Origin of the sequence: Phyllobacterium sp. 1468, from assembly GCF_031455525.1 — a bacterium.
GTDB lineage: Bacteria > Pseudomonadota > Alphaproteobacteria > Rhizobiales > Rhizobiaceae > Phyllobacterium.
In genome coordinates this window covers 339,983-397,653 of the sequence record NZ_JAVDSX010000005.1, presented here as the reverse complement: position 1 = coordinate 397,653, position 57,671 = coordinate 339,983, and the positions used below count along the sequence as shown (strand labels likewise).

The window sequence follows — 57,671 nt, the reverse complement described above, 5'->3', positions numbered from 1 at the left end:
CTGCTGGTTTCCGCCGCTGAGAGTGCGGATTTCCGCATCGGGGCCTGACATGCGGACGTCAAGCCGCTTGACGGCGCCTTTGACGTAGCTCCGTTCCAATGAACGGTTTAAAAAGCCCAGTTTGCGAAAGCGGGCAAGATTCGAAATGGTCGCGTTTTCCAGGACAGATCTGTTGGGTAAGAGACCAAGCGTCTTTCTGTCTTCGCTGACATAGGAAATGCCAAACCTGGCGGCAGTATTTGGACTGCGCAATCGCACAGCTTTGCCGAAAACCTTGATTGTTCCGGATGTCGGGCGGGTTATCCCGGCCACTGCCTTTGCTACTTCGGTTCGCCCCGCGCCGATGAGGCCTGCCAATCCCACAATCTCGCCTTGGCGCGCGATGAAAGATACGTCTTCGAAAGTGCCCTGAACGCCGAGATGGCTAACCTCGAGGGCGGGCGAGCCGAATTCGCGAACCTGTACATCATGGATCGGAAATTCTCTCCCGATCATCCTGGCTACCAGCCAATCCTGGTCAATCGCTGAAACCTTACTGACGCCGGTTCGCGACCCGTCCCGCAATACGGTTACCGTGTCAGCCATCCGAAAAATCTCCTCGAGGTGATGCGAAATGAATACAATACCCATTCCCTCAGTCTTTAGTTTTGCCACCAGGTCAAATAGCGTCGACACCATGCTTTCGTCGAGGACAGCGGTCGGTTCATCGAGAATGAGCACTTTTGCCTGGAAGGAAATGGCCTTGGCAATCTCCACCATCTGCTGCTGTGCAATGCTAAGTTCCCCGACGGGACGTACAGGATCGATATCGATCATCAACCGTTTCAAGAGTTCCCTAGTATGCTCCCGTATGCGCCTGCGATCCACCAAACCCCACCTTGTGTGTGGAAAGTGGCCAAGAAAAATATTCTCCTCCGCTGATAGATGCGGAGCGAGAGACAACTCCTGGTGGATCACAACAACACCGTGGGCAATCGCATCCCCAGGAGATCGAAGAGTCGTTTCAACACCCTCAATCAGCAACTTTCCTCTGTCAGGCCTGTGAACGCCCGCCAATGTCTTGATCAGTGTCGACTTTCCAGCGCCATTCTCACCGACGATAGCGTGGACTTCTCCGGCATGGACCGTAAAATCCACGCCGGAAAGTACAACATTTCCGTCAAACGCCTTCGTCAGCGCTACAGCTTCAAGAAGGATTTTGTCCATTCCGATTGTCCTGCACTATGCGTGAGCGAGCACTACAAGTTGTCTGGCCAGAATTCATATCCCGGCCAGGACTGTCTCGCGTTACTTGCACGGATCAAGCGTGGGCTCGAAGTTGCCCCAGCCACGACCGATCCATTCATCGGCATTGTCGGCCACCACTGTCGGAGAATCCGGTAACTGAAGGCGCTTGCCGGGCATATCGTAATCTTGCGTGCCGGGTATTTCCTTCCCCATCAGTTTGTAAAGTGCCGCCCGGAGACCGACATCCGCTATAAACGGGGTATAGTTTCCATCAGCGCTGAAGGTTCCGGCTTTGACGGATTTGAATCCGGCATTGGAACCGTCAAATGTGTAATGCCGGATGTGATCGCCACAGCGCTTTGCCCGTGCAATCGCAAGCTGCGCGCCCCAAGACGATTCCTCCGCGTGGGAGAAGACAGCGTTGATATCCGAATGCGCCGTCAGGAAATCCTCCATGAGGGGTACCGCCGGTTCGCGTATCCATTGGCCATCGCCAACAGCCAGGACTTTGATATCCGGATATTTTGCCAGGACATTCTTCATGCCTTGATCACGATCCACAGCTGGAGAAGATCCCTTGAGGCCGGTAATGACAACGATATTGCCTTTCCCGCCAAGATCCTTAGCCATGTGCTCAGCGACTTGTTCCGCCATGGTGACATTGCTTTGGCCGATAAACAGCGTTTTGTCCGTTGGCACATCGCGGTCCATGACGATAAGCGGTATGCCGGCGCTTTGGACGGCTCTCGCCGCCGGGACAAGGGCAGCCGATTCTACGGGGCTAAGCAGAACGGCATTGACACCGCGGGCCAATAGATCGCGGACATCGTTGCTCTGCTTGGCGACATCGACGTTGCCGTCGAGTATAACAAGCTTGACGTTTGGGTGGCGGCAGGCTTCAGCCTGGAGCGACTCCAGCATCGAGACACGCCAGGGATGGTTGAATGCAGTCTGCGAGAAGCCGATGGTAATATCTTTGGTATCTCCACCAATAGCAATCGGACCTTCGTCAAGCGGCAGAACCGATGTGAATGGGAGCTGTTTGTAATCCGCCAAGAGTTGCGCACAGGTCTTCTGCGAGATGGGCTGGGCGTCCTCTGCATATGCGGAAGATGCGGGAGGCAGAATGGCGATTGATAAAATGGTGAGTAAACGTTTCAACATGCTTTGGTTCCCCTTTGCCTTGATGGCGATACATTGATGAACGGTGGTTCTGGAAAGCTTGATACGCTCCTTCTCTTTGGTGGATGGGCTCCTTATCGTTTGGCGAGCCAATTCACGATATTAAGCCAGAGTATGGGATAACCTTCCCATGCTACGAATTCCGGCGGACCCCAGTGGGGGCCACAGTCGGATGAAAAGATGGCGCTCCGCCCAGCGCCGGGTTCACGCACTGCGATGAAGGGCTGGTCGTCAAACCGCGCCACAAGATGAGCATCGGGATGCAAGGTAGACTTATTGAATCCTAGAAAATGCGGCCACTGGGTCAGACCTGCAACCGTAGGATGTGCCGTATCGACAATCTCGGGCCGGATGCCCTGCGGCTGTTCGCTCCTGTCATCAGATGCCTGAAGTGAAACAGGTAAAATCCCTTCGACCGGGCTATCTTTGTAATTACCTTTGGCCTGGATGCCCTGAAAGGTCAGATATCCGCCTACCATCAGCAAACCGCCACCACCGCGCACAAAATCGGCAAGCAACTGCAACCGGTTGCCTGATCGCTCCGATCGTATGATTGTGCGGTCCGGTAGAAGAAGTGTGTTCGCGCCAATATCGCTGAGGACCACCACGTCGAACTTATCGAGCTCTTCCTTGCTTGTCGGAAAACTGTCTGCAGCAATATGGCTCGGCTGGTATGTCACATCCACGCCAGCATCGCGAAGGGCTGCGATCATTTCGGTTCCGCCCTCATGATAGGAGGACATTTCAAAAGAATCGAAACCTTTCACATGTATGCTATGCGTCATCCAGGACTCACCGGCAAATAGAAGATTTATAGGTTCAGACATGCGTGAAGGTGCCTTTTAACTTGTTGGTTTGTCCGATAAATCTGCAGAGTCCGAAGTTGGTGATTGCCCTATTCGTGAGGTCGGGAAATGAGCGTTGAATGGTCTGGACAGCACACGATCCTGTATAAACTCCGCTTGCATTGTCATGACGTTCGTACGATATGACTGCAATGTGGAACAAACCGCTTGCCGAGTCCAGTCCTATTCCGCTCTGGTTTCAGATTGCGGAGAGGTTGCGTGATGCTATTTCCACCGGGATTTTCAAGCCCGGAGACGCATTGCCCTCCGAGACGCAGTTGAATGAGGTTTTCGGCATCAGCCGTTCAACTTCTCGCGCGGCCCTGGACAGACTTGAACAGGAGGGTCTGATTGTTCGCAAATCCGGCAAAGGCTCGATCGTCCTAAACCCACGAATCGACCAGCCGGCCAACGAGATGCTAGGCTTTTCTGATGACATGCGGCGTCGCGGGTTCACGCCGTCGCATGAAACACTGTTCGCCGGCCGAGTTCGCGCCTCAGCCGAAGTTGCAGAGGCGCTTGGCGTAAAAGTAAACTCGTCAATTTATCAATCGCGACGACTATTAAAGGCTGATGGAACGCCAATTGGCTTTGCCGAATCGTGGCTCTCACCCACATTCCTCCAAGATAAGCCTCCTCCCTCCATAAGGACTCTCAACGAAGGTTCGTTGTACGAATGGCTCCATCGCGAGTTTGGTGCAAAAGTTGTTCGCGCCTCAGAATACATCGAGGCAGCAGTCGTCCAGGCAGAAATGGCAAATCATCTCCATGTGGCCCCAGGTGCCCCCGTGCTGATTGTCCGCCGGAGTTCATTTGTCGAAGACGCACAACCGATCGAGTACGTCATTCTGTATTTTCGGGCAGACCGGTATCGCTTTCAGCTTGAATCGGGCGTAATTGTTTGAGACGGCTCTTGTTTGGGGTGTTTGCCAAATTGCAAGCGATTGAAGCAAGGCAACCGAGTTGAAAGCGCTGCTTAAAGACATTGGCAACGACCCAGGTGACTGGGACGTTGGTAACCGCGCGCACTAGTCAGGGATGCCGGTGTCTATATTCTTTAGACTCCAAGACTCACTTGACTCTTGACCTACACTATCTCCGTTCAGACGCTCGTAATTAATCCGCCGTCGACGCGTATGACAGATCCCGTAAGGTAGGAGGCGCGAGCGCTTGCCAGAAATGTCACGACGTCCGCATATTCCTGCGGTTCACCGTACCGACCAACAGGAATAGACGCTGTACTTGCGGCCGACACCTCTTCCACTGCTTTTCCTTCACGTTTCGCTTTTTGCTCATCGAGAAACGCGATCCGCTGCGTTGCTACACGGCCAGGTAGCACGATGTTCACGGTGACGCCATCTCGCCCAACTTCACCGGCAAGTGTCTTTGACCAACCGAGGAGTGACATTCGCAACGCGTTCGACAAGCCAAGATTGGGAATAGGAGCAACGACCCCAGAGGAGGTCGAGGTAATAATCCTGCCCCATTTCTTTTCCCGCATTTTTGGCAGAACAGCGTCACTGATCGCGATCACGGAAAGCACCATGCTGTCGAAATATTTCCGCCAGCTGTCTGCGCTTTGACCCGAAACCAGTGTCGGCGGTGGGCCGCCGGTAATGTTGACCAAGATGTCCACCGATCTCAATTGCTGTTCGATCAGGGACAGATTTGGCTCTATCGCCGAAAGATCTCCGAGATCCCAGCCAACCGCCATTGCTGAGCCGCCAATGGCCCGGATATCGGCCACGGTCTTCTCAGCGGCCTCCTTGTTGATATCAACCACTGCAACCTGGCTGCCTTCAATAGCCAATGATTTCGCAATCGCACTGCCGAGGCCACCGCCTGCGCCCAGAACGAGCGCGGTTTTCCCCTTAATTCCAAGATCCATAGGTGTTTCCTTTCCATTTCCGGCAAAGCCGGTTCTTCGTTGAAAAATGCCCTGTTTTAACCGGCCATCCAGCCGCCATCGACCATGAGATTGATGCCTGTGATGTAGCTCGCCATATCACTTGCGAGAAACAGGGCAGCGCCGGCGACGTCCTCAGGTACGCCGAGCCGTGGCCAAGGCGTGCGTTGCCGGGAGTATGCGAGGCCATCCGGGTCATTTGCGACACCGGGTTTGCCTGTGATGATCTTGCCCGGCGCGATCGCATTGCAGACGATCAGCTTATCGGCGTGGTCCACCGCGATCTGCCGGGTCATCTGGACAATGCCACCCTTGCTGACGCCGTAGGGGAAGTCTCCGGGGCAAGCGACCATGCCGTGCTGGGACGAGATGTTAATGATCCGGCCACGTACCTCATTGACCGGTTCCTGCTTCAGAAACTGCTGAGCAGCTCGTTTGCAGCAATAAAAGAAACCGGTGAGATTGACCCCGATAACACGGGCCCATTGATCTGGCGTCGTTTCAAGCAGGTTGGTTGACGTATATATGGCGGCGTTGTTGACGATCACGTCGAGCCGACCGAACTGCTTGACCGTCTCTTCCATCAGCCTGTCGACAGCATCCCAGCTGGAGATGTCGGTCTTGATGAAGATGGCCTTTCCGCCTTCGTCACAGATCATATTTGAAGTGGTTTCCCCACCCTCAAGTGGCGTCTCGATCACATCAACGACGACGACTGTCGCTCCCTCCTTGGCGTAGCGAAGCGCTATGGCACGGCCAAGGCCTGAACTCGCGCCGGTGACAATCGCAATTCTGTTCTGCAATATGGGCATTGGTTTACTCTCAATCCTGCCGGGCTATGACTTGGCCTTGGGCCTCTGAGACAAGCGATCCTTGAGACACGATCGCCCTGCCGCGCAGAAAGACGTCCGTGAGTTCAGAAGGAACGGTCCAACCATCGAATGGCGTGTAGGCGGCCCGGGACACCTGTTGCGCGTTGGTGATCCTGAATTTCCGGTTCCGGTCGATGATCACAATATCGGCGTCATAACCGGTAGCTATAGCACCTTTCGAGCGACCGAGACCAAAACGCTGCGCTGGGGCCAGAGCGCACATGCGCACAAGGTCTGTCAGCTTTATCACCCTCTCGTCGACCAGCTTCAGCATGACCGGTAGAAGGGTTTGCAGGCCGGGCATCCCGCCGGGAATTTCGGCGAAAGTACCGTAACGCGTGGCCTTCTCCGCCGCGCTATGGGGTGCATGGTCCGTCGCGACAATATCGATCAATCCCTCCGAAAGTGCCGCACGTAATGCCTGGACATCATCCCGTCCGCGCAGCGGGGGCGAACCTTTCAGGTTTGCCCCCAATACCTCGTAGTCGTCCGCCGTGAAAAAGAGATTCTGCGGCGTCGTTTCCACGGTTGCATCCGCCATCTCTTTAAGACGGCGCCACACACCAAGGCCAAGGAGAGAATTGATCTGGCGAATATGAATGCGGGCAGAGGACTGGGCGGCTGCCAAAACCGCGCGAGCGATACCGTTGGCTTCAGCCAGCGGCGGGCGGCTGGATAGAAATGCCTGAATGCCACCGGCCCGGTCGCGCGCCTCGCTGCCTGACAGAATAGACTGATCACCAGGCGAAATGCCTATCACGGTATTTTCTTTGCCGAATTTCTGCAATATTTGCTGAATGCTGTCGACGCTGTCAAAGAGATAGGCAGACGGCACATCTGCAGTAAAAAGCTCGAGGGATACGGGCCGAAGCTTGAGCATTTCCAGGACGGCGTTCATGTCCTTACTCATGACGCCCTGAAATCCGACATCGACGTTGAGACGCCCTTTCGCCAATTCCATCTTGTCGCGCAGCTGCTGACCTGTGGCTGTCCAGGGTTCGTCCGTCGGCATATCAAGCACAGTCGTGACGCCCCCGAGAGCCGCAGCTTTTGTGCCACTGTCGAAATTTTCCTTGTGAGTGAGCCCCGGTTCACGCAGATGGGCATGCGCATCTATTAGTCCCGGAAGCAGATATTTCCCTGCGGCATCCACATGTGTCCGGGCACCTGCTGTTTCTCCAGGAGAAAGGAGCGCGGCAATCCGTCCGTTGGCGATGGCAATGTCCGCTTTGCGCTCTCCTTCCGCATTGACGACGGTTCCGCCTGTGATCAGCGTATCAAACATTTGGCCGGTCCACATTGGTCAGCTCAAGCCCGGCAAGCGAGGCTCTTCATGTGTGACAATTTCGATCAGCGCTGCCTGGCCCTTGCCCGTCCGCTCAAGGCCACGCAGGAGCGCCGGCCGAAGGTTTTGCGGAAGGCTCACACATTCCCCGTAACCGCCCAAGGCTTCTGCAATCGGGGCATAGGCGCCCGACATATGGTTTGCGCCATATTTTCGGGAAGCTATCGGCATGCTGGCCGCATAACCGCCAAGCACATTGTTGCGTAGGACCACGGTCAGAATTGGCAAGTGACACCGGATTGCAGTTTCGAAATCGATACCAACCATGCCAAAGGCGGATTCACCCATCAGGTTGACAACAGTGGCGTTGGGCCGCGCGAGTTTGGCACCAAGCGCAAAACCGAGGCCGCTGCCAAGCTGAGTTGTCTTCCCCCAGCCTATATAGCTTCCCGGTACAACGGCCTCGTAGAATGGGCTAAACTGATCGCGTGGATTACCAGCGTCGTGAGTGACGACAGAGTTAGAGGGATTGACCACCTGCATGATTTCCCAAACGACGCGATAAGGTGAGATCGGCTCGCTGTCGGCAGTCAATAGCGGCATCCAGCGTTCCCTGAATGCGGACCGTTTCGAACGGATCTCGTTGATGACGTCGGCGCGATCCACCAAGACATGCTTGTGTTGATTGACATAGGCGATCATCTGCCTGAGAGCCGAGCGAGCATCGCTGACGACGCCTTGGGCGATGGGATAATCCTTGCCAAGGTCGCCCTCGTCCACCGTAACCTGCAGGAGCACCTTGTCTTTCGCGATCGGCAAGATGTAGTAGGATCGCGTCAAGCTCGTGCCCAGCGCCAAAACGACGTCTGCCTTGTCCATGAAGTGATCCACCGTGGTCGGCCTTGCCCTGCCTGCCGTCCCTAGCGCCAATGGATGGTTTTCCGGAAAGCCACTCTTTCCATTTGGTGTCGTCATGACCGGGATACCCAGCAATTCGGCAAACTCGACCAGTTCCTTCGAGGCGGAGGCGGCAAGAACTCCCTGACCCGCAAACACCACCGGGTTTTTTGCCGCCAGAAGTGTTTTGACGAGTTCCGCGATCTCGCCAACGTCACCCTGCGGTGCGCTGCGCCGTGGTCGTTGATAGACCTCATTGGTTGGATCGAATTTTTCCGCAAGCAAATCGACGGGCAACTCCAGAAGTACGGGAGCTGGGCGGCCATTGCGAACGCGGGAAATGGCCGAATGCATCAATCTGGGCAGATGTTCGATGCGGCCTGCTGTCTCGGACCATTTGGTCACGTGCCGGAAATTACGGCTGGCGTGGAAATTTGGGGTCACTGCTTCCGACCCGCGCGGATATCCTGTCGGCAAAAATAAAATGGGCGTTCGATCGTTGAAAGCTTGGGCGATCCCACCAAACGCGCTCTCAGCGCCAGGCCCATACTGCACTGTTACGACAGCCAACTCACCTTCAGCCACAGTGCGGGCGTAGCCTTCTGCAATGTTGATCGCGACGCGCGGCGTTCGGGCGATAACCGGTGGAATGTCGAGTGCTGCGCAGGCATCGAAGAGCTCGCTGTTGGGAAAGCCGATGATCTGCTTGACGCCTTCCAGCTTTAGGATTGAAGCGACGATCTGCGCGCCGGACATAGTCTGCCCTCCCGCCTTAACCGGGCTGATCATCAATCTGCCTGCCTCGCTCGCATCGACCCTGCGGATTGATTCATTCATGATTTTCGAGCCAATGACGCGCGATGTCTTCCCGCCGCATGAAGGCAGCAGATGGTTTATTGCTGACGTGCTCAATAACATCGCGCAGACCCGAGGCACGATTGGGCTGACCCATCCAGCGGGCATGAACACCGATGGTAAGCATCCGCCCCCCAGTCTCGTCAGCTTCGTCGACCATATAGTCGATGGCGGAACGGCAATCCTCGGCAAAATCGCGCGGATTGCTATAGCCGGGCGCTATCAGGTAGCGACTGTCGTTCAGCGTCTTGGAATAGGGGACAACCAGCAGCCGCGTCCCGTCGTGGTCGGCGTAATAGGGAAGATCATCGTTGCAAGGGTCGGAATAATACAGGAAACCACCTTCTTTAACGATCAGGTCACGCGTGTTGACGCTCGGAAAAGAGCGGCAGTTCCAGCCCAACGGGCGCCGTCCCGTCAGCTTCTTGTAAAGCGCAATTGCCTCATTCAGCTGGCGCTCCTCTTCATTGCGGTGCAAGGTGGAATATTCGCTCCAGCGCAGGCCATGGCCCAGCAGATCGTGGCCGCGTGCGTTCATCCATTCGATGACGGCCGGGTTGCGCTCCAACGCAACAGCACAGGCCGACACTGTAACTGGAATGTTAAAGCGATCAAAAAGACGCGCCAAACGCCAGACACCAGCGCGGCTGCCGTATTCAAAGTGGGTTTCGGTGCCGAGATCGCGCACCGGTGGGCTATTGAGAATATTGTATTCACCCCAATTGTCGTTACGACCATCATCCAGCCACGAGTATTCCGAGCCTTCTTCGTAGTTGAGCACCAGATTGATGGCGAGTTTCACGCCATTCGGCCAGCGGACAAAGGGTGGCTTCGGGCCGTAGCCTATGAAATCGCGGGGCTGGTGTTCTGTATGATTCAACGCGGTCTCACCCCTCATCATAGTCCCTTCCCTGTTGCGTCTCTCTCATTGGCGACTATCCATTGCATGTAGTCGTGAAAAGCCTCCTTGCCTGGACGTGGGCGCCAAGCCGTGTCGCGCTCAATACGTGCAAGGTCATAAGCACCCCACATGCCGCCTTTCAGTGCGGTGTCTTGAATTATGTTGGCAGTCTCCGGGGGGCTGACCTCGACCATCAGATCCGGTATTTTTTCCTGCGCCCAGTTGATCACGTCGCCGATGGTCGACGTGACGCCGCTCCCGATATTGTAATGGCGGTAACGAAGACGTGGCGCCATGAGCAGAGCGATAATGGCCTGTGCCACATCCGCCGAGTGTGCATAGTCACCTACCGGTTCCAAGCTGTTCGGACGGATCACCTCACCTGCCAGGGCCATGTGCGCGACGCGATTTGGTACGTGACGAAAATTGCGGCTTGTGGTTGCCCGGTCCATCGGACCATAAACAGATGCGAGGCGAACACTTAAGGCTGATATGCCGAAGAGATCAGCATAACGGTTGACGACCATTTCCGAGGCGAATTTGGAAATGCCGTAAAGGGTCAACGGCGCGACATATCCATCTTCCGGCAGCGGCTCTCCCGCCCAATCTGGGCCGTGATGGCGATAGATCGCACCAGAGCTAACATAGACAAAGCGCTTGACCAACGGCTTGGTCCGGGCCCATTCCAGCACCCTCACGGTTCCCATCAAGTTGACGTCGACGATGCGGGCCGGGTCCTCGGCTTCCGGCTGGCGCTTCGCTTCCGTTACACTGCCTCGCGAGATGGGGGTTATCGTTGCGCCATGGACCACTAGCGAAATGTCATGGCCATCAAGTTCGCTCGACCACTGCTTTGAATCCAGGATATCGGCTGTGAGCACGGTAAGACGGTCTCGAACGGGAGCGAAATAACGCTCAGCCATGTCGTCAAGTCCGGACCGGTCTAGAATAACGGCTCGGGCCTGAGGGTCGCGATCAAGCCACTCGCGAACCAGAACACTCATAACAAAACCCGTACCGCCAGTTACAAAGAGAGTCATTTCGAGATCCATTTCATTGTGGCGAAGAGATTCACCGAGTTGCAAAACCACCATCAGCGAGCAAATCAGTGCCGGTAACGAAGGAGGCGTCCTGGGACAGAAGAAAGGCAGCAGCGGCGGCAATCTCACCGGGTTGCGCTATCCGGCCGAGCAGATGCGCGGGTCCGAGACCTTTATTGGCTGTCTCAAGATCGGGCCATCGTTGCAAAAGCCTAGAAGTAGCCACTGCCCCCGGAGATAGACTGTTCACGCGAATGCCGTCGCCGGCATGATCGACCGCCATGGCTTTGGCAAGATGGACGAGGCCTGCCTTGGCTGCGCAATAGGCTACAGCCTTTCCGGTCGCCACATGACCAAATTGGGACGCGACAAGCACTATCGATCCGCCCCCGCTGGAAATCATGAGTGGTACCGCGAATTTGCTGGCGATAAATGCGCCCGTCAGGGTAACGTCGATTTCCAGCCGCCATTGCTCTTCATCGAGATCGACGACGGTGCCATCGAGCGAAGGTGCCGCAGCATTGTGGACCAATCCATCAAGGCGCCCAAAATGATCAATAGCAGCGCTCATTGACCGGGCCATGGAACGTTGATCCGTCACATCACACTCGAGCGCCAAGGCACAAGAACCCAGTTCCGCAGCAAGTTTTGCGACGCTATCCGGCGAAGCGTCCGCGCAGACTGCGCTTCCTCCTTCGGCTATGCAGCGCCGCGCGATCGCTGCCCCGATACCGCTTGCAGCTCCAGTAATGAAGACCACTTTTCCGCCAAGCCTTTTCCCCGATTGATCTGGAATTTCCATCATGACGCAAGTGTCCGTGAAAGATCCTGCCGTGGTGAAAAGGGTCGTTCTCGCGCAATGAATTGCCCGCGACCAGGCGTGGACAAAACCTTGCCATCATTCCAAACCAGTTCCCCGCGCGAAATGGTCATGACGGGCCAGCCCCGCACCGTTTGACCTTCATAGGGTGTATGGTCCGTTGCATGATGCAACATCGCGTTGTTGATGGTGACTATTCGATCCGGATCCCAGATTGCCAAGTCTGCATCTGATCCGACCGCCATCGCTCCTTTCCGCGGATAGAGACCGAAGAGACGTGCCGGTGCTGTGGAAGTCAGCTCGACAAACTTCTGGAGAGAGATGCGGCCACCATTGACACCAGCCGAAAACAGCAGCGCAAGTCGCGTCTCAATGCCAGGAATGCCATTTGGAATCCGGTTAAACGGCGTATCAGGACCGCCAGCAATCTTGTCGGCATAGTTCCAGGGCGAATGATCGGATGAAAAAACTTCAAGGGTTCCGTCAAGTATCCCGTCCCAAATCGCCGGTTGATTGGACTTGTTACGGGGTGGCGGCGTACAGACGCATTTCGATCCGGACAGGTCATGAGTGTCGATGTCCTCAGCCGACAGGAATAGGTATTGCGGACAGGTTTCCGCGTAGATGGGCAACCCTCTGGCCCTGGCATTTCGGATTTCCTCCACCGCGCCGCCGGCGGCAACATGGCTGACCAGAATGGGAGTTTCGATCAGTTCCGACAAACTGATTGCACGATGGGTGGCCTCCCGATCTCCAATCTCTGAGTGAGCTTTCTCGTGGTAGCGTAGCTGCGTTTTGCGGGCTGCGATAAATTTCTCAGTGAGCCAGCGGATGCAAGCGTCGTTTTCCGCATGTACCATGACCATTGCGCCCTCTGACCTGGCAACATCGAGAACGTTCAGTACCTCATAATCATCGAGCTTCAGCCCGTCATATGTGAGGTAGATTTTCATCGAAGTGCAGCCTTCATTAATCAAGGCCGGGATCTCGTTCCTTAGAACCTCTACCGACGGATCACCGACAATCAAATGAATCCCATAGTCAATGTGAGCCTTCGGGCGGGCCCGATCGTGGTAGTCGAGGACGATGTCTCGCAGCGATTGACCGCGCATCTGCATGGCAAAGGGTATAACGGTCGTCGTGCCGCCGCACATTGCCGACAGCGTTCCGGTGTTGAAGTCATCAGCCGTGGCTTTGCCTTCCCAGGGCTGCTGATCCATATGGCAGTGGCTATCGACGCCGCCTGGGAGAACCAGCCGGCCTTCAGCCGATATTTCCGTATCTCCCTTAGGCAAATCTTTGCCAAGCGCCGCAATTTCCCCACCACGAATCCCAACATCAATTTCAAGGGTTTGATCTGGCAAGACGACCCTTCCACCCCGAATGACGAGCTCAAAATCAGATGCACTGCTCATTCGTTTACTCCTGAGGTTACACAACTCGATCCCCTGCTGGCGGGTATCACGGCGTGTCTGCGCATGAGATTGAAACTCGCTGCGATTGCTACAAGCGCTGCTCCGCTGCCCAGCATTACAAATAGCGCTTGCGGCGCTACATGTTCCATCAGACCGGCAGCCAAGCCGGGCGTCATGACGTTGCCGATGGAGTAGAGAAGGAGCAGTCCGCCGGATGCCGACACCATATGGCGGCTCTCAATCTGTGAATTGGCAAAGGCGATAGCAACGGGATAGATGGTCAAAGCCGTCGCTCCATAGGCGAAAAAAAGCACGAAGAGCAACGAAACATACCGATTGCCGGACCATACAATCCCGGCACACAGCAAGGCAGCAACACCCCCTTGCACCAGTAACATCAGACGGCGATCCAAGCGATCCGACAACCAGCCCACCGGGGCCTGGGCCAGCATACCGCCGATACTGAATGTTGTGACCAATGCAACAGTCGTGGCGGCAGAAAGGCCGATACGAACACCATATATCGGCGTCATTGCAAAGACATTCATATTGGTCATGCCGGCCTGGAAAACGCCAAGGATTGTCGCAGGCGCGAGGATAGCAAGTTTCCATAGACCATAGCGCTGTTTAGCTGGCGCGATCGTCAATGGATCAGGTTGAGGTTCCCAGGCTGGCAATACTGGCCAGTAAGCGGCAATGAATTTGCAATAAACCAGACCAGCAACGAACGTCGTTGTCGCAATGAGGAACAGGTGCGGTGAATGCGGTCCGGCCACTTCGATCATCAATTGGCCGAACAGGACCGCAAGCGAGGTCATCAGCATATAGAGCGCAAGATAGGTGCCTCGATGGCGCTGGTCGGCGTAAAGATTGATCCAGCTCTCTGAAACGATGAACAGCGCTGCCATCGACAGACCATTCACCAGACGAAGACCCACCCACACGGGCATGAATATTGTCAGGGTAAAACCCGCTGTCGCCAGCGCCGCAAGCAAAGAAACCAGGAGAAAGGTCCTCTGATGGCCAAATTTGGCAACAAGAAACCGCGTCACGAGGCAACCGGCCAGACATCCCACCGGGAATGCGGTCAACACAATCTGGACCACGCGCGGGTTTATCTCCGGATTGCTCAAATGAAGTGAAACTGCTGTCGTCAGCAAGCCGTTGCCGGTGCCAATGATGCATATACTGAACAGAATCGGGAAAATGGCGCGGGACCGGGCCACTTTCTGCCAGAGTCTTGTTCCGGATGCCGACGGTTGAGTCACAATTATGCACACCCTTGCGCTGATACGCCGAATGGAGATGGGGTGGTGCGCAGCTCGTCAGCGTCGATATGGCAGGCAATCTCATGTGTGTCTGACATTTTTCGTAGTGGAGGCGGCGCGGAATCACATACTGCGCCGACCCTTCGGTGGCAGCGGGTCGCAAATCGGCAGCCGGCGGGAACATTGATCGGACTTGGTGTATCACCCGTCAAATGGACACGATCGCGCCTCTTCTCATCCGGATTGGGGCTGCGGATCGCCGAAATCAGAGCTTCGGTGTAGGGATGCGTACCACCGCCAAACACCTCTTCGACAGTTCCCTGCTCCATGACCTTGCCAAGGTACATGACAACAACTTTGTCAGCGACATGCCTGACCAACGCCAGGTCGTGGCTGATAAACAGCATCGTCGATTGTCTCTCCCGCTGGATATCGAGAAGAAGCGTAACAATGGCCGCTTGGACGGATACATCGAGAGCTGAGACAGGTTCATCAGCAACGATGAGTGCCGGATCGGCTGCGAAGGCACGGGCGATTGCAATTCTCTGCTTCTGCCCACCGGAGAGCTGATTTGGCTTGCGGTTGGCGATCGCAGGCGACAGCCGCACCATTTCAAGAAGCTCGCGAACGCGCTCTTCGACCGCGGCCTTGCCCTTGCGGATGCCGAACTTTTTGATGGAACGGCGGATCGAGAATGCCGCAGAATGGGACGGATTGAGGGTACTGTCCGGATTCTGGAAAATCATCTGGATGGATTGCAGAAGGTGGCGAGGCCGGTCTTTCGCCTGAATTTCCGCAACGTTTTCGCCAGCTATCCGAACCTCTCCCGAAGTGGCCCGGTCAAGTCCCGTGACGATGCGAGCCAAGGTTGACTTCCCACAACCGGACTCGCCAACGAGAGCGACAATCTCGGCCTTCGCCGCGTTGAATGAGACTGATTCATTCGCCTTCAGGGTTCTATCCCCGCCCAGCTTGTAAACTTTGGTCAGATCAGAAACCGCCACAGCTTCTATTTGAACCTGAGCCTCGCCAATCTGCGCAAGTTGGGCAGGTTGGGAACGTTTCATATCCCTCCAGCGAATGCAGCGAACCATATGATCACCGCCGATATCTTCAAGCGCGAGATCCGGCCTATCACACAGACCGGCCGTAAACCCTGTACAGCGCGGTGCGAAGAAACAGCCGACGGGCCGTTCTTGTGGCAACGGGATATGCCCGGGGATAGCGGCAAGCGACCGGCTGCGCTTGTCATGGGTTATATCGGGGATGCAATCGATCAAGCCCTGCGTATAGGGATGGCGTGGTCTGCGAAAGAGATCCCCGGTGGGGCCTTCTTCCACCATTTCGCCCGAATACATAATGCCAACCCGGTCGCAGGTCTCCGCAATCAATCCAAGATTGTGCGAGATGAACAAGAGACTTGTGGAATAGCGGGACCGCAATTCACCGATCAGATCAATAACCGCCGCTTCCACGGTAACGTCGAGGCCGGTTGTCGGCTCATCTAGAAGCAATAAGGACGGGCGCGCCAGGAGCGCCATAGCGATAACCACGCGCTGTTGTTGACCGCCCGAAAGTTGGTGCGGATAGCGCTTGAGCATATCGCTGGTGTCAGGCAAACGTACATCTGCAAGCATGGCGGCAGCCATTTCCATGGCCTCCGTGCGGGACACTCCCAGATGCAGAAGCGGCACTTCTGCAAGTTGGGATCCAATTGTTTTAACCGGATTGAGTGCGCTCATCGGGTCTTGATAGACCATGGCAATCTGACGGCCCCTGATTGCCCGCAACTCTCTCGCACTTGCGCCTACGAGTTCCTTGCCTTCGAAGCGGATGCTGCCACCGGCGATCACACCCGTGTTGCCGAGATACCCCATGATGGCCATGGCAGTCGTGCTCTTGCCGCAACCGGATTCACCGACGAGACCATAACTTTCCCCTGCCTTGACGCTAAACGACAGGGTGGGAACGGCCACCACGGTCTCGCTTTTGCCGTGAAACTCGATCCTCAGATCGTTGATATCAAGAACGGTATCGGACTGTGAACTGCCGGACATAGCCGCTCCCTTAGGGTTGGATACGATCAGGTTCATGGTTTCCAAGCCTCTCTCATGCCATCAGCGAGCAGGTTAAAGCCAAGTACAAGACTGACGAGGGCTGCGGAGGGGATCAGGGACATCAACGGCCAGACATTGAGAACCGTTACGCTCTCCTTGACCATCCCGCCCCAGTCCGGATTGGGGGGCGGTAGTCCAAGACCGAGGAAGCCAAGAATGCCAATAGTGATGATCGTATAACCAATGCGCAAACAGGCATCGACGATCAACATGCTGCGGCAGTTGGGGAGGAGTTCGACCAGCATGATATAAAGCGCGTTCTCTGCTCGCAGCCGCGCCGCCGCAATGTATTCCTGCTCCTTGAGGCCGAGCACCAAACCGCGCGTGATGCGCCCTATACCGGGGGCCGATGCGATTGTTGTCGCGATCACGATGTTCATGACAGAAGGCCCGATATTCGCGATCAGAATGACGTAGATGACCAGCACGGGGAAAGCGAGGATAATGTCGGAAAACCGGCTGATGACGGTGTCGATCCAGCCACCGTAATAACCGGCGAGCATGCCCATCGTAATTCCGACAATCATGGCCACGGCCACAGAAAGCGGGGCAACCGACAGCACCGTTCTTGCACCGAAGATCAGCCGGGCCAATATGTCCCGTCCCAGGATATCAGTGCCCAGCCAATGAGCCGCGGAAGGATATGGATTGCCCATGGCCATAACATCGGAATCCGTTGGAGACGGCAAAGGCAGAACGGGGGCCAGCACGGCCGCGGCAATCCAGAACGTGACGAGAAACAGGCCGATGAGAGCTGTGCGCGAATAAAAGATCCGCATCCAGTTGGACCGTGCTTGACGTTTTATACGGGCTACCTGAACTGCATCCGGAATATCTAGAGTTGCCATGATTTACCTCACCCGGATGCGTGGATCTAGCAGCATATAACCGAGGTCACCCAGCAGCTGCGTTACGACGGCAATGGCGACAGTGATCAGCGTTGCCGCCTCGAGAGTTGAGATATCGCCGAACAGGCTGGCTTCGAGTATCAATCGGCCAAAGCCCGGATATGCAAAGACGAGCTCGGTCACGACCACGCCGCTGATGAGAAAGTTGATCTGGAGGAGCAGTACAGTGAACGGTGCTATCATCGCATTGCGCAGGGCATGACCGAGGATCACACGACGTGTGCTCATGCCTTTCAGCACTGCGGTGCGAATATAGGGCCGTTCCATTACAGCGATCATCGAAACGCGGATCATCCGGGCGACGTATCCGAAATCGTAGATCACCAGCACAGCTACGGGCAGCACGAACTGGTAAGGAATCGCCCAACCTCCGTCACTGTTCAAGGGACTCGTCCCGGGTAGTATCGGCCAGAGAATGACGAAAAGCGTGACCAGAAAGACGCCGGAAGCGAATTCTGGAATTGATGTGAAGGTGATGCATATCACCGACAGAATCCTGTCGAGGGGTCCTCCTTCCTTCAGCCCCGACAGGATGCCAAAAATAATCGAAAGGGGCACGATGAGGAGAAAGGCGAGACCGGCGAGAATCGCGGTATTGCCCAGCCTGTTCCAAATCACGTCGTTGACAGGCAGCTTGTTGAGGGTCGAATAGCCAAAGTTGCCAAAATATTGCGAGCCGCGCGGATCTTTGAAATTCAGGCCAGTGCTCGGGTCCTGCAGCGGATCAGGGATAGCCCCAACGAGAACACCGAGCCAACGTCCATAACGTACGACAAGCGGATCGTTTGCCTTCAGCTTTTCCGTCAGCAAGTCGACCTGCTGTTGCGTCGCGAAAGGTCCAAGAGATTTGCGTGCGACGCTGCCGGGTGTGTATTCACAGACTGCGAAGACCAGAAAGGAGGCGCAGAGCATTGTCAGCAACATCATTGCCAATCGGTTGAGCAGGAATTTTACCATGTCATCGTTCCATCGCCATCAGCACTGTCCCCGGTCGCACGTTCGCGACTGGGGATGGCACGGAGGATTTACGCCGCGATCGCGTATTGATGCGCGAAGATATATTGCGAGGGGTGGAGTTCGAAGCCCTGGACCTTCTTGTCCATGACGGTCGAGAAGATGCGCCAGAAGGGTTGAACGATCGGCCCGTCATCTTGCATGATCGCCTCGATCTTCGCCATGACCTTGCTGCGCTCTTTCGGATCAAGAATCCCCTCTGCCTGGGTCAGCAGTTGGTCGAATTCGGCGTTGGAATAATGAGATTCGTTCCAGGCCGCATTCGAGCGATAAGCAAGCGATAGCGTCATGATGGCGAGGGGGCGATGGCCCCAGGCCGTCAAACTGAAGGGCGCCGTAGTCCAAACTTCCCAATATTGAGCGCTTGGCAGCGACTTGATATTGATGGTGACCCCTATATCCTTGAATTGCTCTGCAAGAACCTGTGCCGTATTCAACTCCCAGATAGGATCTGGACGGGTTACCATGTCAAATTCGAATCCCTCCGGATATCCTGCATCGGCAAGCAGCTTCTTCGCCTTTTCGATGTCGCGAGGAAATTTCGCAAGGGCCGCATATTCGGGATGGGACGGAGCAACGTGATGATCCTCCGCAGGCGTACCGGCTCCAAGAAGTGATGTCTGAATAATCTTTTCCCGGTCAATCGCGTAGCGCATGGCCTGGCGAACCCGCTTGTCCTTGAACTGCTCGGCATCTGGATGCATACGGGCAACAACAGTCTGAGTGGTTTCGACCTTATAGACTGCGACGTGCGGGAAGTTTTTCATTGCATTGACCTGGACAGCATCGGCTTCCGACAGACCGTCCACTTGCCTTGAAGCGACGGCAGCGATCCCCGCTCCGGGATTGTCGCCAAGATCGACATATTCAAACGTATCGAGATAGGGACCTGTACCCCAGTAGTCGCTGCGGGCCTTGTATTTCGCGCCCTTGCCAACCGTGTAGTCAACGATCTCGAAGGGACCTGTGCCATTGGCATCGGCGCCGAAAGCGCCGTTCTCGGCCGGATCGAGGATGAACATTGGATAGTGGTAAAGATGTTCTGGAACAGCGATTTGCGGGGCAAAGCAGTTTAGGCGGACGGTAGCGTCGTCGACCTTTTCTATAGCGTTCTCTGCCCAGAGTTTGCTCGACTTCTTGGGATTTCCCTTCTCGTCTTTCTCGCCGCCGTCATATTCCTGTACGAGATAACCGGTGAACAAGCCCAGCATTGACGATCCGATTGCCGGATCGCAGACACGCTTCAAATTCCAGACGACATCGTCTGCCGTCAATACCTTGCCACCCTTGCGCCATTTGACGTCTTTTCGAATGTGCAGCGTCCAGGTCTTGAGGTCGTCGCTGACCTCCCACTTTTCTAGAAGATACGGATGGGTGATGTTGTTGCGATCGGTCAAGGTCAAATATTCACAGACCTGGCGGATGACATTTGATTTCTCAGCAAAGTCGGCCAGGTGCGGATCTTTGATTTCCATACAGCGCATGCCGATACGCAGATTGCCGCCTTTGGGCATGTCTTCTGCCCTTGCGACGCTCGATTCGGAAATACCGGCAAGCGAATAGGCAGCGGCGGCTGACATGCCAAGAAGGGTGGCCTTACGCAAAAAATCTCGGCGACTGATGCCCCTGCTCGCGAGGTCGGCAATCAGCGTGGGTATATAGGGATGCTCATCTGTGTCCATGATCGCTATCTCCTCTTGATCACTAACGGTTCCGTTTTTTGTAAGCCACGGCGACGTTGCTACCCCGGCCTGCCTCGTTGCGAACTTCTGTCCGTCTCTTGGGCTTCGGATAATCTAAGAGCGATTTACATGGCGATATATGCACCGACTCGACGCTCTCTATGCGTGAAGCGACATAGTCATGCCAACAGTATGTCGCCCTACCTGTGGTTCTCTCGCCTGGTTACGGCAGGACTTTCCTTGAAGTGACGCCGATAGAAGCGGCTGAAGTGCGAAGCAGATTCGTAGCCGCAGATGTCGGCGATAGTATTGATTGCAAGCTCGGTATTGATCAGCAATTCCCTTGCACGCAGCAGCCGCAGTTCAATGTAAAATTTTGAGGGGCTCTTATTGAAGCTGGATTGAAAGAGTCGTTCGAGCTGGCGAACGGACATCGTAACGCTATTGGCCAGCTGCGCAATTTCGATCGGATCGTTTAGTGTCGCCTCCATGCGGCGTATGACAAAACCGAGTTTGGGATTTCGGATGCCGAACCGGTCCAAAGCATCCATTCTTTGCACATCGCTTTGCCGGCGAATACGGGGATGATTGAATTGATCGGAAATTTGCGAGGCCAGATCCCGGCCTTCAACGGCGGCGATCAAATATAGCATCATGTCAAGTGTGACGGTACCGCCGGAAGATGTGAGGAACCGGCCATCGATGGCAAATATATCGTCAGTCGCCAGACAATTCGGAAATTCGGCGCGAAAACTTGCAAGGGATTCCCAATGAACCGCACACCGTCGTCCTTCCAGCAGGCCTGCTTTCGCGAGAAAAAAGACAGCCGTGCTGACGGCACCAAGGATACATCCTTCAGAGTAAATCCGCCGCAGCCAAGCGAATATATTGGAATCGTAAGCATCCGTGTAATTGATTCCGGCGCACAATAATACAACGTCACAGCGCGATGCTCCTAACATTGACGCATCCGCATCGAACCCAAGTCCACTGCTCGACTTGACGTGACCACCGTCGGCGGAGATTAACAACCATTCAAAAGCAGTCTTCTTGGCCAGTCTATTTCCCTGCCGCAGGGAATCCAGCGCAGCGGAAAAGGTCATGAGCGGAAAATCCGGTATGAGAAAGAAGCCGATACGGATTGGACGATCGGCCTGGGCAAGCTGGTCGAAGGAAACAATTTGCTTGGGCATTTATCGATCCTGTCCCTGAAGAGCATCCTGCACGATGTGACTCTTCTGAACTCCACATTGGCACAGTTAGAAAATATACCCGGTACCCTTACTGTTTGAATAGATCAGCGCTTCCCGTTGGCAGTTGCCCAGGCAAGAGACATGCCCGGGCTATCTGCCGGAAAATTCGTGCGGAATCGATCTGGCCATCGAGACGTAAACACCGATACCCTCTAAAAGCTCGCCGACACGCTGACGGGCTTGCGAAGCTGTCGCGAGCCCATGGGTGACGATTGGTCCTGCAATCGCCTGGCCGGGATGTACGGATTGAGACTTTCGAGATGCGCACACCACGCTGGATACACCGCGAGATTGTGGCTTACTGCAACCCGCGCCCGCGCGGCTGGCGACCCCCGCGATGAGGGTGGGATATCCGCGGCGGAACGGTGCACGATGCGGCGGACCCGTTCCGGGCGGCCGAACCCGCCGCGAGCACGATGCGAGAGCGGCGCGGGCAAACCGTTAAACAGCCTGCCTTTTTCGGTCATACAGGGTCAGAGAGCAAATGGTGGGCCCGGAGGGCCCATCAACCTTATTGATTTTATTACATAATTTTAGGGCCGCCCTCTGAAATGTTTCCATAGTGTTCCGATACGGCCCTAGCGCCGCAAACGGCCCAATGCCGAACTTCAATCGGAAATGGCTCAAAGCGAAGCCGCGATCGACACTCTTTCTGCCAAGATGTTCTTGGACAGTTTCAAACAGGCTCTTATCGCTACTGATCTGGCGCCTGTTGACAAAATGTGGCAGCCGAATCTTTTTTTAACTAGTGTTTCCATGCCGCGCTGTGTCACGTAATCGGTAATTGCGATTAAATAAATCCACCATCCTTAACGAGCAGGTTGGGATGCGCCGAAGAAACAATTGGTTTTACCATTGAAGGAGCATCTAGGACTTTGGAGAGATCACTGCCGACGAATTCATCCCAGTGGCATCCCGCCGTGAAGTTGAGAACCTTGTCTACGAGAGGCTGTCACTTGGACTAAGACAGTGGCTCTTTACGGAAGCGCCGTCGCAAGTCTCCGCCACTTCTGCCCAAATGCACTGTTTGCGGTTGATCTTACCGCGACGAGATCAGACAGTTCGACGTTGAGACAAGCGAGGAAGCGCGTAGTACTTACGAACGCTCCGACCGGATCTTTTCGTTTGGATCGATCGAGCCTTATGGTAGTAGTGTCTGACAGGGCGGCTGCCTCATCGAGTACGTCAAGAATTTTCGCTCGTCCTGGAATGGGGAACCACGCGTCATATTTGTGCTGGTAGTTGATTTCATTACGCATTCCAGAGAGCCAGACGCCCGATTCAGAGCCGCCGGCCTTGATCACATCCGTAAGCTCACCAGCCGTCGCGAAAAAGTCTTGAGCATCCACTGCACCATTCGCGACGGCGTCCTTGGCGACGTCTCCTAAGAAATCGCAAAACAGTCGCCAGAAACCATCATGAACGCCTGCGCCCTCTGGTGCAGGCTTGAGAGTTATGGATGCCAAGCCAGGTGAGCTTGGATCGGCAACGAGCCGGAAGACATACGCACCGCCCTTCAGCTTAGCCGTGTTCGGATCGTAAAGCTTCAACACTTCAGTAAGGTATGAGGCACTTGGTCCATCAATCTTTACTACGCCGGAACCAAGCGCCCGCATCACCGCATGCGCTGCAAAGAAAGACGCATAGTAAAGCTTCAGTAGCGGCCACCCCGCCAATTGATGCGATGTTCTTTCAAGGAGCGCCACCGAAAACGACTCTCGGCTCGACAGCGCAAAGCGCTCGAAATCATGGTTAGCAAATGGCACAAAGTTACGAACATCAACGCGTTCAAGTGATATGGCCGCATTCGCATTGGTGTCAGCAGGTTGGTATCCACCTCCTCTAATCCAACCATGGAATCCTGTGGTCTGAGCAGCTTCCTGGCCGATCCGAGGAAGCATAAGTCTACTGAGATGCGAGGCTAACGAAACCATTCCGACACGGCCTACAAGGTGAGCTTGCTCCGTAGACGTTCCTCAAAATAGTCCCTGAGGGTTGTCCAGCTCGTCCCCGTAGACTCAAGCCGCTTCATCGGAAGATTTGCGAATACAGGCGAGACTATCTCTTGGAAGTTCGCTGCAGTGTATTGGGACCCGAAACGGTCAACAACTCGTTGTGCCACCGGCCGGAAGAAGGCCATAAGCGCCCTAAAAACAACTGGCTTTACAAGCAGTGAAATCGAAGTCCGCTTACCTAGTTCGGCCGATACAGCAGTAAGATATGCGTTCAGGATCGTGTAAATATCGTGGGTTTCTCGCCCGGCGAACAATGGGAGCAGCGGCTTCACAGCGTTGTTAAATGTTACCCGTGTGATTTTCGACCTAGACGCTTCCGCAGCGGATAGTAAGCCCGCCATCACACTGCCGATCTCTTGGTCAAAGAAATCGAACACATCCCGTAGGATCTCCTCGGATTCTGTCTCCGACTCAGCAAGTTGTTTGATATCCAGAAGTAGATGCGACGGGACAGGCCGTTGTTTCGTGTTGATGTCAATGAAAAGCCTTGTCTCTTCCTTCCGTGAGAGCCCGTTGTAAATCACGACAGGCACACGAAGAGATGTCCGCGCTTTGGAAAAGCCATATACACGATGTTGCCCATCAAGGATTAGGAAGGCCGCTTTGTCTTTAGTAAATTCCAGAGTCTTTCCTCTGCCAACGATCTTCAAATGTGCGCTGGGTTGTGCGGACAGCACTATTGAGTTTGGAATGGTGCCCATATCTTCATCGATATAATTCGCGATTTCCATCGCGCGCTTCTCGTCCAGCTCCCGTTGAAAGCCCTGTATAGGGTCTTCTTTTCGAGTTGTGACCACGCAAGTTTGGGCGAGGATTTCACTTGGCATCGTAAGAGTATAGAACTGGTGCCGACCTTGTTTCACTAAGCTCACGCTATAGCGCAGTCGATCTGTATCATTCAGTGAGGCTGTTCCTTTTTCCAAATCCTCAACCACTCATCACCTATCTCTTTTGTTCAGTGCTTCAAGGCAAGTAGTTGCATGATTCCTTGTCCTTTCCAATCATGGGAGGACCAATAGTTCTCAGTCTTTAGCACATGTATTGGATAAGGTGCTCCAAGGGGCTATTTGACTTTAGTAGGTCTGGTTTTTCCGGTTGGGCCATCGATCGGAATTTTGACGCGATAACCCTATAGGCCATTTTCCAAGATAGCGATGATTTTCTTCGCCTCGTCGACGGAAGTGGGGTCAGGCTTCTCCCCGAATACCTCCTCCGTCCAGCCTGCATAGGTTTCGATGTAGTGGACCCGTGCCTTGTAGTCAGACAGGCTGTTTGGTGGGAAAAACCGCATTATGGAGAACCCCGCGACCACCGAACACTGAACCAGTTCCTGTACGCACGCCTCAAGAAGTGATGGCACCAGAAACGGTCCCATGTGTGCATCACCGTTTGACTCGGATCTGAGCATGGTGAACCCAGCAAACGATGGATGGCCACATAGGACGCAGAGACGTTTATAGTGTGCTTCACGCTTCTTCTCTTTAAATCCGTCGCGCTTATCTAGTTTATCTCTCACCAAACCAGGACGAAAGACATTCTGGCGTTTGTCTTCCGGCGTGACCTTCCATATTTGGACCAGTGCGGGATCTGTCTTGAGGTAGTCAATCAGCCATCCGGTTTCGAGTACATATCGTATCTGTAGACCGGACGCTTGATAGTAGCCGCCAAACATTAATTTGAGACCGGACGCTATTGAGTTGAAGACACTCGCACTCAACAGCGCAACAATCAATTGGTCCTCACTCATGTCCGGCGTGTTTTTGCGAACGTATTGAAGCATGTCCATGCAGGTCTGGATCATTGAGACATGCATATACATAGCGTTGCTCGCCTCTATGATCTCGACAGACTTCTGGCGCAAATCCTCTTCGCCAGCGTGCAAGAGCGAAAGATTTTCAGGTATAGCTTTGTCATTATCCATCGCCGGGTAGTATCATAGCCGCAGCGCGAAATCTAACGGCGTGGCCGAGCGCTTTGATCTTGCATATGTTGTAGCCGGGTCGGCGACCCTATGCTCCGATCTCCGTTTTGCTATCACGATCCCCTCATCATCCTTGCGCGTTGCTCGATGGTCGTACGCAAGCCTTGTAAGATGGCCTGCGAACCAACCGATCCGCTGCAATCCAACGTACAAAAATTTGGAGAAGCGAAGCAACATTTACAACCTAATAGATTATATTTGCAATTATTACTTCATTAAGAAGATTATTCTAATCATATATCTAATTTAACCGACTCGGATGATAAAAATGAATCGAACTATTACAAATAAACCTTCGATAAAAACTGAAAAAACATTTATGATGGCGTATGAAATACTCCGACGCAGTGCAAAATGGCAAACATACGATCAGTTGACGATAAAGAAGAACTCCAACCTAATCGAGTTGTTCCTCGCACGACACGTTTCGCCGCCTGACAATTGCCAAACGTGGTCCGAAACTCCAGTCACTCATCTACGGCGCCATCACCTTATGGAATTGCTCGCAGAGAACAGAATGACGCCGCATAAAGGCAAGCACCTCCTTGTCGCTATCCGCAAGCTTATTTTTGTTGCCTTGGAATTTGAATGGATAGCAACGGACCCTTCTTACAAGATTGAGTGGAGGCCGGCCTACAAAGGTAGAAAAGCCTGGACGATCGACGCGCGTCAAAGATTCGAGGCTTATCATCCAATTGGAAGCGCGGCGCGCACCTGTTACGGATTGGCAATCTGGCTAGGCAATAGACGGGGCGATATCGCTAACTTGCGCTGGGACGATCTGGTCACGGTTGAGGTGGAACTGGAAGGCCATATTGAGGAGATTACTGGCTTCGAGTTCAGACAACGGAAAAACCGAAAACGAACTGGAGGCAAACTACTCTTCATACCCATGACACCTATGCTAGCCGAAATCCTTCATCCGCTGGACAGGTCCAAGCCCACTATCCTTGTTACCGGGTACGGCAATCCGTTTTCAGAAAAGTCGCTTACCGGCATGATGGCGCATTGGACTAAACAGGCGGGTTTGGATTCTGGATATACCCTTCACGGGCTCCGTAAGTCGTTGGGAAAGATGCTGGCGGAAGGTGGCGCAACCACCAGAGAACTCATGGAAGCGCTTGGTCACCAAGATATAGCCCACGCTGAATTGTATTCCCGCGAGGCGAATCAAAAGCTGCTTGCTGCGCAAGCAATGAAAAAACTGACGATCGGCGAGCTGCGAAGGCGATCTCGGACTCGAAGCAGCGAAGAATGATGCGCCCTCGAATGTCGATTGACTGCTTGAAAAATACGTGCTAACATATTGTTTTTGCAACATTTTGGTGGGCCCGGAGGGACTCGAACCCCCAACCAAGCGGTTATGAGCCGCCGGCTCTAACCAATTGAGCTACAGGCCCCACCTGAAATCAGACGCAATGGAACTGGCCGCGCGTCTCCCGCGATCAATAACGGGAAAAATCGCGAATGCAATCCCTGACTTGGACAACCGGGCGCTCTTGCTTTGATTTCCAACGGAAATTGCAAGCAAAGCTCACCCCTATTCCTGCTGGGCAAGCACTAGCAAGCGGCGGGCACTTTCCTCATCGGTGATGAACACCGTCGGACGAACGAGCGCCATCGCCCCATAAAGCGCCCTGATTTTTTCCTTGCCGCCAGACGTCAATACCCGCGCCGGCACGCGTTGCACCGTGTCGATGCCTACGGACATGACGAGATCATGGATGGGATGGTCCACCAGCTGACCCTGTTTGTCGTAAAAATGGAACAGAAGATCGCCAACCGCGCCGCGTTCCGCCAAGGAGGCCTGGTGGCCCTGATTGAGGAAACCGATGTGGTAGGGCGTGCTGGAGGCCGTTTCAATGGCCCCCACACTCAGAAGCACCAGGTCTAGATCCTCGGCCATCTCGAACACGCTTTTGAGACCACAGCGTTCAATCAAGGCGGTTTTGGTCTCGATACTGTCCACCATGGCGGGCGCGGGAATAAGATAACCATCGCCCTGAAACAATTGCGCGAATTGCCAGGCAAATTCCGCCGGGTTGAACCGCCGCGGCTGGCTGATTCCACCAAGCAGCGAGATAACCGTAAAGTTCTCAAGCGCCCGTGCTTCGAGATAGGACAATGTGTTGAGAAGCGTCCGTCCCCAACCAACGCCGACGCGCATGCCATTGCTGACGATCCCGGACAGATAATCTCCCGTGGCGGCCGCTATCGCCGGGATCGGATCGTTGTCCGGATGGGACAATGGCGCGATGATCACCTTGTCGAGACCAAATTGCCGTTCAACCTGCCTTTCCAGTGCGACGAGGTCCGACAGATAGCCCTGGATACCGATCTTGACCTCGTTACGCGCCCTTGCTTCGGCCAGCATGCGCACAATGGTCACGCGTCCGACACCAAGAATTTCGGCGATCTCGTTCTGCGTCATCTGCTCGATATAGTACATCCAGGCGGCGCGCATGCGCATCCGGCTGATTTTGGTGTCCGGCTGTCCTACATCGAGAGGAGTCTTCTGAAGGCTCTTCGGCGTACCATTCGTTCGCTTGCGTCGATCGCTCAATCATCCCCCTTTGATCGCTCCCGTGCTTTAAAGCAGTTATACTGCAGCAAGCCAGGGCGACCTTCACACTACACCTCACGAGAATGTTGTTTAGCAGGCCAAGAAAAAAAGGTACAAACGATTATCCACCTGCGCGCAAAGGTACGCCATCATGATCCGGGATATTTCAAGCGAGATTGTCGTCAGTTTGAAAGATCGGCTGCGCGATGTACGCCACCTGATCAGGGCAAGCCGGCAGGATAGAAAGCCCGTGCCTCAGGATCTGCCCGATATCTTGTTCGGTAAGGCCGCCCGCGCCATGGACAAGGCTTTAACTGCCGCGGAGACAATTTCGATCTCTCTGGTTTCACAGGATCCGGCGGCCCATTCGACCACCATCGAAGCGCGTGGTCTCGACGTCTATTTTCCCGCTGATGCCAGCAAAGGTGAGTCGCTGTTTCGGCGCGACGTATATTATCTGACGAAGCGGCTCTTGAACGTTTTGGGATCGCGCAATGCACTCATTCACGAATCAACATTCACATCCGTTCATGCAGCGGTGATTCGCCGCCACGGGGCTTTGTTGGTGGGCGCAAAGGATGGCGATCTGAACGGCATTGCAGAGGCATGCGCACGACTGGCGATGGAATTGCAATCACAGTATCAATCGGCGCATTTGCCATTGCCCGGATATGGCGGGCAGCAGCCGCGTCTGAACACGCAATATTTGTGCTTTTCCGCTATCGCACTCGCGATCGGTCTTGCCACCTATGCGGATCATGAACCGGACGATGAAAGATTGGTCGAGAGCGCGTTGTTGGCCTTGCAGGCCCGCGGTGACAAATTCGATCAGGCAATCGGCGCATCGGATAAGGTGAAAGCCCTGTCCGATCTATTCGCCTTCTTGATTCCCCACCTGCCCTAATTCCCAAGCGCATTTTTTTGCGCGTTGAATCGATGCCGGACTCATGCTGAGCTCCGTCAGCCCCATATTGACAAACGCCGGGATGAGATCAGCGCGGCCTGCGGCTTCGCCGCACATACCGACCATGATTCCAGCCTCGACGCCAGCCTTCGCCGTAAGTTCGATCGCTGCCATTACCGCCGGATGTGTCACGTCATTCAACTTTGCAACAGTAGGATTGAGCCGATCAGCTGCCATGATGTATTGGGTCAAGTCATTGGTACCGATGGAGAAGAACGCCACCTCTTTGGCGAGCGTGGGTGCAATCATGACGGCTGCTGGTGTCTCGACCATGACACCGAGGTCGAAATTTGCGTAGTCCTTCCCCTCGGCGCTGAGCTCTGCGGCACAATCATCGATCAGCCTGCGCGTAGCGCGGACTTCACCAAGATCGGAGACCATCGGCAACATGACCTTGATGTTGCCATGCACGGCGGCACGCAGGAGCGCACGCAATTGCGGTTTGAAAACATCCGGCCGGTCGAGGCACATGCGAATACCGCGCCAGCCCAGGAACGGATTTTCTTCATCCGGAAAATCGATACCGGATATCGGCTTGTCGCCGCCAATATCCAGCGTACGAACGATCACCGGGTGCGGCGAGAACGCTTTGGCAAGCGTCGCGTAGGTTTCGGTCTGCAAGTCTTCCGATGGCAGATGTATATGCCGCATGAACAGCAGCTCGGTGCGGAAAAGGCCAACACCCATGGCACCGGCTTCCTGCGCCGCTTCAATCTCCTCCAGGGAGCCGAGATTGGCAGCAATCTCGATGATAGTGCCGTCAGCACGCCTCGGTACGATATCCTTATAAGCTTTCAACGCCTGCCTTTCCGTTTCGGCGACGCCGATTTGCGCGTGGAAGCGATCGGCCGTCGTCTGGTCAGGATCGGGAAAGACATCGCCATTATTGCCATCCACCGCAACGCTCTTGACCTGCTGCAATTCCTGCACCGCAGGTCCAAGCCCGAGAACCGCAGGAATTCCGTGCGCTCGCGCAATAATTGCGACATGCGATGTTGCGCCACCGTGGCCGCATATCACACCGGCAATACGCTTCAATGGCGCGCGGGCCAGATCCCATGCGCCGATATCGTCGGCGATCAGAATTGCTCCGGAAGGAATAGCGTCAAGATTGGCATCGTCCTGCCCCAATAATGCAAGGCAGATCTGCCGCCCGACGGCATTCACGTCGTCGGCTCGGGCGTTGAGGTAAGGGTCATCCATTGAAGAGAAATCCGCCGCAATTCGTGACGTGGCGCCAATGACGGCAGAAACCGCATCCATGCCTTCTCTTACCAGAGCGTCCGCAGCCTGTGTGAGTTCATCGTCACAGGCAATATCCTTGAGGGCCGCGATAATGCCACGGTCGCTTTCTGCGAGATCCGTCGCGGCCAATGACATGTCCATGCGCTGTTGCACTGTCGCGAAAGCCTGCGTCAGTCGCCCGGCTTCTGCCGGTATTTCGTCCGCTGTCAGCAGACGGTTTTCGTGTTCGATCTCCGCCGGAAAAAAGCCGAAGGCTGGCCCGATGGCAAAGCCTTCGCTGGCAGCAACCCCGCGCAATTTGCCCGTTGCCGAGGCGTTTGGATTTGTCGACAAGACCTTGGGCTGTACAGGCGTGGGGTCGGCAGATGCTTTTTCGGCTCGTTCCTCTTCCGCGGTCCCTGCATGAGGATCTTCAAGGTATCCGATCAGTGCCTCGATTGCCTCGATCTCATCGGCACCACTTGCTCTTACGGTAACCGTCTCGTTTTCCTTGACGCCCAGCAGCATCAGCTTCACGGAACTCTTGGCACTGACGGATTTGTCGGCCTTGATCAACTCGATGTCCGATTCGAAACCCTTCGCCAGTTTGACAAATCTGGTAGCTGGCCGCGCATGCAATCCATCGTGCACCCGCACTATTGTCGAGCGTTCCATTCAAATCTCTCTTCGATAATTCATTACCCGATGGTAATCGTCGTTCCAACTTTCAACGCCGATACCAGCTCAGCCGTATCGATTTCCGATGCGCAAATTTCGCCTGGGCGTTCAACTTGATCGGACCCATTGAACGTAATGACCACATGTCCAATATCTTTGACCTTCTGCCAGGCATAATCGCCAATACCGGTGATGCTGGCAGAGACATCACCAATATGGATTGCGGCCCCTACTGGCGGTGTCTCATCAGAAGGCTTGCCCTCGACAGCATGCAGGATCGAAACCTCTGCAAGTTCAGGCGGCGCGCCATCCGCAAACAGAATGACCACACCTCCCTCGGCAAGATCCGCCACCTCAGGCCCGACGGCTGTTACCCGTGTTTTCAATAGGACTGACATATGGCGAACCTCTTTTTCTTCTTATTGAACTCAAAATACGATCAGGCTGACGATCCAGGCGATAACGACAGATACAGGCCCCATGATCTGGCGACTGATCAGAACCGCCGGCACACCGATTTCGATGGTCTTGGGCTTGGCTTCACCGAGCGCCAGACCAACCGGGACAAAGTCACAACCTACCTGCGTATTATAAGCGAACAGTGCAGGCAGAGCCATTGCCGGTGAAATCGTGCCGTTGGCAATCTGCGGTCCGATAATCGCTACACCGATAACCTGGGCAATAACCGCACCCGGTCCCAAAATTGGCGACAGGAACGGCAGGCCGCAGATGGCTGAAAGGATCAGCAAACCGACGATGTTGTTGGCAAGCGGTCCCATTGGTTGCGCCAGCACATCGCCGATCCCGGTATAAAGGATAAAGCCGATGAGCATGGTCACGAAGGCCATAAACGGCAGAACGTTGCGCACGACCTGATCGATGGTACGGCGACCGGCATTGAAGAAAATGCCGACCACACGGCCCATGGCGCGGCCGATAGTGCTGATAAAGCCTATTAAACCACCTTCGCCTGTGTCCGACGCTGCAGTCCGGCTTGACATGGATGCGGCAAGTTCTGCGGGCGTGGGCGGCGAGTCTTGGGACGATCTTGCCCCTGCAACTGCTGCCGGCTGCGAACCGTCGGCGAGTTCGATATTGGCTTCCTTCACGCCTGAAACGTAAATATCTTCAGTAATGAACTGCGCCAAGGGTCCTGCTTGGCCGACCGGCGTCAGATTGACGGTCGGAATGCGTTTGCGCGGATAAACACCACAACGGGCAGTACCGCCGCAGTCGACGACAACAACGCCCATCTCTCCTTCAACCGGGGGCGCCTTGAAACCATCAACCGCCTCCCCGCCCGTCAGTTCCGCAATGCGGCGTGCGACAGGATGAATGCCGCCACCGGTGACTGACACGACCTTGTTACGTTCTGGCGTCAGCTGAATAACGAGCGGGCCGCCCCAACCATTACTGCCTTTGGAAATTTTTACTGCCTTGTAAGTCTTTGACATTTTACTTCTCCCCGCCCCGACTTAAAGTTCAATGCCCTGACGGCGTGCCATGATGGCGGTAATGCGCTCGGTCAGCATGCCCTTCAGAAGAATGACGACCAGACCAACGAGCGCGTACCAGATTGCAACGTTGATGTGATAGCCGACGGGAACCGCGCCTTTTTTCTCAAGTTCGAGGAGCGCGACGAGAATACCGCCCCAGACGAAATATTCGCCCGGATTAATATGCGGGAACAGGCCAAGCGGTGGATGCACATAGGATACGGCTGCGTCGTAGAACGCGGGCTTGTGCTTTTCTTCGAGAAACGAACCGAACGTATAGGCCATAGGGTTTGTGAGGAAGAACACGGAAAGCACGGGCAAAACAGTGTAGCGCGTCAGTGCGATGCGACCTGCACCGCGAGCGATGCCATGCACGCGTTCTTCGCCGACTAGCTCCGTCAATGCGTAGAATGCGGTCATCAGCACGACAAGCGTCGGGATAATGCCTGTTACAAATCCGGCGAAGACCTCGCCGCCCTTCTGGAAGATACCGATGAAGTATTTACCGATGTGGGTCAGCCAGCCGAGCTGCTCCTCCTGCTGGACATTCTTCAGCTTGTCCTTGAATTCCTCGACAGTGATATCCCCCGTCGATTGCGCAAGCACGACAAGATCGTTGCCCGCATGCGTGATGGCCTGCCTGCCGTGGAGCGCCGCATCCGAGACCATCGACCCCGCAACCGAAATATGGTGCGCGGCGATGTCCGCATGTTGCGCCAGCATTGTTAAAATTGACATGTTCCCTCCTCCTTATCGACCGTTTTCCAAACGGCCGTCCCTATGCGTTGACTGGCTTAATCCCGATTAGACCGGACCGCTTCGGCTCTGCCCTGGCCTTGTCTATCTGCTCGATTGCACGTTCTGCAGCCTTGGCGATATTCGGCTCACCCAGACCTGTCATCACAGGATCGGTGCGTAATGCACTGAGCGAGATACCCTCAAACTCCTCGCGACGCTTGAATTTCGCAAAAACCGACCTGCCGCTCATCACGAGAAAACGCTGAACCACGAGGTCAGGCGTGACGAGTATAAGAACGATCACGCCTTTGCCGAAACGGCCCCGAACATTGCCCGCGCCAACAAAACCATCATTATATTTGGAAGTGATGCCTTTCATCACATCGCTGTAGTGGCGCATCTGGTACCAGACGCCCAGTGATTGCAGCGCCCACAAAATCCCAAGGGCCAGCAATCCCCATTGCCACATTGCCATGTCTTCAACCTCCCAACGCCCGACCGCAAACATATGCTATGATCGAACGAAAAAATATAGAACATTTGTTTTTTGTAATGTCAATATGTATGATTTCTGTTCTGTGAAAACTTGGCTTGTGCTGCATCACGGCGTATGACGTGATACAATGAACTTAAAGGTGAGAAGGCATGGATTTTCTGTTCAGAGACGAATTGGTCCATATGCCGGATTTACGGCACCGGCTTCGCCAACTGCGTTGGTTTCGCATGGCTTTTCGCAAGAATGCCGCGTTGATTGCGGAACACTACGGTTATCAGTTTGCCATCGACGAAACCAGACTGACCAAGGCCTTTCTCAACTGGGTCGAGACGGTTGAACAGCAGAAATCCTTTGCGCAGGTTGATCGCAAGGACTTCATCATTTTTGCCGCGGGCCTTGTGCTCAAAGAGCTTATCACCATAGGACCGGCAACACTCCGAAGCCATCCCAAGCAGAGCGATTCGCAGCTGACGGAAATGCAGGAGATTATCGCGTTTTGGCCTGAAGGGTTCCTCTATACCAATTACTGTGTCGGCGCGATCGCCGCAATCTGCGAGCAGGAATTCGGTACCGCTCCGAAGATCGACGCATGCGCGGATGATCTACGCACGTGGTGGTCGTACCGGGAGAACGTCCGCGAGATTCCGGACCAGGCGATCGCCTTCCTCGATAAATTCCTTGGCGCGGAGCCCAACTGGATCATGCCCAATCTCGCTTCGGCTCGCAGTGCCATTCAGCGCGCGCTCGTTTCGCCGAAACCGAGCGCTACGCTACCGAACGGCTGACCTCGGCCAGTACCCGCATGATCTTTTCACGCTGTTCGAGCTGCGGCATATGTCCGGTCCCGGCAAAGAGATGCACGGCGATCTCGCCCGGTAACCCTGCGGCATGTGTCGCCGGGATCACCCGATCGGCTGCTCCAAAAATCAAACGGACCGGAATGGTAAGGTTGGCAAGGGTCTGCCTGACATCGATGACCTGCGTTCCGTCAGCGAAAAAACGGTCGGCAACGAGCTGCTGGGCGTCGCGCAAAGCCACATTCTGCGATTGAGCCAGCGTTGCGCTGATAAATGGCTTGGTCAACAGACTTTCATCCTGAACCAGCTGCTTCATCCACGCAACGAGGCTCGGCTCGGTACGGGCACGGACAAACCCCGAAAGAAACGCACCATTGATTTCAGGTCCAAGCCCGGCCGATGCGATCAGGATAAGTGCACGAATGTCGAGATGGCTTCGGGCAGCCACTTCGGTCGCGACCGCGCCGCCAAACGAGTGCGCGACCAAGACTATGGGTCCAGAGTGATAGGCAGCAACTGTTTGTTCCACCAATTCGGCGATCGCATGCAGATCATCTGGAATGATGTGCGACGAAGCGCCATGGCCGGGCAGATCGATGGCCAGGATCGGATTGTCCAGTGTGCCACCGCCGAGCATCGGCCTCCAGCTGTTGAGATCGGAGCCGAAGCCATGGATCAGGACAATCGGCGCGAGCTGCGAATTCTTGCCTTCGCGCAGCCATGCCGCATGAAGCGGAGCACCGGCTTGAACGGCAGGTTCTCGAACCTGCACGACCGGCTTCGCGACCGCCGCGCCCTGCGAGGTAGCAATTTCGACATCTTTCTTCTGGATGCGTCCCTTGGGTCCAGACCCTGAAACCGACGTCAGGTCAATGCCGGCTTCCCTGGCAAAGCGTCGGGCAAGCGGCGTCGCACGAACGCCGTCAGTTTTGTCAGCGGTAGCAACCGCCGGTACAGGCGCGGTTTTTACCGACTCAGCGGCAGGCTTTGGCTCGTGCGCAGCAACTGGCGGTAAATTTGCACCGTTTGCCGGCACGGCAGCCGTGAAAGCCTCGTCTTCGGCAAAGATCCACGCTACGGCCAAGCCCACAGGAACTGTCGTGCCCTCCGCCGCCGTTACATTGCGCAAAATGCCCGAAGACGGTGCGTCCACTTCCATGGCAGCCTTGTCAGTCTCGATTTCGAACAGCACCTGCCCTTTGGTGACAGCATCGCCATCCTTGGCGTACCAGCGCGAAATCTGGCCGCTCTCCATATCCATATCGACCTTGGGCAGGATCACCTCGACGGGCATGATCAACGAATCCCTTTAACGAGATCGCGAGCGCTCTTTAGAATACCAGGCACTTGCGGCACGGTCGCTTTCTCAAGTTCCGGATTATAGGGTATCGGCGTCTCCGCGCCACCAAGGCGCACGATCGGCGCATCGAGATAATCGAAGGCTTCGCTTTCGGCGATCATCGCGCTGACTTCTGCGCCGATGCCAAGCGTTTTCACGCCTTCATAGACACACATCAACTTCGACGTTTTTTTGACGCTGGCGATGATTGTTTCCTTGTCCATCGGACGCACGGTGCGCAAATCGACGACCTCGACATTGATGCCTTCTTTCTCGAGCTCACGCGCCGCTTCCAGTGCCTTGTGCACCATGATGGCCGAAGCAACGATCGTCAGGTCGGTTCCCTCACGTACGACAGCAGCCTTGCCGATCGGCACGGTATAGTGCCCTTCCGGAACGTGCCCCTTCATCTTGTAGAGCAGCTTGTGCTCGAAAATCATAACGGGATCCGGGTCTTCGATGGCCGCGAGCAACATGCCCTTGGCATCGTACGGCGTAGACGGTTGAATGACCTTCAGGCCAGGTACATGACCAAACCACGCTTCAAGGCTTTGGCTATGTTGCGCCGCGGCGCCCGTACCGGAGCCGGCGGGAAAGCGCATTACCAGAGGCACCGAGACAGCACCGCCGAGCATATAGCGAATCTTGGCCGCCTGATTGACGATCTGTTCCATCGCCAGCGCAGCGAAATCCGAAAACTGGAACTCGAAGATCGGCCGCATTCCGGTCAGGGCCGCGCCGACGGCAACTCCCGCACCACCAAGCTCGGAGATGGGCGTGTCCATCACCCGGTCTTCACCGAAACGATGCACGAGGTCACCCGTCACCTGAAAAGCGCCGCCGTAGACGCCGATGTCCTCGCCCATCAGGAACACGCGGTCATCGGCCTCCATGGCAATGGCCATGGCTTCCTGGATTGCCTGCGAATAGCTCAGTTCGCGGATTATCTCGTCCATTAAATTTCAACCGTGTAAACGTCGCGTGTCAGATTATCGAGGGTAGGCGATGGGCTGTTCCTGGCGAACTCGATTGCCTCGGCAATCTCCGCCTCGGCGCTTGTACGGATCCCTTCGATATCGGCGTCGCTGACGAAACCGAATTCCTTCAGCTGATCCTCGAATAGGTGAATCGGATCGCGATTGCTGATCCAGTCCTCGATCTCTTCTTTGGTGCGATAGCGGTTGCGGTCGCTCTTCGAATGACCGCGGTGACGATAGGTCTTGCACTCGATGAGGGTTGGCCCCTCACCTCTGCGCGCCCGTTCCACCGCATCGTGCGAGGCTTCGGCGACATCGGAGAGATTGTTGCCATCGACGACAACCCCCGGCATGTTGTAGGCGACCGCGCGATCAGCAACGTTGGCAACAGCCGTTGAGCGCTTGGTCGATGTGGACATGCCATAGCCATTGTTCTCGCAGACGAAAACCACCGGCAGCTTCCAGATGGAAGCCATGTTGAGCGCTTCGTGAAACGCACCCTCATTGTTGGCGCCGTCGCCGAAATAGGAAATGACGACCTTGCCGTTCTTCTGTTTCTTTGCGGACAGAGCAGCACCAACGGCGATAGGGATACCACCTCCTACGATGCCGTTCGCACCGAGATTGCCCTTGGATACGTCGGCGATATGCATGGAGCCACCACGGCCCTTGCAGTATCCGGTTTCCTTGCCGAAGAACTCGGCGAACATTTTCGAGACTTCCGCGCCCTTGGCGATGCAGTGGCCATGACCGCGATGTGTCGAGGTGATCATGTCATCTTCGGCAAGCGGCATGGAAATGCCGACGGCACTCGCTTCCTGACCGATGGACAGGTGCATGGTGCCGTGGATAAGGCCGCGCGTATAAGACTCCTCTGCGCCCTCTTCGAAGCGGCGTATCAGATACATCTTGCGCAGTGCTTCCTTCAGCTGCTCCGGCGGATAATGCCGGAACGCGAAGGGAAGGTTGCTACCATCTTCGTGGCGCTTGGCGCTTGAATTTCTGGCGGATGCCATGTCGGCACTCCCTGTCTTGTGAAATCTTTAGAGGCTCACGCCCCATAGACCAGTTTGTCCTGGCGGGCTCTGAGTTCGACGATCTTCGAGCCTTGCGCAGGGGCGGCGTTGGCGCTGGTGATGAGTTCACCTTTCCTGATGGCCTGCGTGACGCTGCCGCCCTGCAACAGGCCGCAGGGGATGGCGCCGGCAGCACGCGCTTCGCCCGCCGTCATGATCCAGGCGCGGTAGCAATATTCGCCAATCGCATCGAGCTTGTCGCCGGGCTTCAGATCCTTCTTGGCCACGGCGCAGACCTCGGCAACCGGTTTGGCCAGCGGCACCATGTCCGCCTTGCCGTAAAGCACCACGCGCGCGCAGGTCAGCGGCACCTCGAGCGAGGTCAGATGATAGGGCCTGTGGAAGGTAAAGTACGGACCCTTGCCCATCTTCAGGTCTTCCATGCGCTCCGAGATGCGCGGATGCGACATGTCGGCAACGACGAAGACGCCGGGCGCCACGCCCTTGCCGATCGAATAGTCGACGACACCAACCTTCGAGAGCACGCCGCCATCCTTTTCCGGCACGAGCACCTTGGATAACTGGTCGAGCGTTGCCGCCGGACCATGCATGCCCGGCTTGTCCGGCACAAGCCCGGTGGCATTGGCGATCGCCGCCATCTCCACCATGGTCTTCGAGCCATCGACGAATTCGACCAGCATGCGCACATTCATGTGGCGGCGTCTGGCTTCTTCCGCGTAATCGTCGGGGATCGCATCGATGTTGAGCGGGTTGTTCTTGCCCTTGCCGGCAGCCACGATCGGATGGCCCATGGCCGAGACGAATTCAATCAGCTCCATGCAGGAGGACGGCTCATCGCCGGCGCCGAGCGAATAGGTGACGCCGAGCCGGTCCGCCTCGCTCTTCAGATAGGCGCCGATGGTCACGTCCGCCTCGACATTCATCATGACCAGATGCTTGCCGTGCTCCATCGCCTTCAGGCCGATCTCGGCGCCGACCGCCGGCACCCCGGTCGCATCGATGACCACATCGATCAGTTCATTGGCAAGGATCAGATCGGCATCGTCGGTGACGGCGATCTTGCCCGCCTCCATCGCCGTGGTCAGCGCCGACGCATTCGACACTTGGCGCGAATGGCCTTCTTCCTGATAGGCGATGTCGACAGCCTTGATCGCGTTGGGCAGATTGAGTTCGGAGATCGCCCCGATCTCGATGCCGGGCATATGCGCCACACGCGTGACGATGTCGGTGCCCATCTCGCCCGAACCGATCAGGCCGATGCGGATCGGTCGGCCCGTATCCGCCCGCGCCTGCATGTCCCGCGCCAATCCCGTCAATGCAACATTCGTAGCCATCAATGCCTCCCTGTGCCAGCCTCTGATGGAGACATCGAGGCCGGTCAATCAAGACATCGAATATTGAACATTTGTATTTTAGTCAAGACCTATGTGCACAATTGCAATAGGAATACCACGGACGGATTCGCCCCCGGGCGCCGTCACTCGAAGCGATGCCCTTCCCGTTCCGGATCGCGTGAGATCTCCGCCTCCTCCTCATCATCGGGCAAGGCCTCGTCGCTTTCCTGGTAGGGATTATCGTCATCTTCCTCCGGGAGACCTGCGTCATCCGCGTCGACTTGCCGCTCACCCAGAATGGCAAGCTCATCGTCGGCTTGCATCTCCGCGTCGCCGGTTTCGATATCCTCTAAGTCCGGCGTTTCGATGGGCATAGTCGATGCCGATTCCAGCGGCTCATTACGTTCAGGACTGTTGTTGGGTTCTCTGCCAGACATGTCATGCTCCTTTGGTTGCGAAGGAAACGCCTCAGAAACTATTTGGATGCATAAAATGCATAGGTCTTCGAATGTTTTCCCTTTTGCCCTAATCCACCCATAATCACCTGCGACGCAACAGCTCCAACTTATTCGGGGAGATATCCATGACATCGAAATTTCTGAGCCTGGCCTTTGCGACAACCGCAATGATGGCAGTGCCGTTCGCCGCGTTGGCCGACGAAACACCGCGTCCACGCATCGTCGTAACTGGCGAGGGTCAAGCAGCATCAGCGCCGGACATGGCCATTGTTTCAATGGTGGTGCTGCAGGAGAAGCCGACCGCGCGCGAAGCGCTCACGGCCAACAATGAAGCCATGGCCAAGGTTCTCGACGCAATGAAGAAGGCCGGCATCGCCGAACGCGACCTGCAGACGTCGGGCTTCAACATCGAACCCCGTTATGTCTACCCGGACAACAAGGATAATACACAACCGCCGGAAGCACCGAAGATTGTCGGCTACGCTGTTTCCAACTCTTTGACTGTTCGCGTACGTGATCTGAAGAAGGTTGGCGACATTCTCGATCAGTCCGTGACGCTTGGCGTCAATCAGGGCGGCAACCTCACCTTCACCAATGACAAACCCGAGGCAATTGTTGAAGAGGCCCGCAAGAACGCCGTTGCAAATGCACTGGCCAAGGCGAAGACCCTGACGGAAGCTGCAGGTGTAGGTCTGGGTAAAGTTATCGAGATCAGCGAGCAGTCTTACAGCCCGCGCCCGATGCCCATGGGCCAAGCCAAGATGATGGCGGCGGCACCGGCGGATTCAGTTCCGATAGCCACAGGTGAAAACACCTATAATGTGAACGTCAGCGTCACGTTTGAATTGAAGAATTGATCGGGGGCGATTGTCGGAAATGAAAAAGGGTGCCCGTGGGCACCCTTTTTGTCTCTTCTGGTAACTCGCTTAGAGTCCGTTTTGGAAAATTGCGGCGAGCCAGATGGCCTGGACAGCGTCAGATAACCGCCCCAGCTATTAGCGGATGATGGGGCAGCCGGGTGCGCGGGCAAACACAACGGCAGTACGCAGACCCCGCTTCCATCCAGTCACACGAACAACGTTGCGATTAGCGACGACCCGTGGGTCGCGGATTCCCATGCGGCTTGCCTTGCTGGCAGCCTGGCCCGGAGTGCAAACGCGATATGGGCGATGGCCGTAGCGATATTGGACATCCACGAGTGGCGCGGAAGTTGTTCCATGCTCGACCACGATCGGCGAGGCATAGGCTGGTGCCGCGAACGATGTGTTTGCGCCAAGGATGGCACCGATGCTGATTGCAGCACCGACCGCAAGCAACTTGAGTGAAAGACTAGCCATATGAGCGTTCTCCTGTTTGATTGTCCGGGAATGGGGGGAAGTGTTTTCAGAAATGCTGAAATCCGGACAGGCGCCCTTTGTTCCACAGACGATCTGAACAAATCCTCAACGCCTCATTCACATGGCGTTCACTCGGAAATCGCTCAGGATGGCAATTTTTCGCGCATCATATGATCAAAATAATCTTCGTCCTCTTTCATTTCGTGATCGAAAGCAGTGATCTTGCCACGCACCGAGATACCGGCTTCATGGACTGTTTCGGGGTCGCCTGAAACAAGGGGATGCCACCAATAAAGATCCTTGCCCTCATCGATCAGACGGTAACCACACGTCTCTGGCAGCCAATCGACTGTCCGCACGATCTCCGGTGTCAGGAATACGCAATCCGGCACCTTCTTCTTGCGATGGATATAGTCTGAACACTGGCACGTACCGGCATCCAATAAAGTGCAAGCCACTGTTGTAAAATAGATTTCTTCCGTGTCCTCATCTTCGAGCTTGTGCAGACAGCAGCGCCCGCAGCCATCGCACAGGCTCTCCCATTGCGAGCGGTTCAGCTCATCCAGGGTCTTCGTCTTCCAGAACGGTTCTTGAGGCATGGGGCTCAAATACATCCCGGACGCCGCCGCGTCCACGTTTTAAACATGAACGCGGGATGAACAGCGTCTTCACTTGAGATACAGGCTGCCCCTGCAATCCTTCATCCATTGCCAATCGGGATCGCAACGGACAAACGGTTGCCACGAACGGGAACAAGGTTGCGATCACAAACATTTGACGTGTTTCAACGACAAGAAACGCGAGACAGGGATGAACATGAAACGGACAGCACTCTTTTTTGCATCGACGGCGATTCTCTTTTCTTCACCGGCTGCAATGGCAGAACAGACCCCAATCAACCGGCCCTTCATCTCCTCAAACAGCAATGTACCCTCGCAAATGTTGGCGCAGGCGGAACAGACCACGCCTCAGGCGGAAGAACCTGTTGAGGAGCTGAAAAAACACAAGGGCGGCGACCACCAGGCAGAAGAAGCCAAGAAACGTGCCGCTGATGAAACAGAAGCCGCAGCGAAGGAACAGCGGAAGGCTGAAGAGCAAGCGAAACATCAAGCCGATCAAGCCGCCAAGGCTGCGGAAAAGGAAAATGAACAGAAGGCCGAAGAGGCAAAGCGCGCTGCAAATGCGGAAGCTGACAAGGCCGCCAAGCAACAGAACGCGATAGAAGAAGAAGCCAAGCAGAAAGCCGCACAGGAAGCCAAATCTGCAAAAGCCGCCGAAAAAGAAGCGGCGCAGGAGGCCGAAAAAGCCAAGCGGGCTACCGAAGCCGAATCCGATAAAGCTGCCAAGCAGCAAAAAGCTGTAGAAGAGGAAGCGCGAAAGAAGGCGGCGGCAGAGTCCGATGCCGCAAAGGCGGCCGAGAAGCAGACAGCCAAGGAGGCCGAAAAGGTCAAGAAGACGACGGAACAGGAAGCGGACAAGTCGGCTGAAGCGCAAAAGGCCGCCGAGGAAGAAGCTCGCAAGAAGACCGATAGTGCTCAGAAAGCGGCGGACAAGCAAACCGATAAGGCCGCCGAAGAGGCGAAGAAAGCAGCTGATAAGGCCGCCAAGCCGGCAGCTCCCGCACCCGATTCGCCCGCTACGGCCGAACAGCCTTCGCAGGCCGCGCCCGCAGAACCGGCCACCAAGGAAGCCAAGCCTGTCGATCCAAGCACCGGCAAAGCTGCGCAGCAGGAAGCCTTGCCGGAAAACGCTGCTCCAGCGCTCGACAGCGCCAAACGGGCACCTTCTGGTGAAACCCCGGGTTCAGCCAAGCAGGGGCAGACAGCCCAATCGCCAGCAGATCAAAAAAACGTTGCGCAACAGCCTGCCGTCGCAGCGCCAAAGAGCGATGCCGATGTTCAACAGGAGCTTGCTCCCGTCAAGATCGAGCCCGTACTCACCGAAAAGGGGACCCGCACCAAAGACCGCAGGCCTGACGAGCGTCCAGGCGATGTACAGGTCGTGAAGAAATTCGGAGATCGGACCGTCGTCAATATCGACAATAACGTCTACGTAGAGAGCTCCGACCGGCCGCGCATGTCACGCGACTCGAAGGACGTCTATTACGAAGACTTGCCGCGTAACCGTACGAGAGAAACCATCGTGCGCGACAATGGAGTGCAGATTGTCACGATCCGCAATCGCTATGGCGATGTGATCCGGCGCTCACGCGTGATGCCGGATGGCCACGAGATTGTGTTGACATACACGCCCGACTACGACCGTGAGGAACGTCTGGAATGGCGCGATCCAGGAGATGACCTGCCACCGCTCGCGCTCAACATTCCGGTTGGGGATTATATTCTGGACGCGGAAGAGGCGCCTCAGGAAGAGGTGTACGATTTCTTCGAGCAGCCGCCCGTGGAACGGGTTGAACGCATCTATTCGATCGATGAGGTAAAGCGTTCGGCACGCATCCGCGACAAGGTTCGCCGCGTCGATCTCGATACGATCACCTTCCAGTTCGGCTCCGCGGATATCGGCGAAGACCAGATCAGCCACATTGAAAGCGTTGCAAAGGCAATGGCGCAAATCCTCAAGAAGAATCCCGCCGAGACTTTCTTGATCGAGGGCCACACCGATGCCGTCGGCTCCGACCAGGCAAACCTTGTCCTTTCGGACAGGCGGGCGGAATCGGTTGCCCAGGCTCTGACCAATGTCTTCGATATTCCGCCGGAAAACATGGCTACCCAAGGCTATGGCGAGCAATATCTGAAGATCAAAGCCGACGGCCCGGAACAGGAAAACCGCCGCGTCGCCATTCGCCGCATCACACCGCTGGTTACCCCCGTGGCCAGCAACTGACACCGGCCTCCAACGAAAAACCCGGACCTAGGCCCGGGTTTTTTATGTTTATTGCTTGAGTTAAGTGTCGTGCTGCCTATTTGTTGACCTAGCGCCCCTAAGCCCGATTGTTCAACCGGACCCTTATTTTATGAAACGTCTTGAAATCTTCGTCGAAAACATCATCCTCGCCTCGCGCTGGCTCCTGGTTGTCTTCTACCTGGGCCTCGCCGCAGCGCTTGCGATCTACGCTTTCTCTTTCGCCGGCAAGCTGGTGGACTTCGTATCCAAAGTCACCATCCTCAACGAAACCGATACTATCCTCAAAATGCTCAGCCTGATCGATGCAGCGCTGGTCGCCAGCCTCGTCGTCATGGTCATCATTTCCGGCTATGAAAATTTCGTCAGCCGCTTTGATCAGGCCGATGAAGTTCACTGGCTTGGAACGATCGATGCCGGATCGCTCAAGATCAAGGTCGCATCGACCATCGTCGCTATATCGTCGATCCATCTGCTGCAGGTCTTTCTGAACCTGACACAGTTTAGTACCGAACAGTTGACATGGTTCACTGTGATCCACCTCGCCTTCGTATTCTCGGCGCTGTTTCTCGCCTACATCGATAAGCTGATGGTGAAGGACAAGGGCGACAAGAAGGCCGAGGAGCCATCGCTCTGAACGAACTGCATAACAAAAAGCCCGGCACTTGGCCGGGCTTTTTTGTCTGTCGTGACTCGGAATATCAGCTGTCGAGGAACGAACGCAGCTTTCTGGAGCGGCTCGGATGCTTCAGCTTGCGCAGTGCCTTTGCTTCGATCTGACGAATACGCTCGCGGGTCACCGAGAACTGCTGGCCAACTTCTTCCAGAGTATGGTCAGTGTTCATGCCGATGCCGAAACGCATGCGCAGCACGCGTTCTTCGCGCGGTGTCAATGAAGCCAGAACCCGCGTTGTCGTATCGCGCAAATTGGCCTGAATGGCAGCATCGATCGGCAGAAGCGCGTTCTTGTCCTCGATAAAATCGCCGAGATGCGAATCTTCCTCGTCACCAACCGGCGTTTCGAGCGAGATTGGTTCCTTGGCAATCTTCAGCACCTTGCGCACCTTCTCAAGTGGCATGGCGAGCTTTTCAGCCAGCTCCTCAGGTGTCGGTTCACGGCCGATTTCATGCAACATCTGGCGCGATGTCCGAACGATCTTGTTGATCGTCTCGATCATATGCACGGGAATACGAATGGTGCGTGCCTGATCGGCGATCGAACGGGTGATTGCTTGCCGAATCCACCAGGTCGCATAGGTCGAGAACTTATAACCACGACGGTATTCGAACTTGTCCACCGCCTTCATCAGGCCAATGTTGCCTTCCTGGATCAGATCGAGGAACTGCAAACCGCGGTTGGTATATTTCTTGGCGATGGAAATAACGAGACGCAGGTTTGCCTCGACCATTTCCTTCTTGGCCAGCGCGGCTTCACGTTCGCCCTTCTGCACCTGATTGACGATACGGCGGAATTCCGAGATCGAAATGGCGGTTTCCTGCGCCATGTTCTGAATTTCCGTACGCAGGTTCTTGATCGTCTCTTTTTCGTTCTTGGTATATTCTTTCCAACCGCGCGTCGTCAGATTGGAAACAGCCTTCAACCAATTCGGATCGAGCTCGTTACCTTGATATTCCTTGAGGAAGTCCTCGCGACGCACCCCGTAAGATTCGGCCAGCCGCAGCAGTCGCCCTTCGTTCTGAACGAGACGCTTGTTGATGTCGTAGAGCTGGGCGACCAGCGCTTCGATACGGTTTTGGTTCAGTGATAGCGACTTGACCGCCTTGATCAACTGATCCTTCAGTTCCTTATAGCGGCGTTCCTGGCTCGGCGACAGCGATCCGGAAGCAGCGAGGCGGTTCTCCACCTGCTGATCCTGCAATTTGCGCAGTTTCTTGTAAGTATCGGCAATAACGTCGAGGGTTTCCATGACCTGCGGACGCAGTTCGGCTTCCATCGCGGCAAGCGACAGATTTGCTTCATCATCCTCGTCATCATCTTCTTCGACGGGCGCGTCACCGCCAACATTGGTGATGTCGTCATCGTCGCGGCGGCTGCGCATCCGATCATTGGCGGCAGCAGGCTTTTCTTCCTCGACGCGTTCGATAACCGGAGCCTGTTTGGCTTCCGGCCCCGCATAGGTCGTTTCAAGGTCGATGATTTCACGCAGCAGGATCTTCGACTCGTTCAGATCCTCGCGCCAGATGATGATCGCCTGGAAGGTCAAAGGGCTTTCGCAAAGACCCGAGATCATGGTCTCGCGACCAGCCTCAATGCGCTTGGCGATGGCAATTTCGCCTTCGCGTGACAACAGTTCGACCGTGCCCATCTCGCGCAAATACATGCGGACGGGATCGTCGGTGCGATCGGTCGGTTCTTTCTTGGTCGTTGTCGGCGCTACCGCAGTGCCAGTCGACTCAGCGAGCTCACGGGCATCGCTTTCCTCGTCGGCGCTGTTGTCTGTTTCTTCAGCGTCCGCGTCCTGCTCGTCATCTTCGACAACGTTGATGCCCATGTCACTCAACATGGCCATGGTGTCTTCGATCTGTTCGGAAGTGACCTCTTCGGATGGGAGAACTGCATTGAGCTCGTCCATCGTCACATAGCCGCGTTTTTTCGCGAGCTTGATCATCTTCTTGACAGCGTCATCGGAAAGGTCGAGAAGCGGTCCGTCTGGCGCGCCTTCGCGCTCGACTTCTACTTCTTCGTTTTCCTTTGCCTTCGTTGCCATATTCTGTATCTCCAAGCGGTGTTCGCTTTGTTTCCCTGATGGGAGCTTTGTCTTATGCATGGAAACAACGAGCGCGGCAGCGCACCGGTTCCCCTACACCATCAAGGTATAAATGATCGACTAGCCGAAATCCTGTTAATGGCGGATTAACCCTGTTATTCCGTCACGCTGCATATCTGTCGAATTTTGCCGGCTTTTTTGCTTTACCCGCAAACGTCGACGAAATATCTTTAATTCGCGCACTCTGATTCCGTCATTATTGACCCACGTCAACCCCGACTCAACTGATTCGTGGGAAAAAAGCGAATCAATTCGGTCAAAACCCCTTGCCCGATCGCCCTGACGGTATTCCGAACCCTTCGATCAGCGCTTCAGTGGCCTGCGCATTGCGAATATCGTTCTGAATATCGAGGAGCCGGTTAAGGTTTTCATCGGTGGCTTCGCTCGCCAAGGCGGTTTCAGCTACTTTCAGCTCTTTATGTAGTGTGCTTGCGCGTTGATGCAAGTGAATCGCCTGCTTAAGCGCCTCCAAAGCGTCTTCTTCTGCCGCTTCCGCCGTGGCGGTCCACATGCGCGCACGCCGCGTCAATGCTTCCAGCGCCTCAATCAAGGCGCCATGATTGGTATCTACCATCGCCTTGCGCATCTCTGTCCCGTTGGCGACATGATGCTCTGCCATCGCGTTGAGCATGGCCGCATGAAAGCGCTTGAGGTCCGGATGGCTGAATTCAAGCCGCACCACCGTTTCGAAATCCTCCTCGATCAACCGCGGGTGATTGAACAACGTCATGAGGATAGCGGTCTCGCGCAAGGGAGGCGCTGCCGATGTGGTCTTGACCAAAACGGAACGCGCCAGATTGTCCGAAACCGCAAAACGGCCAGTGGCAGTACCCCTGCCCCGTTGGCCGTAACCATTCTGCTGGCCGAAACCGTTCTGGTTGTTACCGCGTGGGTTGTTGTTGCGCTGGTTCGAACCGAAGAACTGCTGGATGCGCTCACGCACATCCTGTGCATAGTGGCGGCGCACATTCTCGTCGCCGATCAGCGCCGTCATCTGTTTAAGGCGTGCTTCAAGTTCGGCGCGCCGCTCCGGCGTATCGAAGACGCCGCTCGCCGTTTCGCGCGTCCACAGCATGTCCGCCAGCGGTCGAGCATCATTGAGTACAGCCTGGAAAGCCTGTGGGCCGGAACTCTTGACCAGATCGTCAGGGTCTTTGCCTTCCGGCAGTACAGCAAAACGCAAGGAGAAGCCGGGCTTCAACACGGGCAGAGCCAGATCGATCGCGCGGTGGGCGGCCTTGATGCCCGCATTATCGCCATCGAAACAGAGTATGGGTTCCGGCGACATGCGCCAGAGGAGGTCGAGCTGATCTTCCGTCAATGCAGTCCCGAGCGGCGCGACAGCCTGGGTGAAACCGGCCTGTGCCAGGGCAATCACATCCATATAGCCTTCAACGGCGATGACGGCCTTTGCCGGTTGACCGGCCTGTGGTTGCGCCGCCTTTCTGGCCCGCAGGGCATTGAAGAGAATTTTGCCCTTATGGAAAAGCTCGGTCTCGTTGGAATTCATGTATTTCGCGATGGCATTGGGCGCCAGCGCCCGCCCGCCAAAGGCAATGATGCGGCCCCGCAAGTCCTCGATAGGAAACATGATGCGATCACGGAACCGATCAAACGACACCGGCTTGTCATCGCCATAGACCACCAGCCCACAGGCCTCGATCTGCTCCTTCGTGGCGTTCTTCGATGCCAGGTGTTCCTTCAGCGCGTTGCGGCTCTCCGGCGCATAGCCCAGACGAAAGGAATGCTGCGTCGCAGCGCTCAGGCCCCGCTCTCGCAGATAGGCACGGGCCTTGGCTCCGCCCGCCGCCTGCAGCTGTTCCTCGAAAAACCTGGTCGCCATCTCCATGACGTCGTAGAGCGTGGCACGTTTCGCCTCGCGTATTTCCATTTCAGCGTCGCGCGCTGGCATCGGCACGCCAGCCATTTCGGCAACGCGCTGCACGGCCTCGGGGAAACTCAGCCCCTCGAGCTCAGTCAAAAAGCGGAAATGATCACCGGTAACGCCGCAGCCGAAACAATGGTAGCGGCCCTTGCGATCCTCGCAGTGGAAGCTCGGCGATTTTTCACCGTGAAACGGACAGCAAGCCCAAAAATCACCCTTCGGCGCATTGGTCTTTTTGCGGTCGAACGAAACCCGCGTTCCGATCACGCTGGAGATCGGTACACGCTCCCTGATCTCATCGAGAAAGGACGGCGGAAATCGCATGCGGCTCTTCGTTCTTCAAATGGCGCTTCGGAAAGGCAGTTTCGGCAGCCTGAAACGTCATCCATCAGGCTTGAACCATACTGCATTAAATAAGAACGCGACGGAAGTCCGGCAAGTACGTCATCCCCCGCTCATAGCGTCGAATCGTTCTCGAGGAACTCCGGGCTTTTACGAGCCGGCAAACGATAAGTGACCGATGCAAAACTGTCATAAAATTGTAACAATACGCCAAAAGCGACACATTTTTTCTTAGCCGGAACATAATTTTTTCCCTTTTTGATCGATATGTTATCTTGATAAGTCGCAACTAAAATCGTGTAGTTGCATTACCGTGTTTTCCGTACTCGACAGGATCATCACAAGTGAACGGTTCCGCAATTTTGTTGCATCTGGCAGGCGCAGTAGCGCTCTTGCTGTGGGCGACACGCATGGTTCGCACCGGGGTCGAGCGCGCCTATGGCGAGCGTATGCGCCAAAGCCTGCGCGGCGTACTGCACAATCCCGTTCTCGCCGTCCTGTGGGGACTGATGCTTTCCATCGCGCTGCAGAGCTCGACGGCCGTAAGTCTTCTGGTCGGGTCCTTCGTGGGATCAGGTTTTGTCAGCGGCATTGCCGGCCTCATGGCCGTGAGGGGCGCCGAGGTTGGGTCAGCGCTGGTGGTCAAGATCCTGAGCTTCGACCTGACTTTGCTCGTACCCCTCTGCCTGGTGGCAGGGACCGTCATCTTCATGTCGACCGAACGAAGCAACTGGCGGCAGGTAGGCCGTATCCTTGTCGGCATCGGCCTTCTCGTGCTTTCGCTCGAAATGACCGGCCAGGCAACAGAACCTTTGCGCAACAGTGAACTGTTGCCGGTGATTGTCGGCTATCTGAACACCGATCCCGTTACCGCATTTCTCATCGCCGCGTTGATGACATGGCTGTTCCACTCGAGCATTGCCGCGGTGCTGCTGCTTGTGACATTTGCCTCGCGCGGCCTCATCCAGCCGGAACTCGGCATCGTGATGATTTTTGGCGTGAACCTTGGCTCGTCCTTCATCGCACCGCTTTTGACCCGCAATGCTGCCCCGCAAACCCGTATCGTGCCGATGGGCAATCTGCTGATGCGCGGAGCTGGCTCCATCGTTATCCTGATCCTTTATCTGACCTTCAAACCATCCGTGGCCTTCCTCGGTTCCACACCGGCCGATCAGGTCATCAATGGCCACATCCTCTTCAACATCATCATCTTGCTTGCCGGCGTTCCGCTTTCCGCGCTTGTCCTCAAGGTAACCAAGGCTATCGTCGCGCTCAATGTCCCGGTCGAACGGCCAAAATCGCTTGATCACGCAGAACTCAGCGCATTGGACGAAAGCGTTCTTGATACCCCAAGCCTTGCGCTGGCCAATGCCACCCGCGAGACCGTGCGCGTTTGTGAGACGGTGGAGATCATGCTGCGCGGGATCATCGGGCTCTACGAGAACCCCGTACAGGAACGTATCGACGAATTGTCCGCTCTTGATGACAAGGTCGACCGCAAGCACGCGGCAATCAAGCTTTACCTGGCCAAGCTGACCACGAAGCCTCTGAGCGACTTTGAAGTTGCACGCGCACGCGAATTGCTGGGTGCCTGCGTGAAGCTGGAACAGGTCGGCGACATCATCGTCCACAATATGTTGGCGCTGGTGCAGAAAAAAATGGACCGAAAACTCAAATTCACCGACGAAGGCTGGCTGGAACTGAGCAACTTCCACGCCAAGGTGCTGACCAACGCGCGTATGGCGTTCAACGTGCTCGTCTCACGCGACCGTGAAACGGCCCATCAACTGGTGCTTGAAAAAGACCACTTGCGCGATCTTGAAAAGCAGAGCAGCGAGCGGCATTTCCGCCGGCTTCGTGAAGGCACGATCCGCAGCGTCGAGACAAGTTCAATTCATCTAGACACGATCCGCGATCTGAAGCAGGTCAATTCGCTGCTGGCAGCCATGGCGTATCCTGTCCTTGAAGAACAGGGCCTTTTGAACACCACACGTTTGCGCGCTTTGCACAGCTGATCGTGCACGGCGAGCCGTCGGCGCATCTAAACGAACGCCATTTCACTTGTGCCAGTGTGTTTCGTGTTCAATAATCGCGATGAATGTGATTGTTGGATCCAATAAAGGCGCCCATGGCAGTGCCGATCAGCAGTCCAAGAAGTACATTGCCCATGATTGCTTCGCCAACACCCGCGCCAACTGACAGTCCAGCCAGCATTCCAATAATGGTAGACCAGGTTTGTTCTTTCATTTTAGCCTCCGTTTTTTATTATCAATGAACGCCGCAAAGTCATTCGAGTTCCACGGGGCGCTGGCAAGGAGGCCTTGTGGCCGCTCTGAAATTGGGACTGCTTTAAATGGGTTCACGCGAATCAAGTTGCGCGTCGCTGAAGACAACAAACGGGCAAAACACGTTTATGATGTTTCTGGATTTCGCGTGACAGGCGTCAATTTGAGCAAAGCGATCGGAACAAGAGAATGACCAATGCCGAAGAAGTGAAAAAAGGCTTGTGGGATGCGGAACGAAAGCTGCTTCACCATTTGAGGGCAATTCGTCGGCGCGATCGCAACATCAAGCCCGCCGATCTCGAAAATCAGCTCACACGCGGACAAAAGATCGCTGACAAAGTTGCCGCAACGATGGGATCCTGGTCATTCATCATCATCCAGACGACAATCCTGTTTTTCTGGATTGTGCTCAATGTCACCGCCTATGTGCGGGAGTGGGATCCCTATCCCTTCATCCTTCTCAATCTGGCTTTGTCGTTCCAGGCCGCCTACGCCGCTCCTTTCATCATGATGAGCCAGAACCGCCAGCAGGATATCGATCGGAAGGAAGCGGAGAACGACTATCGCATCAATATCAAAGCAGAGCTCGAAATCGAATTGCTGCACGAGAAGATCGAACTTCTTCACCAGAAGATCGACCAGATGCGGGAAAAGGAAGTGGTGACCCTGGCGGAGGCAGTCGAGGAACTCGCAACACAGAAGCAACCGCCTGAAGAGGCCGGTGACACTTCCAAATAAAAAGGACCGCTGCGGGAGGAGGTGCAGCGGTCCTGATTGCAAATGTACCGCGGGAGGAGGTGCAGTACATTCCATGTTGGGGTATCTGGGAGGAGAAGAACCCAACACCGATAGGATAGCACCGCACAAAAATCTGGCAACTTACAAAAATGCATAATAGCTATGCAAATTGTCGCATTGACCAGATCTATGCCGATTCACCCTGTAAGAACCGCACGCCGTCGAATTTCGCTGCTGCCAACCCCTTTGTGTTATTGTTCATGCCGGTGATGAATTCCATGGAGGGCTAGCGATGGATGCAAAATCAAAACCCGCCTGCCGTATTGTCAAACCCCACCACACCTATGGCGGCAAGCAGGGGCTCGACTATTTCGAAGGTATAGCGGCGGAGACGGTCGGATCGACAGGCATCTGCATGCATCTTCTGACTATCCCACCTGGCGTGCGCGCCAAGGCGCACCTGCACGAGACTCATGAAACAGCGATCTATATGCTATCCGGCGAGGCACATACCTGGTACGGCAATCGACTGGAGGAGCACGTCGTGGTGCATGCCGGAGAGCTTTTCTATATTCCGGCCGGCGTTCCGCATCTGCCGGCCAATCTCAGCAGTACGCCTTGCACCGCGATCATTGCCCGCACTGATCCGAACGAGCAGGAAAGCGTTGTACTGCTGCCGGAGCTGGATGCATTGGTGCCCGTTTGAGCCAGCTGCGTCCCGGTGTTTCGAGTTGAAGTGTCAGGACACGGCAAGAATTTGATCGATTGCCGTGTCGAATTTTTTCGCGATCTTCTTCGAAGCTTTTTCGTTCGGGTGAAGTTCATCATGCCAATTGCCCTGGCAGCAATTTCTCGCATCGACAAGATGCACCTTTGCGGATGAATCTGCCACTCCCGCCAGCAATTCATAAAATCTGTCGACGGAGTACTTTACGATCTCTTTGGCGATATCGCTGTCCCAGGCGTACCCCAGCGCCTTGAACGGTTTGCCGAGCCATGGCCCGTTGTTGCGCGGCTGCGCATAGTCATACCCCTGCAGCAGGACATGGGTGTAGCCGCTTGACCAGACGTTGACGTTTTTCACCATCTGTCTGTATCCGGCTTTGAGCCCGTCCAAGATTTGTTTGAATTCGCTATCCTTGATGTAGTCACGCGGATCACTGGAGCCTCCGCCTTGCGAAAAGCGCTTGACGTACTTGGCCAAGCTCCCGCCGCCAAGAAAGTCGTTGCCGCCACCTGAAAATATGAAAAACTGCCTTTGTCCCCCCGAGATCGGTTGTTTGTATTGGGGCGGATTTTTTGTAATTTCCGCGAACGTGTCGCCCGGAAAACCAATATTAAGTGTGTCATACTTTGCGGTATCTTTTGCGAGGGCGTTAACAAAGGTCATTTCGTATCCCAACGCGCTCGATTCGGGCCAGAGGATGTTGATCCAGGAATCTCCCTCGGCAAGTATCTTTATTCTGCCTCCCACCGCCATTGTTGTGACAAGCTGCTCCGCGAGCGTTATGCGCCGCATTGTCCTAACGGCATCAGATGCCGAAACACCCTTCAGCGGCGTGATCTTGAACACGAGAGCATTTTTTGGATCTGGCTCCATCTTGAAAGCCGACTTGAAATCCAGATGAGCAGCGGTTTTAGCCATGACAGTCTCCCCAAAAGCTGGCGCACCAATGACAATCCGAGGTGGAACGATATGCCGTCACGGAGCATTCCGCCATAACCACAGCGGAAATTGAGTGAAGCTAAAGGCAAGTAGGACGATATATTTGGAGCTAGGGCTCTGCAGATTCCCGAAACGGTCAAACCCTCGGTCCGCGCCGAGCATAATTTCCGCTTCACGGCATCATGAGCAAAATGCCCAAGTTTTTCTGACAATATCGCTGCCAAAACAAGGTTGAGTGATCATGAAGCGCAAGTCAAAAACCCCGGAGAGCCCCCTCGACAAACACACTGTGGAAGAGCTGGAGTTTCAGGAGCGTCTGATTATCAAATACGTGAAAGAGGGTATGACGCGCGAGGAAGCGGCAATGCAGGCGCTCGCCGATTTGCGGGAGAAAATGGATCGGCGCTGAACCAACGTATATTGTGACCGACCTGGTTAATCTATGCTAGACTAGCAGTCTTGGGCTTCGAACTTAGGAGCAAACGATGAGATCAAGAACAATCTTATTGACGTTGGCTTTGGGCGCAATACTGGCGTCCGGCTCCGCGACCGTATCGATGGCGCACGGTAAAACTTATGGCGCCTATAAATACCACGTGCATCGCGTTGACGGCCTCTGGCGTGCGAACGGTTATTGGTACCCGCAATTTAGAGACTGCTATTTCCCGTACCGCTACGATCTTCCCGTCTATTGCGACGAATCCACTCGACGCTTTTCGCAGCGGCACGAGTGGGGCCGAGGCACAAGGCTTATCAGAAAATAAGCTAAAGCAAGTTTCGTCTATTCAGAGCCCATTGGGTCGGCAGTTCATCGCCTTCGGATCGAACGCCCGCAGGTGTCGCACGTGGCGATGAACCCGCCTATTGCAGAATCTCTTTGACGATGCTGCTGGCTTTGCTGAAATCCATCTGGCCGGCATATCGTTCCTTGAGCACGTTCATGCTTTTGCCCATATCGCGCAGGCCGCTTGCACCGATTTCGTCGATAACCTGCCTCGCCGCATCGCGGATCTCCGCGTCACTCAATTGCTTCGGCAGGAAGTCGCGAATGATCTCGATTTCCGCGCGTTCCTGTGCGGCGAGTTCCGAACGGTTGCCCTCTTCGTAAAGCTTTGCGGATTCGTCGCGCTGCTTGATCATCTTGGCAAGAATGGAACTTATCTCATCACTCGTTGCTGGCTCCTTGCCCGAACCCCGGTTGAGAATATCGCGATCCTTGATGGCGGACATGATCAGGCGCAGCGTCGGCACACGGTGCTTGTCTTGTGCCTTGATGGCTGTGGTCAGTGCTGCTGCGATGGTATCGCGCATATCTAGAGCCTCCTGGTTGCGCGCACTCTATGGCTGGCTCGACGCGAAAACAATCATCATCCCATGCGGTCTGGCATGATTCCACGAAGAGTTCTTGTGTCGCAATTGACGTTGAGTGCGGCTTTGTTTATGGACTGGGTCTTAGCCAGACATTTTGTTGTTGCTGCGGTGGGGAGCCAAGTCACCACCGCGTTCAGCCATGTCATATGGAACGTTGGACGGCGTTTTTCAACGCCGGCAACGACGCAAGCCCACGTTCAGGAGTGCCGCATGACCACCAACACAACGACAGACGCCGGTACATCGTCAAAGACCGCGGGCTGGACTGAATTCAAGCCGACGGCCTTGCTGGTTCTGGCCGATGGCACCGTCATCGAAGGCAAGGGCCTTGGCGCGACCGGTATCTGCGAAGCGGAAGTCTGCTTCAACACCGCGCTTACCGGTTACGAGGAAATTCTCACCGATCCGTCCTATGCGGGCCAGATCGTTACGTTCACCTTTCCACATATAGGCAATGTCGGCACCAACAAGGAAGACATCGAGGATCTGACCCCAGCCAATCGTGCCGGCGCGGTTGGCGCAATCTTCAAGGCCGACATTACGTCGCCTTCGAGCTATCGCGCTGCCGACCACCTGGATCATTGGCTGAAAGCGCGCGGCGTCATTGCTCTGGCTGGCGTCGACACGCGTGCCCTGACGGTTCTCATCCGCGAGAAGGGTATGCCGAACGCGGTGATTGCCCATGACCCCGACGGCAAGTTCGATATTCCAGCACTGAAAAAGCGCGCCGCGGCGTGGCATGGCCTGCTTGATCTCGACCTCGCTAAAGACGTTACTTCTGGGCAGAGTTCCGTTTGGACTGAGAAGCCATGGGTCTGGAGCGAAGGCTTTGACGAGCAAACGGCGCCGGAGTTCCACGTGGTCGCCATCGACTATGGCATCAAGCGCAATATCCTCCGGCTCATCGCCGGTCTCGGCGCAAAAGTCACCATTCTCCCGGCTTCGGCCACCGCCGAAGACGTTCTTGCCCATAAACCGGATGGCATCTTCCTCTCTAATGGACCAGGTGATCCGGCGGCGACCGGCAAATACGCGGTTCCGGCCATCAAGGAGCTTATCAAAACCGACATTCCGGTCTTCGGCATCTGCCTCGGTCACCAGATGCTGGCGCTCGCACTTGGCGGCGATACCAAGAAGATGCATCAGGGCCATCACGGCGCGAACCATCCGGTGCGCGATGACACAACAGGCAAAGTCGAGATCGTTTCAATGAACCACGGCTTTGCCGTCGATGCCGAATCCTTTCCGGATGGTGTCGAAGAAACCCATATCTCGTTGTTCGACGGCAGCAATTGCGGCCTGCGCGTTGTCGGCCGTCCGGTCTTTTCAGTGCAGCATCACCCCGAAGCATCGCCCGGCCCGCAGGACTCACATTATCTGTTCCGTCGGTTCTTCAACCTGATCCGGGAGAGCAAGGGCATGGAGACATTGCCCGAACGGGAACACGCCGCCTGATGAGGGTCAGGACCTAGGCAACGTCGTGACCAGTGCTTGCCTTTAATATCGCAAACCACTGCTGGCGGTCGAGTTCGATATCGAGCGCAGATACCATCGCGGTCAACCGCTCGACCTTGAGACTGCCAAGAACCGGGATCAGCCTCGCCGGATGGCGCAACAGCCATGCGATCGCTATCGCAGATATGTCAGCTACGCCGATCTCATCTGCGACCGCTTTCAAAGCCTCACGCACGCGTTGTTCCTGCGCCCCATCGCCCGTGAACAGACTACCGCCACCCAGCGGAGACCAGATCATGGGCGCATAGCGCAGGCGTTGTGCGTGATCGAGACTGCCGTCCGAAAGCGGCATGGTATTCAGGACCGACATCTCGATCTGATTGGTGACCAACGGAAAGGGCAATCGGGAAGCCAGCAGATCGAATTGCGAAGGCGAAAAGTTGGAGACGCCGATTGCTCTCACCTTCCCTGCCTTGACGATAGCCTCAAGCACTGCCGCTGTCGCATCAGCATACATCAGCGGATCGGGGCGATGAATAAGCAATAGGTCGATATAGTCCGTGTGCAGGTTCGTGAGCGAACGATCCACCGAGGCTTTGATGTGTGCAGCACTGGTATCATAATGCTTTATCCGGTTACCGGGCCGCGCATCCGACCTCAGCATGATATCGCATTTGGTAATCAGTTCGAACGCTTCGCGCTTGCCGCCCCAGCGCTTGAGGCCGGCACCGAACGCTTCCTCAACACCATAATTCCCGTAAATATCCGCGTGATCGAAACTCGTCATGCCTAGATCGATCGCCGCGGCGACAAGTCTTGCCACCCCGTCCGCATCAGGTTTTTCCGGCTCGTTCAACAAGCGCCAGGCACCAAGAACCAGCCGGGACAGGGTCAGGCCGCGGGCATTGAGTGCAATACGCTTTTCATAGGACATGGAAAAATCACCTCGGTTGGAATAATCATTGCCTCGATCAGTTACGTGCGACGCACGGACGTAGAAAAGAGGAGTATCTATCATGCCGGAACAACGCCCGCCCCTACCTCCATTTACTCGCGAAACCGCGATGCAAAAAGTCCGTGGCGCAGAGGACGGTTGGAACAGCCGCAACCCCGAGCGCGTATCGCTGGCATATACGATCGACAGCTATTGGCGCAATCGTGCAGAGTTTGTGGAGGGGCGTGAGGCCATTGTGGCCTTCCTCACGCGCAAATGGAATCGCGAACTCGACTACCGGCTGATCAAAGAGCTTTGGGCATTCACTGACAACAGAATCGCTGTCAGGTTCGCCTACGAATATCACGATGACTCCGGCAATTGGTTCCGCGCCTATGGCAATGAAAACTGGGAATTCGACGA

At 55.4% G+C, this 57,671-nt stretch carries 52 protein-coding genes and 1 tRNA gene (2 of these 53 running past the window's edge); 13 read left to right on the top strand and 40 right to left on the bottom strand.

The window, feature by feature from the left end:
* The 3 genes from J2X72_RS16540 to J2X72_RS16530 form a co-directional block, all read right to left on the bottom strand.
* Positions 1-1,206: the 5' portion of a sugar ABC transporter ATP-binding protein gene (locus tag J2X72_RS16540; RefSeq protein ID WP_310073549.1), read on the bottom strand. The gene continues 282 nt to the left of window position 1, outside the view; only the first 1,206 of its 1,488 coding nucleotides appear in the window; its start codon is at positions 1,204-1,206; its stop codon lies beyond the left edge, outside the window.
* An 81-nt stretch (positions 1,207-1,287) separates the two neighbouring features.
* On the bottom strand, positions 1,288-2,391 hold the full coding sequence (locus tag J2X72_RS16535) for a substrate-binding domain-containing protein (protein ID WP_310073547.1): 1,104 nt from the start codon (positions 2,389-2,391) through the stop codon (positions 1,288-1,290).
* 92 nt (positions 2,392-2,483) lie between these two features.
* Entirely contained in the window at positions 2,484-3,236 is a 753-nt protein-coding gene (locus tag J2X72_RS16530) for a glutamine amidotransferase (RefSeq protein WP_310073545.1), read from the bottom strand.
* Positions 3,237-3,406: 170 nt separating this feature from the next.
* Between J2X72_RS16530 and J2X72_RS16525 the strand changes: the two genes are divergently transcribed.
* Positions 3,407-4,159, top strand: coding sequence for a GntR family transcriptional regulator (locus tag J2X72_RS16525; protein ID WP_310073543.1), 753 nt, complete (start codon positions 3,407-3,409; stop codon positions 4,157-4,159).
* Positions 4,160-4,356: 197 nt separating this feature from the next.
* Here J2X72_RS16525 and J2X72_RS16520 read toward each other — a convergent pair whose 3' ends face one another.
* From J2X72_RS16520 to J2X72_RS16440, 17 genes are all read right to left on the bottom strand, one after another.
* Positions 4,357-5,142, bottom strand: coding sequence for an SDR family oxidoreductase (locus tag J2X72_RS16520; protein WP_310073541.1), 786 nt, complete (start codon positions 5,140-5,142; stop codon positions 4,357-4,359).
* Positions 5,143-5,198: 56 nt separating this feature from the next.
* Positions 5,199-5,972 (bottom strand): SDR family oxidoreductase, encoded by a 774-nt coding sequence (locus tag J2X72_RS16515; RefSeq protein ID WP_310073539.1) that lies wholly within the window; start codon positions 5,970-5,972, stop codon positions 5,199-5,201.
* A gap of 10 nt (positions 5,973-5,982) precedes the next feature.
* Complete coding sequence (locus J2X72_RS16510; RefSeq protein WP_310073537.1) at positions 5,983-7,317, bottom strand: dihydroorotase family protein; 1,335 nt, start codon at positions 7,315-7,317, stop codon at positions 5,983-5,985.
* 18 nt (positions 7,318-7,335) lie between these two features.
* Positions 7,336-9,051, bottom strand: a complete 1,716-nt coding sequence (locus J2X72_RS16505; RefSeq protein ID WP_310073536.1) for a thiamine pyrophosphate-requiring protein — start codon at positions 9,049-9,051, stop codon at positions 7,336-7,338.
* On the bottom strand, positions 9,044-9,967 hold the full coding sequence (locus J2X72_RS16500) for an allantoinase PuuE (RefSeq protein ID WP_310073642.1): 924 nt from the start codon (positions 9,965-9,967) through the stop codon (positions 9,044-9,046). Before J2X72_RS16500 ends, J2X72_RS16505 begins: the two co-directional genes overlap by 8 nt.
* Complete coding sequence (locus J2X72_RS16495; RefSeq protein ID WP_310073534.1) at positions 9,967-11,010, bottom strand: NAD(P)-dependent oxidoreductase; 1,044 nt, start codon at positions 11,008-11,010, stop codon at positions 9,967-9,969. The genes J2X72_RS16500 and J2X72_RS16495 overlap by 1 nt, the downstream gene beginning before the upstream one ends.
* A 31-nt stretch (positions 11,011-11,041) precedes the next feature.
* Positions 11,042-11,815, bottom strand: a complete 774-nt coding sequence (locus J2X72_RS16490; protein WP_310073532.1) for an SDR family oxidoreductase — start codon at positions 11,813-11,815, stop codon at positions 11,042-11,044.
* Positions 11,812-13,245, bottom strand: coding sequence for a dihydropyrimidinase (gene hydA / locus J2X72_RS16485; RefSeq protein WP_310073529.1), 1,434 nt, complete (start codon positions 13,243-13,245; stop codon positions 11,812-11,814). The genes J2X72_RS16490 and hydA overlap by 4 nt, the downstream gene beginning before the upstream one ends.
* Entirely contained in the window at positions 13,242-14,471 is a 1,230-nt protein-coding gene (locus tag J2X72_RS16480) for an MFS transporter (RefSeq protein WP_310073527.1), read from the bottom strand. Before J2X72_RS16480 ends, hydA begins: the two co-directional genes overlap by 4 nt.
* Positions 14,472-14,515: 44 nt before the next feature.
* Entirely contained in the window at positions 14,516-16,570 is a 2,055-nt protein-coding gene (locus J2X72_RS16475; RefSeq protein ID WP_310073524.1) for an ABC transporter ATP-binding protein, read from the bottom strand.
* Between the two features lie 32 nt (positions 16,571-16,602).
* The gene (locus J2X72_RS16470) at positions 16,603-17,478 is read right to left on the bottom strand and encodes an ABC transporter permease (protein ID WP_310073522.1); all 876 of its coding nucleotides are present in this window, start codon (positions 17,476-17,478) and stop codon (positions 16,603-16,605) included.
* Positions 17,479-17,481: 3 nt separating this feature from the next.
* Positions 17,482-18,495 (bottom strand): ABC transporter permease, encoded by a 1,014-nt coding sequence (locus tag J2X72_RS16465; protein ID WP_310073520.1) that lies wholly within the window; start codon positions 18,493-18,495, stop codon positions 17,482-17,484.
* A 68-nt stretch (positions 18,496-18,563) separates the two neighbouring features.
* Positions 18,564-20,234 carry an ABC transporter substrate-binding protein gene (locus tag J2X72_RS16460; RefSeq protein WP_310073518.1) on the bottom strand — a complete coding sequence of 557 codons (1,671 nt, stop codon included), beginning with the start codon at positions 20,232-20,234 and terminating at the stop codon, positions 18,564-18,566.
* Positions 20,235-20,434: 200 nt separating this feature from the next.
* Positions 20,435-21,427 (bottom strand): GlxA family transcriptional regulator, encoded by a 993-nt coding sequence (locus tag J2X72_RS16455; RefSeq protein WP_310073516.1) that lies wholly within the window; start codon positions 21,425-21,427, stop codon positions 20,435-20,437.
* Positions 21,428-22,464: 1,037 nt separating this feature from the next.
* Complete coding sequence (locus J2X72_RS16450; protein WP_310073514.1) at positions 22,465-23,388, bottom strand: hypothetical protein; 924 nt, start codon at positions 23,386-23,388, stop codon at positions 22,465-22,467.
* Between the two features lie 44 nt (positions 23,389-23,432).
* Entirely contained in the window at positions 23,433-24,437 is a 1,005-nt protein-coding gene (locus J2X72_RS16445; protein ID WP_310073512.1) for a DGQHR domain-containing protein, read from the bottom strand.
* Positions 24,438-24,631: 194 nt separating this feature from the next.
* Entirely contained in the window at positions 24,632-25,423 is a 792-nt protein-coding gene (locus J2X72_RS16440; RefSeq protein ID WP_310073510.1) for a hypothetical protein, read from the bottom strand.
* Positions 25,424-25,751: 328 nt separating this feature from the next.
* Here J2X72_RS16440 and xerC point away from each other — a divergent pair, with 328 nt between their 5' ends.
* A complete protein-coding gene (gene xerC / locus J2X72_RS16435; RefSeq protein ID WP_310073509.1) occupies positions 25,752-26,741 on the top strand; it encodes a site-specific integrase in 990 nt (329 codons plus the stop codon).
* 65 nt (positions 26,742-26,806) lie between these two features.
* Here the strand turns inward: xerC and J2X72_RS16430 are convergent.
* Both J2X72_RS16430 and J2X72_RS16425 read right to left on the bottom strand, forming a co-directional pair.
* Positions 26,807-26,883 (bottom strand) — tRNA-Ile (locus J2X72_RS16430).
* A gap of 140 nt (positions 26,884-27,023) precedes the next feature.
* Positions 27,024-28,046 (bottom strand): sugar-binding transcriptional regulator, encoded by a 1,023-nt coding sequence (locus tag J2X72_RS16425; protein ID WP_310073507.1) that lies wholly within the window; start codon positions 28,044-28,046, stop codon positions 27,024-27,026.
* Between the two features lie 151 nt (positions 28,047-28,197).
* On the opposite strand from J2X72_RS16425, the gene J2X72_RS16420 reads away from it, so the two are divergent.
* A complete protein-coding gene (locus tag J2X72_RS16420) occupies positions 28,198-28,950 on the top strand; it encodes a hypothetical protein (RefSeq protein WP_310073504.1) in 753 nt (250 codons plus the stop codon).
* On the opposite strand, the gene ptsP is transcribed toward J2X72_RS16420, so the two are convergent.
* From ptsP to J2X72_RS16395, 5 genes are read right to left on the bottom strand one after another with little or no spacing between them, the layout of a single operon-like run.
* A complete protein-coding gene (gene ptsP, locus J2X72_RS16415) occupies positions 28,918-30,909 on the bottom strand; it encodes a phosphoenolpyruvate--protein phosphotransferase (protein WP_310073502.1) in 1,992 nt (663 codons plus the stop codon). The genes J2X72_RS16420 and ptsP overlap by 33 nt on opposite strands.
* 23 nt (positions 30,910-30,932) lie before the next feature.
* Positions 30,933-31,310 carry a PTS glucitol/sorbitol transporter subunit IIA gene (locus J2X72_RS16410; RefSeq protein WP_210005548.1) on the bottom strand — a complete coding sequence of 126 codons (378 nt, stop codon included), beginning with the start codon at positions 31,308-31,310 and terminating at the stop codon, positions 30,933-30,935.
* 30 nt (positions 31,311-31,340) lie between these two features.
* Complete coding sequence (locus J2X72_RS16405; RefSeq protein ID WP_210005547.1) at positions 31,341-32,366, bottom strand: PTS glucitol/sorbitol transporter subunit IIB; 1,026 nt, start codon at positions 32,364-32,366, stop codon at positions 31,341-31,343.
* Positions 32,367-32,387: 21 nt separating this feature from the next.
* The gene (locus J2X72_RS16400; RefSeq protein ID WP_210005545.1) at positions 32,388-33,146 is read right to left on the bottom strand and encodes a PTS glucitol/sorbitol transporter subunit IIC; all 759 of its coding nucleotides are present in this window, start codon (positions 33,144-33,146) and stop codon (positions 32,388-32,390) included.
* Positions 33,147-33,186: 40 nt separating this feature from the next.
* Positions 33,187-33,621, bottom strand: coding sequence for a transcriptional regulator GutM (locus J2X72_RS16395; RefSeq protein WP_210005542.1), 435 nt, complete (start codon positions 33,619-33,621; stop codon positions 33,187-33,189).
* 170 nt (positions 33,622-33,791) lie between these two features.
* On the opposite strand from J2X72_RS16395, the gene J2X72_RS16390 reads away from it, so the two are divergent.
* Positions 33,792-34,427 (top strand): hypothetical protein, encoded by a 636-nt coding sequence (locus J2X72_RS16390; RefSeq protein WP_310073499.1) that lies wholly within the window; start codon positions 33,792-33,794, stop codon positions 34,425-34,427.
* Here the strand turns inward: J2X72_RS16390 and J2X72_RS16385 are convergent.
* The 5 genes from J2X72_RS16385 to J2X72_RS16365 all read right to left on the bottom strand — a co-directional run bounded on the left by J2X72_RS16385 (position 34,408) and on the right by J2X72_RS16365 (position 39,563).
* Positions 34,408-35,733, bottom strand: a complete 1,326-nt coding sequence (locus tag J2X72_RS16385; RefSeq protein WP_310073498.1) for an acetoin dehydrogenase dihydrolipoyllysine-residue acetyltransferase subunit — start codon at positions 35,731-35,733, stop codon at positions 34,408-34,410. The genes J2X72_RS16390 and J2X72_RS16385 overlap by 20 nt on opposite strands.
* 2 nt (positions 35,734-35,735) lie before the next feature.
* Positions 35,736-36,734 carry an alpha-ketoacid dehydrogenase subunit beta gene (locus J2X72_RS16380; protein WP_112531720.1) on the bottom strand — a complete coding sequence of 333 codons (999 nt, stop codon included), beginning with the start codon at positions 36,732-36,734 and terminating at the stop codon, positions 35,736-35,738.
* Positions 36,734-37,771, bottom strand: coding sequence for a thiamine pyrophosphate-dependent dehydrogenase E1 component subunit alpha (locus J2X72_RS16375; protein ID WP_310073496.1), 1,038 nt, complete (start codon positions 37,769-37,771; stop codon positions 36,734-36,736). The genes J2X72_RS16380 and J2X72_RS16375 overlap by 1 nt, the downstream gene beginning before the upstream one ends.
* Positions 37,772-37,806: 35 nt before the next feature.
* Positions 37,807-39,126 carry an NAD(P)H-dependent oxidoreductase gene (locus J2X72_RS16370; RefSeq protein ID WP_310073495.1) on the bottom strand — a complete coding sequence of 440 codons (1,320 nt, stop codon included), beginning with the start codon at positions 39,124-39,126 and terminating at the stop codon, positions 37,807-37,809.
* A 143-nt stretch (positions 39,127-39,269) separates the two neighbouring features.
* Positions 39,270-39,563, bottom strand: a complete 294-nt coding sequence (locus J2X72_RS16365; RefSeq protein WP_310073493.1) for a hypothetical protein — start codon at positions 39,561-39,563, stop codon at positions 39,270-39,272.
* A 188-nt stretch (positions 39,564-39,751) separates the two neighbouring features.
* Between J2X72_RS16365 and J2X72_RS16360 the strand changes: the two genes are divergently transcribed.
* Positions 39,752-40,441: an SIMPL domain-containing protein gene (locus J2X72_RS16360; RefSeq protein ID WP_405044733.1), complete on the top strand. Its 690-nt coding sequence runs from the start codon at positions 39,752-39,754 to the stop codon at positions 40,439-40,441.
* Positions 40,442-40,579: 138 nt separating this feature from the next.
* On the opposite strand, the gene J2X72_RS16355 is transcribed toward J2X72_RS16360, so the two are convergent.
* Together J2X72_RS16355 and J2X72_RS16350 are read right to left on the bottom strand one after the other, a co-directional pair.
* Positions 40,580-40,921 carry an antifreeze protein gene (locus tag J2X72_RS16355; RefSeq protein ID WP_210003047.1) on the bottom strand — a complete coding sequence of 114 codons (342 nt, stop codon included), beginning with the start codon at positions 40,919-40,921 and terminating at the stop codon, positions 40,580-40,582.
* Between the two features lie 143 nt (positions 40,922-41,064).
* On the bottom strand, positions 41,065-41,520 hold the full coding sequence (locus J2X72_RS16350; RefSeq protein ID WP_210003048.1) for a YcgN family cysteine cluster protein: 456 nt from the start codon (positions 41,518-41,520) through the stop codon (positions 41,065-41,067).
* A gap of 217 nt (positions 41,521-41,737) precedes the next feature.
* Here J2X72_RS16350 and J2X72_RS16345 point away from each other — a divergent pair, with 217 nt between their 5' ends.
* On the top strand, positions 41,738-43,765 hold the full coding sequence (locus tag J2X72_RS16345) for an OmpA family protein (RefSeq protein ID WP_310073488.1): 2,028 nt from the start codon (positions 41,738-41,740) through the stop codon (positions 43,763-43,765).
* A 130-nt stretch (positions 43,766-43,895) separates the two neighbouring features.
* Positions 43,896-44,420 (top strand): TIGR00645 family protein, encoded by a 525-nt coding sequence (locus J2X72_RS16340; protein WP_114430477.1) that lies wholly within the window; start codon positions 43,896-43,898, stop codon positions 44,418-44,420.
* A gap of 64 nt (positions 44,421-44,484) precedes the next feature.
* Here the strand turns inward: J2X72_RS16340 and rpoD are convergent, their stop codons facing one another.
* Both rpoD and dnaG read right to left on the bottom strand, forming a co-directional pair.
* Entirely contained in the window at positions 44,485-46,512 is a 2,028-nt protein-coding gene (rpoD, locus tag J2X72_RS16335; protein WP_210003050.1) for an RNA polymerase sigma factor RpoD, read from the bottom strand.
* A 316-nt stretch (positions 46,513-46,828) separates the two neighbouring features.
* Positions 46,829-48,781, bottom strand: coding sequence for a DNA primase (gene dnaG / locus J2X72_RS16330; RefSeq protein ID WP_310073485.1), 1,953 nt, complete (start codon positions 48,779-48,781; stop codon positions 46,829-46,831).
* 362 nt (positions 48,782-49,143) lie between these two features.
* Between dnaG and J2X72_RS16325 the strand changes: the two genes are divergently transcribed.
* On the top strand, positions 49,144-50,814 hold the full coding sequence (locus tag J2X72_RS16325) for a Na/Pi cotransporter family protein (RefSeq protein ID WP_310073484.1): 1,671 nt from the start codon (positions 49,144-49,146) through the stop codon (positions 50,812-50,814).
* A 67-nt stretch (positions 50,815-50,881) separates the two neighbouring features.
* On the opposite strand, the gene J2X72_RS16320 is transcribed toward J2X72_RS16325, so the two are convergent.
* Positions 50,882-51,046, bottom strand: coding sequence for a hypothetical protein (locus J2X72_RS16320; RefSeq protein ID WP_183661544.1), 165 nt, complete (start codon positions 51,044-51,046; stop codon positions 50,882-50,884).
* Between the two features lie 227 nt (positions 51,047-51,273).
* On the opposite strand from J2X72_RS16320, the gene J2X72_RS16315 reads away from it, so the two are divergent.
* Both J2X72_RS16315 and J2X72_RS16310 read left to right on the top strand, forming a co-directional pair.
* On the top strand, positions 51,274-51,822 hold the full coding sequence (locus J2X72_RS16315) for a DUF1003 domain-containing protein (protein WP_310073481.1): 549 nt from the start codon (positions 51,274-51,276) through the stop codon (positions 51,820-51,822).
* A gap of 292 nt (positions 51,823-52,114) precedes the next feature.
* Positions 52,115-52,528, top strand: coding sequence for a cupin domain-containing protein (locus tag J2X72_RS16310; protein WP_210003054.1), 414 nt, complete (start codon positions 52,115-52,117; stop codon positions 52,526-52,528).
* A 33-nt stretch (positions 52,529-52,561) separates the two neighbouring features.
* On the opposite strand, the gene J2X72_RS16305 is transcribed toward J2X72_RS16310, so the two are convergent.
* The gene (locus J2X72_RS16305; protein ID WP_310073479.1) at positions 52,562-53,302 is read right to left on the bottom strand and encodes a hypothetical protein; all 741 of its coding nucleotides are present in this window, start codon (positions 53,300-53,302) and stop codon (positions 52,562-52,564) included.
* Positions 53,303-53,729: 427 nt separating this feature from the next.
* On the opposite strand from J2X72_RS16305, the gene J2X72_RS16300 reads away from it, so the two are divergent.
* The gene (locus tag J2X72_RS16300; protein ID WP_210003057.1) at positions 53,730-53,897 is read left to right on the top strand and encodes a hypothetical protein; all 168 of its coding nucleotides are present in this window, start codon (positions 53,730-53,732) and stop codon (positions 53,895-53,897) included.
* A gap of 452 nt (positions 53,898-54,349) precedes the next feature.
* On the opposite strand, the gene J2X72_RS16295 is transcribed toward J2X72_RS16300, so the two are convergent.
* The gene (locus tag J2X72_RS16295; RefSeq protein ID WP_310073477.1) at positions 54,350-54,799 is read right to left on the bottom strand and encodes a GatB/YqeY domain-containing protein; all 450 of its coding nucleotides are present in this window, start codon (positions 54,797-54,799) and stop codon (positions 54,350-54,352) included.
* A 270-nt stretch (positions 54,800-55,069) separates the two neighbouring features.
* Between J2X72_RS16295 and carA the strand changes: the two genes are divergently transcribed.
* On the top strand, positions 55,070-56,314 hold the full coding sequence (gene carA / locus J2X72_RS16290) for a glutamine-hydrolyzing carbamoyl-phosphate synthase small subunit (protein WP_310073476.1): 1,245 nt from the start codon (positions 55,070-55,072) through the stop codon (positions 56,312-56,314).
* Between the two features lie 13 nt (positions 56,315-56,327).
* Here carA and J2X72_RS16285 read toward each other — a convergent pair whose 3' ends face one another.
* Positions 56,328-57,248, bottom strand: coding sequence for an aldo/keto reductase (locus tag J2X72_RS16285; RefSeq protein ID WP_310073474.1), 921 nt, complete (start codon positions 57,246-57,248; stop codon positions 56,328-56,330).
* An 82-nt stretch (positions 57,249-57,330) separates the two neighbouring features.
* Between J2X72_RS16285 and J2X72_RS16280 the strand changes: the two genes are divergently transcribed.
* On the top strand, positions 57,331-57,671 hold the 5' portion of the coding sequence (locus tag J2X72_RS16280) for a nuclear transport factor 2 family protein (protein ID WP_310073471.1). It continues 133 nt past the right edge of the window; the window shows 341 of its 474 coding nt (coding positions 1-341); the start codon lies at positions 57,331-57,333; its stop codon lies off the right edge, out of view.

Coding starts and splice junctions, on each gene's coding strand:
- J2X72_RS16535 (WP_310073547.1), bottom strand. CDS start 2,391: ATGTTGAAACGTTTACTCACCATTTTATCAATCGCCATTCTGCCTCCC.
- J2X72_RS16530 (WP_310073545.1), bottom strand. CDS start 3,236: ATGTCTGAACCTATAAATCTTCTATTTGCCGGTGAGTCCTGGATGACG.
- J2X72_RS16525 (WP_310073543.1), top strand. CDS start 3,407: ATGTGGAACAAACCGCTTGCCGAGTCCAGTCCTATTCCGCTCTGGTTT.
- J2X72_RS16520 (WP_310073541.1), bottom strand. CDS start 5,142: ATGGATCTTGGAATTAAGGGGAAAACCGCGCTCGTTCTGGGCGCAGGC.
- J2X72_RS16515 (WP_310073539.1), bottom strand. CDS start 5,972: ATGCCCATATTGCAGAACAGAATTGCGATTGTCACCGGCGCGAGTTCA.
- J2X72_RS16510 (WP_310073537.1), bottom strand. CDS start 7,317: ATGTTTGATACGCTGATCACAGGCGGAACCGTCGTCAATGCGGAAGGA.
- J2X72_RS16505 (WP_310073536.1), bottom strand. CDS start 9,051: ATGAATGAATCAATCCGCAGGGTCGATGCGAGCGAGGCAGGCAGATTG.
- J2X72_RS16500 (WP_310073642.1), bottom strand. CDS start 9,967: ATGAGGGGTGAGACCGCGTTGAATCATACAGAACACCAGCCCCGCGAT.
- J2X72_RS16495 (WP_310073534.1), bottom strand. CDS start 11,010: ATGACTCTCTTTGTAACTGGCGGTACGGGTTTTGTTATGAGTGTTCTG.
- J2X72_RS16490 (WP_310073532.1), bottom strand. CDS start 11,815: ATGATGGAAATTCCAGATCAATCGGGGAAAAGGCTTGGCGGAAAAGTG.
- hydA (WP_310073529.1), bottom strand. CDS start 13,245: ATGAGCAGTGCATCTGATTTTGAGCTCGTCATTCGGGGTGGAAGGGTC.
- J2X72_RS16475 (WP_310073524.1), bottom strand. CDS start 16,570: ATGTCCGGCAGTTCACAGTCCGATACCGTTCTTGATATCAACGATCTG.
- J2X72_RS16470 (WP_310073522.1), bottom strand. CDS start 17,478: ATGGCAACTCTAGATATTCCGGATGCAGTTCAGGTAGCCCGTATAAAA.
- J2X72_RS16465 (WP_310073520.1), bottom strand. CDS start 18,495: ATGGTAAAATTCCTGCTCAACCGATTGGCAATGATGTTGCTGACAATG.
- J2X72_RS16460 (WP_310073518.1), bottom strand. CDS start 20,234: ATGGACACAGATGAGCATCCCTATATACCCACGCTGATTGCCGACCTC.
- J2X72_RS16455 (WP_310073516.1), bottom strand. CDS start 21,427: ATGCCCAAGCAAATTGTTTCCTTCGACCAGCTTGCCCAGGCCGATCGT.
- J2X72_RS16450 (WP_310073514.1), bottom strand. CDS start 23,388: ATGCTTCCTCGGATCGGCCAGGAAGCTGCTCAGACCACAGGATTCCAT.
- J2X72_RS16440 (WP_310073510.1), bottom strand. CDS start 25,423: ATGGATAATGACAAAGCTATACCTGAAAATCTTTCGCTCTTGCACGCT.
- xerC (WP_310073509.1), top strand. CDS start 25,752: ATGAATCGAACTATTACAAATAAACCTTCGATAAAAACTGAAAAAACA.
- J2X72_RS16420 (WP_310073504.1), top strand. CDS start 28,198: ATGATCCGGGATATTTCAAGCGAGATTGTCGTCAGTTTGAAAGATCGG.
- ptsP (WP_310073502.1), bottom strand. CDS start 30,909: ATGGAACGCTCGACAATAGTGCGGGTGCACGATGGATTGCATGCGCGG.
- J2X72_RS16410 (WP_210005548.1), bottom strand. CDS start 31,310: ATGTCAGTCCTATTGAAAACACGGGTAACAGCCGTCGGGCCTGAGGTG.
- J2X72_RS16405 (WP_210005547.1), bottom strand. CDS start 32,366: ATGTCAAAGACTTACAAGGCAGTAAAAATTTCCAAAGGCAGTAATGGT.
- J2X72_RS16400 (WP_210005545.1), bottom strand. CDS start 33,146: ATGTCAATTTTAACAATGCTGGCGCAACATGCGGACATCGCCGCGCAC.
- J2X72_RS16395 (WP_210005542.1), bottom strand. CDS start 33,621: ATGGCAATGTGGCAATGGGGATTGCTGGCCCTTGGGATTTTGTGGGCG.
- J2X72_RS16390 (WP_310073499.1), top strand. CDS start 33,792: ATGGATTTTCTGTTCAGAGACGAATTGGTCCATATGCCGGATTTACGG.
- J2X72_RS16385 (WP_310073498.1), bottom strand. CDS start 35,733: ATGCCCGTCGAGGTGATCCTGCCCAAGGTCGATATGGATATGGAGAGC.
- J2X72_RS16380 (WP_112531720.1), bottom strand. CDS start 36,734: ATGGACGAGATAATCCGCGAACTGAGCTATTCGCAGGCAATCCAGGAA.
- J2X72_RS16375 (WP_310073496.1), bottom strand. CDS start 37,771: ATGGCATCCGCCAGAAATTCAAGCGCCAAGCGCCACGAAGATGGTAGC.
- J2X72_RS16370 (WP_310073495.1), bottom strand. CDS start 39,126: ATGGCTACGAATGTTGCATTGACGGGATTGGCGCGGGACATGCAGGCG.
- J2X72_RS16365 (WP_310073493.1), bottom strand. CDS start 39,563: ATGTCTGGCAGAGAACCCAACAACAGTCCTGAACGTAATGAGCCGCTG.
- J2X72_RS16360 (WP_405044733.1), top strand. CDS start 39,752: ATGATGGCAGTGCCGTTCGCCGCGTTGGCCGACGAAACACCGCGTCCA.
- J2X72_RS16355 (WP_210003047.1), bottom strand. CDS start 40,921: ATGGCTAGTCTTTCACTCAAGTTGCTTGCGGTCGGTGCTGCAATCAGC.
- J2X72_RS16350 (WP_210003048.1), bottom strand. CDS start 41,520: ATGCCTCAAGAACCGTTCTGGAAGACGAAGACCCTGGATGAGCTGAAC.
- J2X72_RS16345 (WP_310073488.1), top strand. CDS start 41,738: ATGAAACGGACAGCACTCTTTTTTGCATCGACGGCGATTCTCTTTTCT.
- J2X72_RS16340 (WP_114430477.1), top strand. CDS start 43,896: ATGAAACGTCTTGAAATCTTCGTCGAAAACATCATCCTCGCCTCGCGC.
- rpoD (WP_210003050.1), bottom strand. CDS start 46,512: ATGGCAACGAAGGCAAAGGAAAACGAAGAAGTAGAAGTCGAGCGCGAA.
- dnaG (WP_310073485.1), bottom strand. CDS start 48,781: ATGCGATTTCCGCCGTCCTTTCTCGATGAGATCAGGGAGCGTGTACCG.
- J2X72_RS16320 (WP_183661544.1), bottom strand. CDS start 51,046: ATGAAAGAACAAACCTGGTCTACCATTATTGGAATGCTGGCTGGACTG.
- J2X72_RS16315 (WP_310073481.1), top strand. CDS start 51,274: ATGACCAATGCCGAAGAAGTGAAAAAAGGCTTGTGGGATGCGGAACGA.
- J2X72_RS16310 (WP_210003054.1), top strand. CDS start 52,115: ATGGATGCAAAATCAAAACCCGCCTGCCGTATTGTCAAACCCCACCAC.
- J2X72_RS16305 (WP_310073479.1), bottom strand. CDS start 53,302: ATGGCGGTGGGAGGCAGAATAAAGATACTTGCCGAGGGAGATTCCTGG.
- J2X72_RS16300 (WP_210003057.1), top strand. CDS start 53,730: ATGAAGCGCAAGTCAAAAACCCCGGAGAGCCCCCTCGACAAACACACT.
- J2X72_RS16295 (WP_310073477.1), bottom strand. CDS start 54,799: ATGCGCGATACCATCGCAGCAGCACTGACCACAGCCATCAAGGCACAA.
- carA (WP_310073476.1), top strand. CDS start 55,070: ATGACCACCAACACAACGACAGACGCCGGTACATCGTCAAAGACCGCG.
- J2X72_RS16285 (WP_310073474.1), bottom strand. CDS start 57,248: ATGTCCTATGAAAAGCGTATTGCACTCAATGCCCGCGGCCTGACCCTG.